The sequence below is a fragment of the Roseburia amylophila genome, from assembly GCF_025567465.1.
In the GTDB taxonomy this organism is placed as follows: domain Bacteria; phylum Bacillota; class Clostridia; order Lachnospirales; family Lachnospiraceae; genus Roseburia_C; species Roseburia_C amylophila.
The window spans coordinates 1-57,671 of the sequence record NZ_JAOQKI010000011.1; the positions used below are offsets into that span (position 1 = coordinate 1).

General features: G+C 40.3%; 49 protein-coding genes (1 of these 49 running past the window's edge). 7 read left to right on the plus strand and 42 right to left on the minus strand.

What is annotated here, in order from left to right; all coding sequences use genetic code 11:
* From carB to OCV43_RS08480, 9 genes are all read right to left on the minus strand, one after another.
* Window positions 1-2,465: carbamoyl-phosphate synthase large subunit (gene carB / locus OCV43_RS08440; protein WP_262623842.1), on the minus strand; the 2,465-nt coding region annotated here is incomplete at its 3' end.
* Window positions 2,465-3,535 (minus strand): carbamoyl phosphate synthase small subunit, encoded by a 1,071-nt coding sequence (locus OCV43_RS08445; RefSeq protein WP_262623843.1) that lies wholly within the window; start codon window positions 3,533-3,535, stop codon window positions 2,465-2,467. The genes OCV43_RS08445 and carB, both read right to left, overlap by 1 nt.
* A 262-nt stretch (window positions 3,536-3,797) precedes the next feature.
* Window positions 3,798-5,174, minus strand: a complete 1,377-nt coding sequence (locus OCV43_RS08450; protein WP_262623844.1) for an aldehyde dehydrogenase — start codon at window positions 5,172-5,174, stop codon at window positions 3,798-3,800.
* A gap of 488 nt (window positions 5,175-5,662) precedes the next feature.
* Window positions 5,663-6,952 (minus strand): ComEC/Rec2 family competence protein, encoded by a 1,290-nt coding sequence (locus OCV43_RS08455; RefSeq protein ID WP_262623845.1) that lies wholly within the window; start codon window positions 6,950-6,952, stop codon window positions 5,663-5,665.
* Between the two features lie 426 nt (window positions 6,953-7,378).
* Complete coding sequence (locus OCV43_RS08460; protein ID WP_262623846.1) at window positions 7,379-7,645, minus strand: hypothetical protein; 267 nt, start codon at window positions 7,643-7,645, stop codon at window positions 7,379-7,381.
* A gap of 405 nt (window positions 7,646-8,050) precedes the next feature.
* Window positions 8,051-8,962: a hypothetical protein gene (locus OCV43_RS08465; RefSeq protein WP_262623847.1), complete on the minus strand. Its 912-nt coding sequence runs from the start codon at window positions 8,960-8,962 to the stop codon at window positions 8,051-8,053.
* A 310-nt stretch (window positions 8,963-9,272) separates the two neighbouring features.
* The gene (locus OCV43_RS08470; RefSeq protein ID WP_262623848.1) at window positions 9,273-11,519 is read right to left on the minus strand and encodes a protein kinase domain-containing protein; all 2,247 of its coding nucleotides are present in this window, start codon (window positions 11,517-11,519) and stop codon (window positions 9,273-9,275) included.
* Window positions 11,520-11,659: 140 nt separating this feature from the next.
* Entirely contained in the window at window positions 11,660-13,705 is a 2,046-nt protein-coding gene (locus OCV43_RS08475; RefSeq protein WP_262623849.1) for a DUF4263 domain-containing protein, read from the minus strand.
* Between the two features lie 125 nt (window positions 13,706-13,830).
* Window positions 13,831-13,956, minus strand: a complete 126-nt coding sequence (locus OCV43_RS08480) for a hypothetical protein (RefSeq protein ID WP_262623850.1) — start codon at window positions 13,954-13,956, stop codon at window positions 13,831-13,833.
* Window positions 13,957-14,482: 526 nt separating this feature from the next.
* Here OCV43_RS08480 and OCV43_RS08485 point away from each other — a divergent pair.
* Window positions 14,483-14,869, plus strand: coding sequence for a BlaI/MecI/CopY family transcriptional regulator (locus OCV43_RS08485; protein ID WP_262623851.1), 387 nt, complete (start codon window positions 14,483-14,485; stop codon window positions 14,867-14,869).
* A 1-nt stretch (window position 14,870) separates the two neighbouring features.
* Entirely contained in the window at window positions 14,871-16,667 is a 1,797-nt protein-coding gene (locus tag OCV43_RS08490; RefSeq protein ID WP_262623852.1) for a BlaR1 family beta-lactam sensor/signal transducer, read from the plus strand.
* Between the two features lie 96 nt (window positions 16,668-16,763).
* Here the strand turns inward: OCV43_RS08490 and OCV43_RS08495 are convergent, their stop codons facing one another.
* The 11 genes from OCV43_RS08495 to pcrA all read right to left on the minus strand — a co-directional run bounded on the left by OCV43_RS08495 (window position 16,764) and on the right by pcrA (window position 29,940).
* Window positions 16,764-17,204, minus strand: a complete 441-nt coding sequence (locus OCV43_RS08495) for a hypothetical protein (protein WP_262623853.1) — start codon at window positions 17,202-17,204, stop codon at window positions 16,764-16,766.
* A 52-nt stretch (window positions 17,205-17,256) separates the two neighbouring features.
* On the minus strand, window positions 17,257-18,483 hold the full coding sequence (locus tag OCV43_RS08500; RefSeq protein ID WP_262623854.1) for a hypothetical protein: 1,227 nt from the start codon (window positions 18,481-18,483) through the stop codon (window positions 17,257-17,259).
* A gap of 16 nt (window positions 18,484-18,499) precedes the next feature.
* A complete protein-coding gene (locus OCV43_RS08505) occupies window positions 18,500-18,940 on the minus strand; it encodes a hypothetical protein (protein ID WP_227700354.1) in 441 nt (146 codons plus the stop codon).
* A gap of 13 nt (window positions 18,941-18,953) precedes the next feature.
* A complete protein-coding gene (locus OCV43_RS08510; protein ID WP_262623855.1) occupies window positions 18,954-19,412 on the minus strand; it encodes a hypothetical protein in 459 nt (152 codons plus the stop codon).
* A 53-nt stretch (window positions 19,413-19,465) separates the two neighbouring features.
* Window positions 19,466-20,731, minus strand: a complete 1,266-nt coding sequence (locus tag OCV43_RS08515) for a DUF6070 family protein (protein WP_227700356.1) — start codon at window positions 20,729-20,731, stop codon at window positions 19,466-19,468.
* A gap of 4 nt (window positions 20,732-20,735) precedes the next feature.
* Window positions 20,736-22,010 carry a DUF6070 family protein gene (locus OCV43_RS08520; protein WP_227700357.1) on the minus strand — a complete coding sequence of 425 codons (1,275 nt, stop codon included), beginning with the start codon at window positions 22,008-22,010 and terminating at the stop codon, window positions 20,736-20,738.
* Window positions 22,010-23,251, minus strand: a complete 1,242-nt coding sequence (locus tag OCV43_RS08525; protein ID WP_118541762.1) for a DUF6070 family protein — start codon at window positions 23,249-23,251, stop codon at window positions 22,010-22,012. The genes OCV43_RS08520 and OCV43_RS08525 overlap by 1 nt, the downstream gene beginning before the upstream one ends.
* Complete coding sequence (locus OCV43_RS08530; protein WP_262623856.1) at window positions 23,199-25,316, minus strand: penicillin-binding transpeptidase domain-containing protein; 2,118 nt, start codon at window positions 25,314-25,316, stop codon at window positions 23,199-23,201. The genes OCV43_RS08525 and OCV43_RS08530 overlap by 53 nt, the downstream gene beginning before the upstream one ends.
* Window positions 25,317-25,751: 435 nt before the next feature.
* Window positions 25,752-27,170 carry a 23S rRNA (uracil(1939)-C(5))-methyltransferase RlmD gene (gene rlmD / locus OCV43_RS08535; protein WP_262623857.1) on the minus strand — a complete coding sequence of 473 codons (1,419 nt, stop codon included), beginning with the start codon at window positions 27,168-27,170 and terminating at the stop codon, window positions 25,752-25,754.
* 135 nt (window positions 27,171-27,305) lie between these two features.
* Entirely contained in the window at window positions 27,306-27,584 is a 279-nt protein-coding gene (locus tag OCV43_RS08540; RefSeq protein WP_022242638.1) for a hypothetical protein, read from the minus strand.
* A 127-nt stretch (window positions 27,585-27,711) separates the two neighbouring features.
* On the minus strand, window positions 27,712-29,940 hold the full coding sequence (gene pcrA, locus OCV43_RS08545) for a DNA helicase PcrA (RefSeq protein WP_022242637.1): 2,229 nt from the start codon (window positions 29,938-29,940) through the stop codon (window positions 27,712-27,714).
* Between the two features lie 269 nt (window positions 29,941-30,209).
* Between pcrA and OCV43_RS08550 the strand changes: the two genes are divergently transcribed.
* Window positions 30,210-30,899, plus strand: coding sequence for a DUF1836 domain-containing protein (locus OCV43_RS08550; protein ID WP_262623858.1), 690 nt, complete (start codon window positions 30,210-30,212; stop codon window positions 30,897-30,899).
* A 186-nt stretch (window positions 30,900-31,085) separates the two neighbouring features.
* Here OCV43_RS08550 and OCV43_RS08555 read toward each other — a convergent pair whose 3' ends face one another.
* The 6 genes from OCV43_RS08555 to OCV43_RS08580 all read right to left on the minus strand — a co-directional run bounded on the left by OCV43_RS08555 (window position 31,086) and on the right by OCV43_RS08580 (window position 34,699).
* A complete protein-coding gene (locus tag OCV43_RS08555) occupies window positions 31,086-31,403 on the minus strand; it encodes a YerC/YecD family TrpR-related protein (RefSeq protein WP_022243413.1) in 318 nt (105 codons plus the stop codon).
* A gap of 154 nt (window positions 31,404-31,557) precedes the next feature.
* On the minus strand, window positions 31,558-33,633 hold the full coding sequence (locus OCV43_RS08560) for a heavy metal translocating P-type ATPase (RefSeq protein ID WP_262623859.1): 2,076 nt from the start codon (window positions 33,631-33,633) through the stop codon (window positions 31,558-31,560).
* A 97-nt stretch (window positions 33,634-33,730) separates the two neighbouring features.
* Complete coding sequence (locus OCV43_RS08565; RefSeq protein ID WP_022243411.1) at window positions 33,731-34,033, minus strand: DUF6110 family protein; 303 nt, start codon at window positions 34,031-34,033, stop codon at window positions 33,731-33,733.
* A 101-nt stretch (window positions 34,034-34,134) separates the two neighbouring features.
* Window positions 34,135-34,344, minus strand: a complete 210-nt coding sequence (locus OCV43_RS08570) for a hypothetical protein (RefSeq protein ID WP_022243410.1) — start codon at window positions 34,342-34,344, stop codon at window positions 34,135-34,137.
* Window positions 34,287-34,433, minus strand: coding sequence for an HD-GYP domain-containing protein (locus OCV43_RS14015; RefSeq protein WP_227709966.1), 147 nt, complete (start codon window positions 34,431-34,433; stop codon window positions 34,287-34,289). Before OCV43_RS14015 ends, OCV43_RS08570 begins: the two co-directional genes overlap by 58 nt.
* A gap of 26 nt (window positions 34,434-34,459) precedes the next feature.
* Entirely contained in the window at window positions 34,460-34,699 is a 240-nt protein-coding gene (locus OCV43_RS08580; protein ID WP_262623860.1) for a hypothetical protein, read from the minus strand.
* Between the two features lie 222 nt (window positions 34,700-34,921).
* Here OCV43_RS08580 and bsh point away from each other — a divergent pair, with 222 nt between their 5' ends.
* Complete coding sequence (gene bsh, locus OCV43_RS08585; protein ID WP_262623861.1) at window positions 34,922-35,908, plus strand: choloylglycine hydrolase; 987 nt, start codon at window positions 34,922-34,924, stop codon at window positions 35,906-35,908.
* A gap of 682 nt (window positions 35,909-36,590) precedes the next feature.
* Here the strand turns inward: bsh and OCV43_RS08590 are convergent.
* The gene (locus OCV43_RS08590) at window positions 36,591-37,322 is read right to left on the minus strand and encodes a phosphatase (protein WP_118639204.1); all 732 of its coding nucleotides are present in this window, start codon (window positions 37,320-37,322) and stop codon (window positions 36,591-36,593) included.
* A gap of 130 nt (window positions 37,323-37,452) precedes the next feature.
* Between OCV43_RS08590 and OCV43_RS08595 the strand changes: the two genes are divergently transcribed.
* Complete coding sequence (locus tag OCV43_RS08595) at window positions 37,453-38,457, plus strand: ABC transporter substrate-binding protein (protein ID WP_331494985.1); 1,005 nt, start codon at window positions 37,453-37,455, stop codon at window positions 38,455-38,457.
* A gap of 243 nt (window positions 38,458-38,700) precedes the next feature.
* On the opposite strand, the gene OCV43_RS08600 is transcribed toward OCV43_RS08595, so the two are convergent.
* The 7 genes from OCV43_RS08600 to OCV43_RS08630 form a co-directional block, all read right to left on the minus strand.
* Window positions 38,701-39,168: a COG2426 family protein gene (locus OCV43_RS08600; RefSeq protein ID WP_262623862.1), complete on the minus strand. Its 468-nt coding sequence runs from the start codon at window positions 39,166-39,168 to the stop codon at window positions 38,701-38,703.
* A gap of 20 nt (window positions 39,169-39,188) precedes the next feature.
* On the minus strand, window positions 39,189-40,250 hold the full coding sequence (hisC, locus tag OCV43_RS08605; protein WP_262623863.1) for a histidinol-phosphate transaminase: 1,062 nt from the start codon (window positions 40,248-40,250) through the stop codon (window positions 39,189-39,191).
* 55 nt (window positions 40,251-40,305) lie between these two features.
* Window positions 40,306-41,505: a pyridoxal phosphate-dependent aminotransferase gene (locus OCV43_RS08610; RefSeq protein WP_262623864.1), complete on the minus strand. Its 1,200-nt coding sequence runs from the start codon at window positions 41,503-41,505 to the stop codon at window positions 40,306-40,308.
* A gap of 59 nt (window positions 41,506-41,564) precedes the next feature.
* Window positions 41,565-42,464 (minus strand): DMT family transporter, encoded by a 900-nt coding sequence (locus OCV43_RS08615; RefSeq protein ID WP_022243402.1) that lies wholly within the window; start codon window positions 42,462-42,464, stop codon window positions 41,565-41,567.
* Between the two features lie 208 nt (window positions 42,465-42,672).
* A complete protein-coding gene (gene galT, locus OCV43_RS08620; protein WP_262623865.1) occupies window positions 42,673-44,205 on the minus strand; it encodes a UDP-glucose--hexose-1-phosphate uridylyltransferase in 1,533 nt (510 codons plus the stop codon).
* 17 nt (window positions 44,206-44,222) lie between these two features.
* On the minus strand, window positions 44,223-45,389 hold the full coding sequence (locus OCV43_RS08625; protein WP_199534364.1) for a galactokinase: 1,167 nt from the start codon (window positions 45,387-45,389) through the stop codon (window positions 44,223-44,225).
* A gap of 584 nt (window positions 45,390-45,973) precedes the next feature.
* Window positions 45,974-47,821: a peptidoglycan binding domain-containing protein gene (locus OCV43_RS08630; protein ID WP_262623866.1), complete on the minus strand. Its 1,848-nt coding sequence runs from the start codon at window positions 47,819-47,821 to the stop codon at window positions 45,974-45,976.
* A gap of 264 nt (window positions 47,822-48,085) precedes the next feature.
* Between OCV43_RS08630 and OCV43_RS08635 the strand changes: the two genes are divergently transcribed.
* Entirely contained in the window at window positions 48,086-48,787 is a 702-nt protein-coding gene (locus OCV43_RS08635) for a phosphatase PAP2 family protein (protein ID WP_227709975.1), read from the plus strand.
* 44 nt (window positions 48,788-48,831) lie between these two features.
* On the opposite strand, the gene OCV43_RS08640 is transcribed toward OCV43_RS08635, so the two are convergent.
* The 3 genes from OCV43_RS08640 to OCV43_RS08650 are packed head-to-tail and all read right to left on the minus strand — an operon-like array spanning window position 48,832 to window position 52,389.
* On the minus strand, window positions 48,832-50,754 hold the full coding sequence (locus tag OCV43_RS08640) for an NAD(+) synthase (protein ID WP_262623867.1): 1,923 nt from the start codon (window positions 50,752-50,754) through the stop codon (window positions 48,832-48,834).
* Window positions 50,751-51,620, minus strand: coding sequence for an Hsp33 family molecular chaperone HslO (gene hslO / locus OCV43_RS08645; RefSeq protein WP_262623868.1), 870 nt, complete (start codon window positions 51,618-51,620; stop codon window positions 50,751-50,753). Before hslO ends, OCV43_RS08640 begins: the two co-directional genes overlap by 4 nt.
* Before the next feature lie 19 nt (window positions 51,621-51,639).
* Entirely contained in the window at window positions 51,640-52,389 is a 750-nt protein-coding gene (locus tag OCV43_RS08650) for a class I SAM-dependent DNA methyltransferase (RefSeq protein WP_117947759.1), read from the minus strand.
* 135 nt (window positions 52,390-52,524) lie between these two features.
* Between OCV43_RS08650 and OCV43_RS08655 the strand changes: the two genes are divergently transcribed.
* The gene (locus OCV43_RS08655; protein WP_022243394.1) at window positions 52,525-53,568 is read left to right on the plus strand and encodes a DUF6709 family protein; all 1,044 of its coding nucleotides are present in this window, start codon (window positions 52,525-52,527) and stop codon (window positions 53,566-53,568) included.
* A gap of 51 nt (window positions 53,569-53,619) precedes the next feature.
* Here the strand turns inward: OCV43_RS08655 and ilvN are convergent, their stop codons facing one another.
* The 5 genes in view from ilvN to thyA are tightly spaced (at most 21 nt apart) and all read right to left on the minus strand, a layout consistent with a single transcriptional unit that may run on beyond the window.
* Window positions 53,620-54,117 (minus strand): acetolactate synthase small subunit, encoded by a 498-nt coding sequence (gene ilvN / locus OCV43_RS08660; protein WP_117698016.1) that lies wholly within the window; start codon window positions 54,115-54,117, stop codon window positions 53,620-53,622.
* A gap of 13 nt (window positions 54,118-54,130) precedes the next feature.
* Entirely contained in the window at window positions 54,131-55,852 is a 1,722-nt protein-coding gene (ilvB, locus tag OCV43_RS08665) for a biosynthetic-type acetolactate synthase large subunit (RefSeq protein ID WP_262623870.1), read from the minus strand.
* A 13-nt stretch (window positions 55,853-55,865) separates the two neighbouring features.
* The gene (locus OCV43_RS08670; protein WP_262623871.1) at window positions 55,866-56,825 is read right to left on the minus strand and encodes an AEC family transporter; all 960 of its coding nucleotides are present in this window, start codon (window positions 56,823-56,825) and stop codon (window positions 55,866-55,868) included.
* A 21-nt stretch (window positions 56,826-56,846) separates the two neighbouring features.
* The gene (locus OCV43_RS08675) at window positions 56,847-57,338 is read right to left on the minus strand and encodes a dihydrofolate reductase (RefSeq protein ID WP_117841761.1); all 492 of its coding nucleotides are present in this window, start codon (window positions 57,336-57,338) and stop codon (window positions 56,847-56,849) included.
* Between the two features lie 19 nt (window positions 57,339-57,357).
* Window positions 57,358-57,671 carry the 3' portion of a thymidylate synthase gene (thyA, locus tag OCV43_RS08680; protein ID WP_117698015.1) on the minus strand. It continues 535 nt past the right edge of the window, so the window shows 314 of its 849 coding nt (coding positions 536-849); its start codon lies off the right edge, out of view; its stop codon occupies window positions 57,358-57,360.

Genomic DNA, 57,671 nt, shown 5'->3' on the forward strand with positions numbered 1-57,671 from the left:
AACTGGATGTTAATCAGTCCTACTACATGTAATGCCTGTGCTAACCGCTTGGTATATTCTACCAGCATTTCTCTTACTTCATCACTGATAGTCGGTGCCGGATATACGGAAATACTGTCTCCGGAATGTACTCCGGTACGCTCGATATGCTCCATGATACCTGGAATTAAAATATCTGTACCATCGCATACGGCATCTACTTCGATTTCCTTACCCATCAGGTATTTATCAACCAGAATCGGGTGATCCTGAGCAATACGGTTGATGATTCCGATAAATTCTTCAATCTCTTCATCATTGTATGCAATCTTCATACCCTGTCCGCCCAATACATAGGAAGGACGAACCAGTACCGGGTAACCCAGACGGTGTGCAACTTCTTTGGCTTCTTCTGCAGTAAATACAGTTCCGCCTGCTGCTCTTGGGATTCCGGTCTTCTCTAAGATTTCATCAAAGAGCTCTCGGTCCTCGGCAGCATCTACATCTTCTGCCTTGGTTCCAAGAATCTTGACACCCATCTTCATTAAGCTTTCGGTCAGCTTGATTGCGGTCTGTCCACCGAACTGAACAACAGCTCCGTCCGGTTTTTCTAATTTTACAATTGCCTCAACATCTTCCGGTGTCAACGGCTCAAAATACAGTTTATCTGCAATATCAAAGTCTGTTGATACAGTCTCCGGGTTGTTATTTACGATAACTGTCTCCCAGCCTTCCTTGGCAAATGCCCAGGTGCTGTGTACGGAACAGTAGTCGAACTCGATACCCTGTCCGATACGGATTGGACCGGAACCTAATACCAGAACTTTCTTCTTCGGTGTTGTCTCTTCTGCTTCGTTTTCACTGCCAAATACAGAATAGTAATATGGAGTGGATGCTTCAAACTCTGCGGCACAGGTATCAACCATCTTAAAGGCTGCTACGATACCATTTTCGTAACGCATGTCATGAATTTCTTTTTCACTCTTTCCAGTAAGATCTGCAATGACTTTATCCGGGAATTCCATACGTTTTGCTTCTTTTAAAAGCTCTACGGTAAGTGGTTTTGTCTTTAAATCCTGCTCCATCTCAACTAAGATAGCCAGTTTGTCAATAAACCATTTATCAATCTTTGTAATCTCATGAATTTTATCATAAGATACGCCACGGCGCAGTGCTTCTGCAATGACCCAGATTCTGCGGTCATCTACTACATGTAACTGCTCCTGTAATTCCTCATCAGAAAGCTTGCTGAAGTCATAGGATAAAAGACTGTCTACATGCTGCTCTAAGGAACGGATTGCTTTCATCAGGGCACCTTCAAAGTTATTGCAGATACTCATAACTTCTCCGGTTGCTTTCATCTGTGTTGTTAACGTACGTTTTGCAGTGATGAATTTATCAAATGGAAGTCTTGGGATTTTTACTACGCAGTAGTCTAACATCGGCTCAAAACTTGCATATGTCTTTCCGGTAATTGCATTCTTGATTTCATCTAAGGTATAGCCCAGTGCAATCTTTGCAGCAACTTTTGCAATCGGATATCCGGTTGCTTTGGATGCTAATGCAGAAGAACGGGATACACGAGGATTAACCTCGATAACACAATATTCGAAGGTTTCCGGATGCAGTGCATACTGTACGTTACATCCACCGGTAATATTTAATTCGGAAATGATATTAAGTGCAGAAGTACGCAGCATCTGGTACTCTTTATCACCTAATGTCTGGGAAGGTGCTACTACGATAGAGTCTCCGGTATGTACACCAACCGGGTCAATGTTTTCCATATTACATACAGTAATACAGTTTCCATTGGCATCACGCATTACTTCGTACTCGATTTCCTTCCAGCCTGCGATACAACGTTCTACCAGTACTTCTCCGACACGGCTCAGACGAAGTCCGTTGGATAAGATGTCGATAAGCTCTGTCTCATTATGTGCGATTCCGCCGCCGCTTCCTCCTAAGGTATAAGCAGGACGAAGTACAACCGGATATCCGATGGTATTGGTAAATTTGATACCATCTTCCACATTGTGTACTACCTGGGATGGTGCACATGGCTCACCGATTTTTTCCATGGTATCTTTAAATGCCTGACGATCCTCAGCCTTAAAAATTGTCTCAGCAGTTGTACCAATCAGTTTGACACCATGTTTCTCTAAGAATCCGGATTCTGCTAACTCCATACCAAGGTTAAGACCTGCCTGTCCACCTAAGGTAGGAAGGACGCTGTCCGGTTTTTCTTTTATGATAATCTGCTCTAATACTTTTGCAGTTAATGGCTCGATATAAACTTCATCTGCAATATCCTTATCTGTCATAATGGTAGCAGGATTGGAATTTACCAGAACAACTTCGATTCCTTCTTCTTTTAAAGAACGACATGCCTGTGTTCCTGCATAGTCAAACTCTGCAGCCTGTCCAATGACAATCGGACCTGAACCAATTACTAATACTTTTTTAATATCTTTATTCTTAGGCATTATTTCGTTCCTCCCATCATCTCAATAAAACGGTCAAAAAGGTAAGCAGAATCCTGTGGTCCCGGACATGCTTCCGGATGGAACTGTACGGTAAAAATGTTCTTTCCGACATACTCTAATCCTTCGTTGGTTCCATCGTTTACATTTACAAATGCCGGTTTTGCAATTTTCTCATCCAGGGTATTGGTATCTACTGCATAACCATGGTTCTGGCTGGAAATGTATACACGGTTGGTCTTTAAATCCTTAACCGGATGATTTCCTCCACGATGACCATATTTCAAATGATATGTGTCTGCACCGGTTGCAAGTGCCATCAGCTGATGTCCCAAGCAGATTGCAAAAATCGGTGTGTCAGATTCATATAATTTACGAATCTCTGCAATAATCTCCTCGCACTCCTTCGGGTCTCCAGGTCCATTACTTAACATGATTCCGTCCGGATTCGTGCCTAAAATTTCTTCTGCTGTGGTATGTGCCGGATAAACGGTAACTTCACAGCCTCTTTTATTTAATGACTGGGCGATGTTTCTCTTAGCACCAAGGTCTAACAGTGCTACTTTTTTGCCCTTTCCAGGCAATACGCTTTTCTCTTCACAGGTTACTTTATCTACCACATTTCCTGTGGTGTAAGCCTTTAATTTTGGAATAATCTCATCCAGATTGTAATTCTCATCTGTTGTAATCATTCCATTCATTGTTCCCTTTTCACGTAAGAGCTTGGTTAATGCTCTGGTATCAATTCCTGCAATTCCAGGTATATCGTATTTTTTCAGGAAATCCTGAATGGTTCCTTCACAACGGAAATTACTTGGCATTCTGGATAATTCTCTTACGATATATCCATCTACCCATGGACGTCCTGACTCCATATCCGGTGTAATTCCATAATTTCCAATCAAAGGATATGTCATTACTACCGCCTGTCCTGCATAAGATGGATCTGTCAGTACCTCTAAATACCCTGTCATCGACGTATTAAATACGATTTCACTGATGACTTCCCGTGTTGAACCGATGCTGGTTCCGGTAAATACATTGCCATCTTCCAATATAAGAAAAGCTTTCATTTGTTCACCCTGTCCTTTCTATTCTTCCGATACCTGCGCAAAAAAAAAGAGTCAGTCATCTCTTTTTCCTTCCTTTTGCATAAAAAATGCACCAAACCTGCACAGTCTACCTAAATTGTAAAAATTCTACCATATCGGGAAGGTTTTTTCAACCTTTTTCGCAAAACAAATAGTCACTAAGTTTGATGCATATTTATCCATTTTTTATGCATTTTTTCTTTTTCTTTTATTTGAGTTTACATAAATATATTTTCTGAGAATACTATTTCAATAACTTTTTCAGGAGTGGCAGACGTTTCCCATAAGGTGGATAGCGGAATGGAATGTCCAGCCAGTTGCCCTTTTCCATGATGCTCTTTTCCCGGCTGAAGGTCTCATAGCTATGCTTTCCGTGGTACGCTCCCATGCCGCTGTTTCCTGCTCCGCCAAAGGGAAGCTTCTCATTGGACAAATGAATAATGGTATCATTGATGCAGCCGCCGCCAAAGTTCACCTTGGAAATCACCGTTTTCTTTACCCTGCTGTTTCTTGTAAAAAGATACAGTGCCAGTGGCTTCTCTTTCTTCTGCAATATCCGGATTACTTCTGCCAAATCTGAATATGCAAATACCGGAAGAACCGGTCCAAAAATTTCTTCCTGCATTACCTTACTTCTTCCTGTAAGTCCGGCAAGAAGCGTCGGCTCTATTTTCAGCGTATCCGCATCCATTCTGCCACCGGTTATGATTTCACCATCCTGCTCTAAAAGCATTTTCTTAAGACGATTGAAATGTTTTTCATTGATAATCTTTGGATATTCCGGATTCAAAAGCGGCTCATCACGATACATTTTCCGGATGTAGTGCTTCATTTTGCGAAGCAATGGTTCTTTTACTTCCTCCTGTACCAGCACATAATCCGGCGCTACGCAGGTCTGTCCGGCATTTAGAAATTTGCCCCAGACAATTCTTCTTGCCGCCCGCTTAATGTCTGCAGTTTTATCCACGATGCAGGGACTCTTGCCGCCCAGTTCCAGTGTAACCGGTGTCAGATGTTTTGCTGCCGCTTCCATCACTACGCTTCCCACCGCAGGACTTCCGGTGAAAAAGATGTAATCAAAACGTTCTTTTAAAACAGCTTCATTTACTGCTCTTCCTCCAAGAAGCACTGCCACATATTTCTCATCAAAGATTTCCCGTAACAGCTTAGCCAGCACTTTCGCCGAATGCACAGCATATTCCGAAGGCTTTACTACAGTACAGTTACCTGCTGCTATAGCACCAATCAATGGAATTAACGTTAGCTGCACCGGATAATTCCACGGTGACATAATAAGTACGCTGCCATAAGGTTCTCTGTAAATTGTGCTGACAGACGGAAAATGCACGATTGGCGTGCCTACCCGCTTCGGTTTGTCCCACTGTTTCAAATGAGCTATCGTATCAGCTAATTCCCTTCGCACAATTCCAACCTCTGTCTCATAGCCTTCAAAGGGTGCTTTCGCCAGATCCTTCTGCAACGCCAGTAACAGTTCCTTTTCATGCCTGATTACTGCTTCTTCCAACCGCTTTAGCATGGCAATGCGAAAGGCGAGCTTCTTTGTCTCTCCTGTATAAAAATATTTATGCTGTGCTTCTAAGATTTCCTCTATTTCTGACATTTGTTTCTCCCTGCCGGTTGATCCTGTTTCTTCTATAAATAATATCTTCTATATTATATAACATTCCGGGGCTGTCGTATACACTTTCTGACAAACTTGAAAGGACTTGAACTTGAAAGGAAGCCGCATCTCTGCAGCTTCCTTTCTGGTTTGTTAATGAATATCTTTTTTCTATAGGAGTACGATTATTTCACATTAAATGCTTTCATTCCAGGATATACCGCGCTGTCACCTAATTCCTCTTCAATGCGGAGTAACTGATTGCGGTATATTCTGTACCAGCCTTTGGAAGCTTATAGTATCCTTTTCCTTTTTCACTCTTCCACCCGGAAGAATATTTCTTCCGGTGAATATGGATATTGCCGTCTCCATATTCCAAAGGAGTCACTATGATTCACGTGGAGTTAGTTGCCACTAACTTCGTTTATTGTATACTAACCAGCCAAAAAGTGCAAGGGGCTTGGCGATTCGTTTTTCTCATTAAATTTTTACTGTGGCGGGTTACATCTTGAGCATGGTGTCAAACCCATGTTCTTCGTCTCTGACAGAGTCACCTCATGGTCACTCTTTTTCAAATACGAGCAGCCTGCCGAATGATATTTTGAACCGGTGTCTGTAATATGTACCATAACGGAATTGCTGTCACTATTTGAACTGCCGGATGCATCTGCAGCTATACCTGCATCACTGCTGCCTGATGATGTAGTGCTGTCTGCTGTGGAATTATTTGCTGTACTATCACTACTTCCGGTCGGTTCTCCTGCTTTCCAGCTTTCTGACGGTGAGCAGTTCCAGGTGATATCATTTCCATCCGATGTTGCTACAATCGTACCCTGCTCATCGGTACGGAACACGGATATGCCGGCTGCCCGCAGACGGTTCAGCACCTCTGCATGAGGATGTCCGTATTTATTGCCTTCACCGGCACTGATTACCACATAAGTCGGTGATACCTTATCCAAAAAAGCCTGACTTGTGGCTGTCTTGCTTCCATGATGCGCCGCCGCATAAACATCTGCGGAAATATCAATTCCATTATTTAAAATGTCCTCTTCCGCTTTTTCTTCTGCATCTCCGGTAAAGAGGAAACGGTTGTTGCCGTTCTGCACCAGCACACCCACCGACCAGTCATTCATGTCATTTCCATAGTCTGCATTTGGCGCCACAATGGTAAAGGTTGCTCCTCCCAAAGTATAAGTCTCTCCAACTACCGGATAAGTAGTCTGATAGCCCTTGGACTTCATTGCCTGCACCACATCATCATAGGTTCTGGTGTCATTTGCCACATCCGGCATGATAATTGTATCGCAGTCAAATTTATAAATTACTACATCCAGTCCTCCAATATGGTCTGCATCCGGGTGCGTTCCTATGACATAATCCAGTTTCTCTACACCCTGGCTCATAAGATAGGACTGTACCATTGTTCCTTTGTCATTATTGCCGGCATCTATCAGCATGTAATGACCATCACAAGCTATCAAGGCAGCATCGCCCTGCCCTACATCTATGAAATGCACCTGCATCTGTCCGGCGGAACTGCTATCTGTCTTATAGGTATTACTGATGACTCCCTCGGTAACAAAATCCTCCGTATCACCACCAGGCTCTGTATTGCTTTCTGTCTCTGTTTCAGTCTGTGCTTCCGCGGCAACGGAACTTTCCCTGTCAGGCTTTTCTTTCTTATTATCCGAATGATTGCCGATTGCTCCGGCTATCATCAATACGAAAATAATAACTGCAATCCATAATTTCTTGTTTCCGGATTTCGATTTCATTTTCCTAACTCCTCCGTTTTTCTTAAAATTTCTTTTCTATTATAATACATTTTGGCAAGAAAAAACAGACGTAAGGGGGACGTCTGTTTGGATCCTAAATTTTTAAATTCTGCGAGTAGTAAACAAGTATACTCGGGCAACTTATACTCCGTAAAGTATATATTTATATGTATTTCCGATTTTTTTAATAATTCCCTTATTGGTAAGTGACTGTAATATAGAACAAATATCATCTTCTTTTATGGTACACATATCACAAGCGTCTCTATATTTGCATGTCTAACATTATTTGTCGGAGAACTTTTGCATTTTCACTTTCTGCCAACAGCATTGCCATATTAAGAAAAGCCTTAAAATCAAATATTGCTATTTGAGGTGTTCTATTGCTAATGTTCCCGACATTTATGTCGGGAACATCCTGAGCTATTACACAATCCATGAATTCTTTAAGTTTTTTCCCTTTAAAATCTCATATCCATTTGCAGTAATTTCATCAGAATTGTCGCTAACATATCTCTCAATTGTTCTCACATCTACGTTAAAATATGTAGCCACCATTGATTTTGTAAATCTTAATCGTCCATCAAATATAATACCCTGAATACCTGTCTGATTTTGAATTTCATTAACTGCTAAGTCATTATTCAAAATATTTTGTCTATCAATTTGAGAAGTTGTTAAATCTTTTGACATTCTCACACTTCCTTTGCTTTATATTTACAAATTACAAGAAAATCTTTTGGGCATTCCGGCTGTCCGCCTTTCTCAGATTTTGGCTTATTATAGTTCTCTCTTTCTATAATGCCATGCTTCTGCTTTATCTGTGCAATATACTTCTTTATCTCCTCATAAGTAGCCTGTCTACGCTCCGCTCCGCTTCGGTCCGTGCTGAGCAAATGTTCCCTGAACCTTTAGTGCCTCTCAGCTGCCGTTAAATCCATCTCGTCCATGTCAAGTCTCACATTCACATGCTACTTCACCTCATGGAGTTTCAACAACATGCACACTGTCTCAATATTCCTCTGAACCTTGATTTTATACTGCATAGCGAAAGTATGCAATAGATTTTCAAGGTGGGGTAATGGTTTTATCCCCATATCACGAAATAAAATTCAAGATAACATACGGATTACTTTCATTTGATATTTCTCTAATTTTTTCTTTTCTTCCCATATACAAAAAATTCATAATATCATTAAATTCCGTTGTTTCCAAATCATCTCCTATTAATATTCTTCTTGATTTATAATGTGGCAATGCACTTTCAAAATCCGAATATAACACACCTCTACTGTTAACCATGTCTCCGACTTCTGAAATCTTCATTTTACATAATATGTACATATTAGCAGGTGAATTATTTCGAATAAGTTCAGCGAACTCTATGCCTTCTTTTTCAGCTATCTCATTAAAGGCTTTTTCCGTCACTGTTCCCATCTTGATTAGTGCGTTCTTCTCTCTTTCAACCCATTCAGTTGCCTCATCAACACTAAAAGCTTTCACAGTTGCCAAAACCAACTTATCTATGACCGAAATATTATCCGGATATTTTTTATATAAAAAACTTAACACCTTATAACGTATTATAGGTGGCAGCATTGAAAAGGAATATAACACGTCATTTCTTGATCCAAATTCGTATTTTTCAAAATAGCTTATCAGCAGATATGATAGCATATCAAATAAACCATCTACCACATTATCAAAATCCTCTGAGTCAAACCCCTCTAAATATTGCGTATGTGTTGACTGATTTCCTTTGCCACGAACAGTTTCTACAGCTGCTTCAATGAATTCATGGTTAGGCAAATTTTTTATTCTATTTTGAATATTCTTTGCTCCTAAAGTTACTGCCTTATTTGGATCAATATCTAATATTTTTCGAATAACAATCTCTGCATATTTTCTAACAAAAGATATTCTTCCGCTAACGGAAGTATCTTTATAAAATGTATCTCCGATTAAATCCGCAACTAAACTTTGATATGCGTTATTATTAAAATTGCTCATTAACTTATCCTCCTTATCACAAATTTACTTTTGCGAAAAAGTATCCTTTCGCCAAAATGTATATTTTCCATTCTCCAAAGCCTATCCCCTGGGGTAAACCTCCGGTTATATCATCACTCTGCGGAAACAGAAACACACATCCATTTTTCTTCCGAAATCGCAGAAACCTTTGATTTATTGGTTTTTTCTCGACAGAAGGCAGACTGTTTCGACATGCGGTGAAAGTTACTTCTTATACTAAATAGCGAAACTATTGCCTTTTGCGAAAAGGTTCATACTCCACCTAGGGGGATAAATTTTACCCCACGCACTATTGATAGTATTGCTTTATTTCTGCTAACATCTTTTCCGCATCTTCACATTGATCATAATAATCAACGTCATACCTTTGCCCTGTACGCAAGTGATGTAACCAACCATCAAGCATAGCCAGATAGATTTCACCTACATCATCCAAATTCGCGTATTGTCCAACATAATTATTTCGAGCATCATAACTCTCTTGAGACACTGGATATCGATAACATTCATAATGTAAATCACTATCTATTAACTGGGCATATCCTTCTTCATCAATAACCAATCGGTTATTCCTAAAGTCATTTCCTGCTCTTAATACTTCTTTAATTTCTTCTTCAGTAAATATATGTGATGGAGGTTTTATCCGAAACAGTTTTATTGTAAAATAAATACCCATTTCCTGCCATACTATCCCTGATTCACTGCATATTTTTTTTATATAATCTTTCATTTCAACAATAGCCTTAACTGCTCCGTTAAAATCTGTAAATAAATATTTCCCATCCTTGCTTACCGGATATGGTATAACATCTTCTTCACAAATATATCCTGTCTCCGCCACATATTTTCTTGCACCAAAAGTTCCACCATTTATATGAAACATAATAGCAAATTCCAACTTACCATCATTTTTATTATTATTTTCATCACAAATATCTTTTAAGCACCATTTATTCCAATTTTCTTCGATAAATTTGTCAAACTTACAACTTTCTTCTATTCTCCTATGGGTTTCTACATCCTCTTTTTCTTCTTTAATACTAAATGGATTCTTCTGGTAAATGCTTGAAAATTTAGTAAAATCTTTCATCATATAATATGATTGTCTCATGGTTCCAATATAATGTCGAAATTCCATACTGCTCATTTTATTATGCCTTGCATCATAAGTTCCAGAGATGTGATTATATACAGATTGTTTTGAAAAGATAACAAACGAGCCATTCAAAAATCTGTCGACTTGTCTGTGTCCTTTAGGAAACTCTGTTCCATCATCATATCTTCCATAACTTGCCAGATTGCTCTCTATATAATGTCCCGGAAAATCTTCTATCAATGACTCACGACAATCCTCATATATCGCATTAGAAATAGGTTCTATTGGTTCTAATTGTAATCTAAAATAACTCCATCTATAATCTCTTTTCCCGTAATTTTCTAATTCCAACCTATACGGTTTAAATATGTAGTTACAACCTCCAGCTACCAAACAGATACATCCTTCTTCGTTTGCGTATTTTGCCGATTCTACATCCTGTCCCCCTCCAGTTGGAAAAAACATATGATTTAGTCCAGGCATACTTCCTATATCATTTAAAATTTTTATAATAGAATCTATATCTCTCCACTCAGCATGTAATGGTACTGTTTTAGGAAACAGCCTATTCTGTAAATATTTCCACTCACTATAATTGCTCTTTTGAAAATTGCTTACTACCTCTAACCATTTTTCAAGTGTTGTCACAAAAGTTTCCATACTAGGTCTCAATGACGGATCGTACTCTGTTGCCTGCTTTAATAGTTCTTCCAATTCCACTAAATGTTCCTTTTTATACCTCTTGTCATTACGCAGTCCAATTATCGCATCATCTTCTTCATATCTACCTTCAAATCCATGATCTACTCCAGTCAATACAATCCATAATGTTTTTGCAAGAGAATACACATCTGCCTTTTTACCATCAGCATTTTTTGCATTATATCTCATTTCAGGAGCCATTGTAGCCTTTGGACCAACTGCTTCTTGAAGCGACGTCAAATCTCTCTTTTCAGGATAGTCAACTAAGCCAAAATCTCCAAGACAATACTTACCATTGTAAAAGTATATATTTTTCGGTTTTATATCTCGATGAACAATATCTTTTTTATGTAACGCTTCCAAAGTTCTTGCCAGTTCCAAAACACAATTCACTTTATCTTCAAGACTTTTCACTTCCTTCAATTTATCTTCAAGGGGTATAGCAATTGGCATTGCGTACCAATATTTTTTTATTTTTTCATCAGGTAATCCGTAAGAAAAAATAGGAATAACCCCTTTAATTTCATCTTGAATCCCAACTACCATCTCCGTCTCAATCTTAAAACGTATTCTCTTTTTTCTATTCCTTTTTACCGCCTTTTTTCCGTTACCACTTTCTTCTCGAAGAATTTTGATCGCGACCTCTTCACCTCTTGCATTCTCCGCAACAAAAACGTTGGCATTTCCACCACCATCCATCCTTCTTATTATTTTATATTCGCCCATATACTCTGCCATATCTAAACCAAGCTCTCCTGTCTGCAACTTTGCTTTGATATTTTCACCTTCAATTCTTCCGCCTTCTAAATGTTCTTTTTCTTTTAAATGGGTAGTGCCAATTAGAAATGTCTAATTGGCACCATGACTATACATTAACCCTATTCGTTTAACAACTTGGAATTTAAAACCTCATTTACTTTCGGATTAAACAATTTGTCAAAAAGAATTTGATTCCTCTGTTTAGCATCTCTTACTAATTTATCATAAGATATTACTTCAATATAAGCACCTCTTGTCTGATTATATCCAAAATAACCATCTCCATCCGGAGTCAATATAAGACCAGCATTTACTGCATCCTCTCTCATGGAATCTGTCAAATCAGCAATCACATAACAATAAAAAGCTGTATTACTTACATTTACAAATGGTCTGCCATTTGGACGTTTTGCTTTTCCCTCTTTTATGTTTTTAACATATCCAAGCACTTGATTAATCGGATTTTTATCATCATCTTTTAAATCATTTCTATTCGGCTTTTTAAATTCAACAATAGATATTGAATTAAAAAAATCCTGATTATCAGAAAATGAAAATGCTTGATCAAAAACAGCAATGTCCATACGCTTTTCGACCGACGTATCTAATACTGGCAATGACTTCATCAACTTATCAGATGCCAAAAAGGTATGATATGCTAACCTATCATCTATAATCCAGAGATTCATCTCCTCAAACTCAATTTCATCAGACGTATACCGCATTGGGCAAATAATAGAATGCAAAGTTTCTTCTGAGCAATACCGGTTATCCTCTTGAATTTCTATTGCCTTTTCTAATAAATCCAATATTGCTTTTCGTCTAATAACATATTCTGACAAACTTGATTTACTAATTTCAGTAATTGAACTGCAATATTCATTGAATATTTTACTAAAGTTTTCTCTGTCAAATTTACTGTCTTTTACCTTCTTTTCTATCTCTCTGCCTTGAGAATGAATTTCAGTCTCCCATTTTTGTGTGGCAGAATGTAATTCTAATTCCAATTTTTCTTTACTTAAATTAGCAGGAATCTGATCATACAATTCTGGTTTTCTATTTAATAAATAACGATATTGAGGCTTTTCTTTCTGAACGTATGAATCAATAAAGTCTCTTTTTGCATCCTTTATCTTTTTTAAATCATCAATTAAATAAGCCAGAATATACTCTTTTGCAATTTCAATGAGTTCTCTTTCTGATACACTCGCAAAAAGTGTATCCTCTTCTTCAAAATCAAAAGCCGTTCTGTTAAGGTTTACGTTTCTATCCAAATATTCTCCAGTCAGATATCCTAAGTAATAAAACGCTTCCCCCTCATCCGTTACAATTCTTTTTTGCAAATCGGTAATATATTGACTTAAGTCATAGGATTTAACTTCTCGTTTACTAGCACAAAAATGTAGTTCGTGCTTCACAGCACCTTCTGCCATTCTGATATGATACAATGAAAATTTGTTCCCATCTTTTTCAAATTCATCCCGGTGTAACGAATCCTTTATTGTATTGTCAAAATATTTGTTCAAATCATAAGTCCCTCCCAAACTATCCCTCAATACGATATGTGGACAATTATCCCCCAAAAAGTATGGTAAACAATGCTCTATAACTTTTTTTGCTAAAGCCTCCAACGACAATGGTGCCTTTTTCCTATATTTCAATATGAAATTAGAAAGCGTAACAACAGTCTTATATTCTGAGATACTACTCCCCTCTACATTTTCTTCCGGCTCAACCCCATTATCTGCTGAAAACTCAAATTTTCTTTTTAGCCATCTATTTTTTTCGCAATATACGCTTTCAATATTAACCTTAGTAAATGCTTTCAGCCATAAAAAGCGACCTATTCCCTTACACCCCTTTGAAACTTTCAAATTGGAATAAGCCTCCAAAAAAGAGTTATAATTAATAGAATTAAAGCCTTCTCCGTTATCAATTACCTGAAATTCATAAAATGGATTTAACTCTTCATTTCCATCCATATTCACTTGCCTATCTTCTAAGCGATTAGCTAAAATTGTTATCTGGCCATTTTGAGAATTTGTTGACTCTTCAATCGATTGAATAGAGTTTACAACGGTTTCAAAAAGAGGCCATAAAGCCTTGTATTCAGGCAACTTCACTTCATTTAATTGACCTTTTAAGTTAAACCTAAAATTATTCAAAATCTGACCTCCTTCATAAAGTGCATTTTTATATAATATTACCACAAACTCCTGCACTTTACTAGACGAAAGAGCAAGAAGAAAAAAGGCCGATCAGGATCTCAACTCCCAATCGGCACCTTTTCTTACTCCTCCTCATTTTTACATTCAATCTCCGTTCCGTCCAGAAATACCACCAGCAGTGTTCCGTCCTCAAATACCTTGATGTGATCCAGTGTTTTCAGCATGAAATCCGTATCCATCTCCGTCAAAGATTCTGCTCCATGAACTCTACTCGATTCTCCACCAGTGCGTTCCAGACCATCAGATAAGCCTTTATCAGCGTTTCTTGTGATGAGCGTACAATACTAAATATTGAAAATGACCGTGGTAATCCCAAATTCGAAGTATTGTGCCAGATCATCGCTTATTTACCCATTCCTGCAGACCGTATTTTCCACCCTGACACTGCTACGGATGGGGTGAAAAAACAAAAACTGTTATTGATGCTACAGGAATGTGATGAACAAGAGGCAGCCGAGATTCTTCCAGCAATTGAATACCTCTTATCACCCATACACATAAAAGAGGCAATTCAAACGAGTAAAGGAACCAGCTAATCCGTTGTGATTCTGGTTCTTTTCTTTTTGTTGCCATCTCTAAATCTTACTTATGCAATATTTCAATTATTACACAAGTAAGATTTCAAGTCAATATCTTTTTTCTGAAATTGACAATTGCATAAATAACGTCTATAATATATTTATTACACTTGTAAGATTTGAGGAGGGATTTAAAATGAGCGATCTGCCACAGATTTCAGAAGCTGAATTTGAAGTTATGAAAATCGTATGGAAACATGCTCCGATCAGCACAAATGAAATAACAGACAAATTATTACAGACTACAAACTGGAGTCCGAAAACGATACAGACTTTAATCAAACGCCTTGTAACCAAAGGGGCTCTGACTTATGAGAAACAGAGCCGAGTATTTGTTTACACCCCAGTTGTAAAAGAAAATGAATATATCGGCCAGGAAAGCAACTCTTTTCTGGAACGCTACTATGATGGAGATATCACTGCCATGCTGTCTGCATACATCGAAAATGACAGACTGTCTGAAACAGAAATAGACACACTCCGCTCCCTTCTTTCCAAGAGGTCAAAAAAAGGAGGCAATTAACGTGGCTAATTTTATGATACGCTTTTTCCTATGCAATGTGTTTATCAGCGGTATCATTGGAATCCTTTTGCTTGTCAAACGGATATTCAAAAACAGCCTGTCCAGCCGGATGCAGTATAATCTGTGGTTTCTGCTGCTCGGACTTTTAGCAGTTCCATTTATACCGTTCCGTTTCATCGGTCTACCACAAATCTTCTCCTGGCTTGGCAGCCTGAGAAGTTCTCCTTCTTCCGGTGCTGGCACCAATATTACAGGCACCGCAGAAGCAGTTACAACCGGAAATACAAATTGGATGAACAACTTTACTCTTTCGGTAAATAGTGAGACTCCATCCATCGCAGGATACATACTATTAGGGATATGGATTGTCGGTATTCTCGCCATGATAATATTGGTAATCAAATCCTCTCTCCGTTTACGCTCGTTGGAGAAATCTGCGCTTCCACTTCAAAATCAGGAAGTCCGCAGACTGTATCATCGATGTCTGGAGGAAATGGGGATTCACAGAGATATTCCTGTTTACAGCACCGCATTTTTGAAATCCCCCATTATTGTCGGACTTTTGAAACCGTGTATTTATCTTCCGATTCATCTGATCTCTGATTATGACGAATCCGATATGCGTTATATGCTGTTGCACGAACTGCAGCATTATAAACACAAAGATGCTGTTGCCAGTTATCTGATGAACCTTGCCGGGGTAATATATTGGTTCAATCCTCTTGTCTGGTATGCACTGAAAGAAATGCGTAATGACAGAGAGGTTGCCTGTGACACTTCCGTTTTGAAAATGCTTGAAGAGGATGCTTACGAAGATTATGGCAATACACTGATTAACTTTGCAGAGAAGGTTTCACTTACTCCTTTTCCATTTGCTGCCGGCCTTGGTGGAAACATGAAACAGATGAAACGAAGAATCATCAACATTGCCTCTTATGAGAAACCGACATTTATGAAAAGAATAAAAGGTATGACTACATTCATGTTGACTGCTGTTCTTCTCCTTGGATTCGCACCTTTTATTTCCACATACGCAGCAGACGGAAGCCACTACCAATGGGATTCCTCTTCTGAGAATGTTTCCTATGTAGACCTCTCCACATACTTCGGAGAATACGAAGGCAGCTTTGTGTTATACGATTTAGAAAATGATGCATGGAGCATACACGACATGGAGCATGCCACCTTACGAGTTGCTCCAAACTCCACCTACAAGATATATGATGCCCTGTTCGGATTGGAAGAAGAGATCATTACACCGGAAAATTCGTTTATTGCATGGAATGGCGAAACCTATCCATTTGAAGCATGGAATGCGGATCAGACTTTACAGTCTGCAATGAATTCCTCCGTGAATTGGTATTTTGAATCTGTGGACGAACAGCTTGGAGCCGCTAACATTTCCAACTATATTGAGGAAATTGGGTATGGAAACGAAAATATAAGTGGTGATTTCTCCACTTATTGGATGGAATCTTCCTTGAAGATTTCCCCAATAGAGCAGGTCGAACTTCTAACCAGGCTGCAGAATAACAGCCTTGGCTTCGCCCCTGAAAATATCAATGCAGTAAAAGATGCCATCTGCCTTTCCTCTTCCGATGCCGGAACATTCTACGGAAAGACCGGAACCGGACGTGTGGATGGCCAGGATGTGAACGGATGGTTTATCGGCTATATCGAAACTGTAGATAATACATACTTTTTCGCTACCAACATTGGTGCAGACAGCGATGCTACCGGAGGCAACGCAACTGAAATAACCATGTCTATCTTGTCCGACATGAATATCTGGAAATAAAGAAATCGGGTAAAGGTCATAGTCGTATAATCCTTTGCCCGATTTTTTTATTTTCACTTTATGCATAAAAGCGTTTCAATTATCCAGTTCTATACGTCAAGAATTAGATTTATCATTGATGTATTCTACAATTTCTCCAATAAAAAAAGATATAAATGTCCCAATTGAAACAAACAAACTATCTCTATCACCTAATGATTCAATGAAGATTGAAAATGTAAACGTAAAGTTACTATACATATAATCATAAAAAACGTATTTCAGAGAACCTATCAAGAGCATCAACCCGAAAGAAATTAATGCATATATTAGGCACAGCAAAAAGCTAATGTCAATGCTGCGTTTGACAATGATTTTTCCCATAAAAAAACCTAAAATAAAAACCCCAATATCAATATATGTATATATAATTAAAAAACCAAAATAGGCTAAGGCCGCATTATATTTGGGAAATAAATAAAAACAAAGAAAATAAGCCAAAGCCACACATACAAAATATACTAAAAATGGAGAATACATTCTAACAAACTTTCTCATAAAAACACCTCACTCCACATGTAGATAATCGAATTAAAATCAAAAGCTTATCTTAATTTATTTCATGCTCTTCACTTCCAGTCGCTGACCATGATGTTTTACCACTACTGACCACATCTTTTGTAGACATACTATATGCAAATATATCAAGGATCTCCGCCTCTAAGATATACCATGAACCATCTGTGTTTTTCTTACTTCTGTATAAAACATATAATTCGCATTTTTCATTCTCCGAAAGTCTGTCATATACAAGATATTCTATTATTTCCTCATTCTCATTTAAGATAACTCTAGAATTTCCATTCGCACCGTATGATATCATAAAATCACATCCTTCGTCTGCGAAGTATTGTTGATATATAGTACGATATCCATCATATATTTCATTTGTTTCCATTAATGTCACATAATCACAGATCGCAGGAATAGAAATATCATCCTCATTCATATTTTCCATTAATTCATCCATTAAATCGTGTTGAATGACAAAACCATTATCCTGTGAACTGAATATTCTAATGGTCTTTCGTGGCATCATTCCCTGCGGTCCTGCTCCTGTAACATAGTTTATGATGACAATCACATCCTTTGCACCATCTCCATCTATATCCTGAAATCCAACCGCTTCAACACTATCAAACATTCCTACACTATCATTCTCTGTACTATTATTTTCATAACACTCCGGAAAATAATATATAATTTGATTGTCTTTTGCCAGCACAAATGAAACATCTTCCCAGAGCGTTTCATAAGTCGGCAGATAAGATACAAACTGTACTTCACCCCAATCATTCAATTCTACATCAAAGGATTGTTCAGTTATAACCCGGCTTTCATCTAATCTCTCTCCTGATGGATATTCTACTTCAATATCTGCTACATCTGTCAATTGCTGTATTTCTTTCGTACCATCGAAATATAAAATGACTTGTTCATCAATTTGTTCTTCACCTGATAGAATTATTTCTACATAATCCTCATGCCAGGTAACCTTCCAACAGCTGCTACTGATGCTTGCACCGTCATTGTGCAATTCAAAATCTGTTTGCGATATCTTATCTTCGCCTTCTTTAAGGACTAACCGTCCACTTGCTGAACCAAAAGCCCATTCCGGTTCTCCAACAGCTTGAAGTACCACTTCATATTTTTTATCTGGTGAAACGGATGTATCGCAAGTTATCTTCTTGTAATTTACCGTATACGAAATGCAACACCAAAATACTACAAACAGTGCAATGAGCGAGCCCATAATACATAGCATAAATTTTTTCATTGATATAGCCCCCTTTTTAATGTCCTCGTATATCCAGTTCTTTCAATAGAGAATTTCCACTTCCCCATGAATATACAATGTAATAACCGCCGTCCTCTATTTCTTCCGAAAATTGTAGTGCCTTATGTTCAATCACCTCAATGGACTGCCCTTCCTGAGTTTCCACCAAACATTCCCATTCATTACTTCTGTAACCTGAATAGTAAGCATCCAATTCTTCCAAAGACAAATCACTTCGAATTAAAATTGCTCCGAAATACTGCATTCCATTTCCGTTACCCGTCAGCTTCCCAGCCTGTGACAACGACTCTATCAATTCTGTTTCCTCTGGCAACGGGATTTCACATAATGCCTTTTCCACCTTATAGGCTGTATGGTTATTTATAAGTGGAATTGAAATCACACTGCCTATCAATACAACCGCTGCCAATATTCCAACTAATTTTAATTTTTTCATGTATCCTCCTTTTTTACATCCCGTTCCTTTCTAACACATCTTCTATTGCGTCAATTGCTTTTTTTGCAAAATTTATCTTTGTATCACAAATCAATTCATCATTATCATATATTTTTATCTCAGCGATAATACGGTCATTATCTTCTGCCTGCTCCGTATTGCCACCTATGGTCATCCAAGTAATTTCTATATCTTCCGGCGTTATTTTCCCATCAGTTTCTACTGTAAATTGTGCCCCATCGAAAAACGCCGTTTCCGATTGTGCATTTATAACTAGCATATTTGTCTGCTTATATACTTTAATAGAATTATATTTCTCCTCCGAACTAACAAATAATTCATCATTGTTTACAGGAATAACAAATATTTCTTCTGATTTATCTGCATTCTTTTCATGCAAATAAGCTGTAACTGCTACAAATATCAGCATAACAACTGCTGCCAATATTCCAACCAATTTTATTTTTTTCATTTATTCTCACTCTCTTACATCTGTAATATTACCATCATCACCAATATTATCAATCATTCTTTAATTCGGTACTGATAGGCTGGTATCTCCTTAATTCCATCATCAAGGATTTTATTCCCCAAATATTGAAAGCTACCATCATCAGCAAACTTTACTGTAAGTTCATGGGTTATGACCGCATCATCACAAATGACCATATCACACACCGCATCCACCGTTAATGTCACTGTTCCATCCTCATTTTCTTTGATATCAATAACCTCCGGCAGCGAAGTTCCAAAAAAAGTTGGTGCATAGTTAAGGCAGCCTAGTCGTACCCATACATAAGTCTGATTTTTTTCATCAAATACCGCATATTCCTGAATTTGCTCTGCTGTTACTGGAAGATATTCCATGATCAAACTCTCAAATTCTTCTTTTGGTATTCCATTTGAATAATCCTCGGCATCAAACGCTTTCTGATGTTTCATGGCATACAGATATTCATACATTCCATTATAGTCCAGTTTTTCCATATGGTCAGTATCCCAATTCGAGCATAAAAGATTATTTCCCTGATACCCAAGACCTCGAACACAACGTTCAGACATTTCACGCTGTTCCTCTGTCATAGGTTTTATTCTAATCAGGCAGCTTCCATCCACAATTTCACTGACTTCCGGTGGCTCCGGCACACACAACTCATAGCAGAACCATCCTTTTTCCGTGTATTTCCATTCCTTGAGTCTCGTATATGAAATGTACGAAATTCCCGGCTCGTTGTCAGCATTCCAGATTCCTCTTGTACTTACAACATACATATCCGTTCCATCAAAAATGAATTTCATTCTGCCCAGTCCACCATCGTTGTGGATTTCATAAATTACTACAGAACCGCTTTGCCCTTCCATACATTCTTTAAGAAAACTATCGACACTTTCATAATTCCCCATGTTAGAATACGTTACCATCGTAGCAATTGGATATCCTGCGTCCTTTACCTTCTTCTGCATTTCAAGAACCGTTTGATCATCCAAAACAACATTGGATGCTATCCCTTTATCTGCAGTTTCATAAATATCAAGATAATGTTCCATCAGCTTTTTACAGTCAGTCTCAGCTTCTTCCCTTTCCTGTTCATCTACTGGAAGGTCGTAGCCCTTTTCCCATTGTTCTGCAGCCTCTTCCTCGGCACTTTTTGTTTCCTCCGTGGAAGATACTTCTTCCGTATCTTCCACAAGAGATTCACCCACAACGCTATCTTCTTTTCCACAGGCACACAGGTCGCATCCAATCAGAAATGCCATAATCAGCAGAATGCTTTTTTTCTTTAATGCCATAATATCATCCTTTCTTTCTTGCTATCGGCGGCAGTTCCAACTCAATTTGTTCTATAGAATTGGAAAGGTATCTGAAAGTTCCGTCTTCAAATGGCAGAACCACAACCGTATTCCGAAAAGCGAGATCAGAATTATAATCCGACCATACTCCATCTACGATAAGTGTAATCGTTCCATCCGCATTTTTTGTATAGTCAACCACCTCTCCAAAAGGTGGGTATGGGCTGGCATAAATCATCTCATATTCATAGCTGTTGCTGCCCTCAGCATACCCGCAATGCTCTCTCAACTGTTCTACCGATACCGGAAAATAAGTAGTCATTATCCTTTCATATTCCTCTGCCGGAATCTTCCAATCTTCAGTTTTCAGATTTTCGCCCGTAGAAATCCGATAAATATCTTCATACATACAAGGCATCAGAATGTCCTCTACATTGTTGCTGTCCCAATTTGTGACAAGCACATTGTAATTCACATAGCTTAGTCCTGATATGTATTTCTCCGTCAATTCCCGCCAGTCTTCCGGAAGCGGTTCTATTCTCCAATACTGTCTTAAACTTGCATGTGCAATCACATATTCATATGCGTAGATAAAATATCCTTTTTCGGTCAGTTTAATCTCAGCCACATTACTTACCGAAGTTCCCTGTATCTCTGGTATACCGCCTTCCTTCCACCGAATTCCTATGTAATAGGTCTGCAGCTCACCTTTCCGATAAATGAAGGTAACTGCTCCAATCAGTCCATCTCTATATACTTCAAATACCGTAACCATCGAGTCCCGTCCATCCAAGTAATCCGCATAAAATGTTTCGATTACTTCATGGTTTTGCATGGCAGTATCTTCTTCAACACTTACCAAACCGCTTCTGCCCAATTGTTCCACCACGGCTTTCCTCTGCTCGTGGGTAAATTCATTAATACCGGAAGAGTAGCTTGGTGCATCTGCAATTACAATATCCTTATAGATTTCTCTGACCGATTCTGCTGCTGACAAAACCGTACTCTGCAGCTGCTCCTTCTCCTTTTCTGAAAGGAGATCATCACTGGCTTGCGGAATAAACCAATATGCTGACTCTGTGGAAATCTCCGCATTCTCGGCTTCTTCTGTTTCTGCTTCGCTATTTTCGATTTCTATAGGTGGCTCCCATACTTCTTCTGCCACCTTTTGCTTTTCTGCATGCAATTTTCCCCAACAGAACACTCCGGCTATCACGAAAATCAACAGCAGCAAAATCGGAAGTCCACATCTTCTAAGCAGCCATTTTACATCTTCCATTATTCGCCTCCGTACAATTCTTCCCATTCTTCCAACGTCAACCGTGGTGTATGCCATGTTTCCTCATAATTATCCTCGGAAGGTATAATTTGATTGGATACATATTGTACCCCTCCGTCCTCTAACGGGCGGACCACAACCTCATGAGCATATACCTTGGAATCACCTGCATAAGGGAATACTACATTAGCTGTAAGTGTAATTGTCCCATCGCTGTTTTCTGTAAAATCGACTACCTCTGAATATGGATATTCCGGGTACTCTACTTCTTCGAAGCCTCTCGGCTTATATTCATAAGTTGAATCCTCCGAATAATAGACGGTTTTGGATTGCAGCGTTTCACTATCAATATTGAAATATTTCATAATAACGCTTTCAAATTCCTCTTTTGGAATCCGATAAACTGCACTTACTGCCAGGTTGTCATCTGCAATATAGGGAACATACTGACCATTTACTTTTGGATAGAGAATGTCATACATATCATAGAAATTCAAAGCCCCGAAATCATCCTCGCTCCAATCCACAATAAACATGTTATTCTGTTCAAAGCCAATCGGGCGGAGATATTTCCGACTCAACTCCCGATATGTTTCATCCAATGGCTGTACCCGCAATGCGGTATGCTCCTCTGCCCCACTCAATGTAAGAACATACAATTCTTCTGAAAACCAGACACCGGAAAACATCAGGTAACCTTCTTCTGTATAATTCCAATACTCCGCCTGATAGCTTCCAGTAACCTCTCTTTGTATATCTCCATTTTCGTACTTGTAATAGCTTCTGACCACATCTACATTTCCGTCTTTTGTGTGTAAATCGTATTTTACAAATCCGCCTAAATAACTGACTTCAAGAATTGTTATTTCTGCTTCTTCCTGTGCATCCACCTTTTCGCAGAATTCCACTACCTTCTCTGGGTCCGTCATGTTAATTTGATTTCTGCTGTCAACAGCCGGATATCCATTTTCTCCAAGGCAATTTACAATACTACGAATCGTTTCCAAATCAGCTATCTTGTTTTCTTCTGCTGCCTTCTTATAAAGATCTATACAGATGTTTATAATTTCTTCTGCGTTCTCCTTAGAATCTTCTGGAATAGCTTGAATATCAATTACTGTTTCCGAAACTGTATCTTCTTCCGGGGGTGCATCGCTACACCCTGAAACACTAAGCATCAGTACAAAACTAATTACTGCTAAACCACTCTTCCAGGACCAGGCCGTCTTTCTTAACAACATATCCACTTCCTCCTCTACCTTTCACATCTTCTACCATGCTGATAATCAATATAGGACGTTCTACCGTATCTTCTGCTGTAAAAATTGCAAACCATCCTAATTCCGTACCCGAAATATCATCCTTCGATGCCTTGATTTCTGCCGTACCTGTTTTTCCTGCTAAAAGAATGTCATCCCGATGGGCTGCATATCCAGTTCCATTAGAATCATTCACAACCTTCTTTGTTCCTTCCAATACACGGCTTGCTGTCTCATTAGAAAAGGCACCCGGAATCCAATACTCAGCTGTTGCTTCATTCTGATATACCAAATAAGGCTTTATGACATTTCCCTCGTTACAGAAAGCAGAATAGATACAAGCCATATGTAACGGATTCACTAAAACCTGCCCTTGACCGTAACCGCTATCAGCTAACTGTATTTCTGTTTCAATTCCCTCTGAATTAGAATACTGCGACTCTGCCATCTTAATCTCAAATGGCAATTCCTCATTAAAACCAAGTCCAGTCAAAGAACTCTCCATCTCTTCTGATCCAATCTTTAATGCTGCCTTTGCGAAATAAATATTGTCGGAATATATCAGGGCATTCTCTAAAATGACTGGTTCATATGCATGGAGTGTTGTTACATAATAGGACCCCCACGATGCATCCTTTTGCCAGCTTAAGCCTACGTTCCCGTAATCTTCCATTGGATCGATTGCTCCTGATTCCAAGCCGACCGCAGCGGTAATTGGCTTAAATGTAGACCCCGGACACCATACTTGCCGGAAGCGATTATACATTGGCTTATTCTCATCCTCGTTAAGTGCAGTCCACTGCTCACTCGATAATCCCATAATAAAATCGTTATTGTCATAGGCTGGTGTGCTGACCAAAGCCAATACCTCTCCAGTATAAGGATTCATGGCTACCGAGCAGCTTTTATCTTCCTTAAACTGCTCATACAAGGAAACCTGTAAATCAGTATCTATCGTAAGCTGGATGTCCTGTCCATGCTGTACCAGGATGCAAGCAAGTTCCTCCTTCTCTTTGCCTTCCGAGTTTACAATATAAATCCTGCAACCGTTCTGGCCTTTGAATTCACTTTCGAACAATCCCTCCATTCCACTTCTGCCGATTACACTATTGGCTGTATAGCCTTCTCCTGCATGTTCCTCTAAATCTTCCGCAGTAACACTTTGAACATATCTGACCAAATGTGCAGCTGCTTCCCCTAATGGGTATTCACGCACTTCAACATCAGATATCATCACTCCGGGAATCTCCAGCAACTTTTCATGCCTTTCATTCTCCTTTAGGACTTCTTCATCTGGACTGATAGACATTAACTCAATTTCTTCCACTCTTGGAATCGTTTTAATAGGAACAAAAGAATCATCCTTTACCCACTTTGCAGACAGTTTCTTTTCTATCGCTTCCGGTGTGATTTCCAATAGTTCTGCAATCTGTGCGATTGCTTCCTCTCTGTTTTCCAACTTTCCCGGAACGATTCCAACCGAAGATGCTGTACCTTTTCCTGCAAGGACACGTCCGTTCCTATCCAGAATTTCTCCTCGTTCTGCCTGTGTAGTGGAAACTCTTACTTTATCTGTAGAAGTTAGATTCCGAAAAATCATGGAATCATCCCAAACCAACTTATATCCTTCTTCGTCTTTTAGGAAAAGTGCTTCATTCTCAAAGCTGATAGTTCCTGCAACTGTATCGAAAGAAGTCTGGTAGGTTACCGTCATTTGCTCCTCGTCATATGCAATAATCCGGACAGCCATATTCTGGACTTCTATGCCTTCATAAATAGCTGAGTTGCGTTTTATGAAATCCTCCTGACTGATACTTCCCGATGCCTCAACGTGCAACATCGCATACATTTCTTCATATTCCTTTTTGGGGATATGATACATGTACTCCACCAGAAGTTCTTCCGGTGTCCTCCAGGCATTTTCTTTTGTTTCCAACATTCCTGCCACACATACCGCAGAAATTACCGCAGCCATTCCTATAACAGCAATCGCAATCCATAGGAGCCTGCTTTTCTTTCTTTTATGTCTGCTTTTTCCTTTCTTCATATTGACCTCCATTCATTTTGCTTTGCTGATATGGTCATATTCTATTTTCAATGTACACTATATCTCCAAAATATTACATTTGTAAGATTTTTGAGTAAAAAAATTTCTCTTTGATGAATATATCATACTATACATTCCTCATCCTTTTTTTATTACATGTGTAAGATTTCACAACAAAAAAATATCGTTCGAACTCCTGCTGCACTCGTGTAAATATTACATCAGTAAGATTTAGAAGTCAAGTTATCTTTATACAAAAAGGCTTCTGCCGGAAGGTATCATACATTTTCGCAAAAGTGATACCTTTTAGCAAAAGCCTATTATTCAGCAGAGTCTCAAAACACCCCACTGTTTCGATATTCAAATGTTTCATTCAAAAGACCTGAAAACACACATTCATTTTTCTCCCCTTAATATCCTACAAACCGCAGAAAATCAAGGTTTCTTTGAAAGCAGACAAACGGTTTCAATATTTCCGGACCAAGGGAACATATCCACGCAGCACATCCGCTCCACCTGATATCCTCTGGCGGTTAAAACCTCTAAGTCTCTTGCAAGACTGGTTGGCTTACAGGAAATATAAATCATACGGTCTACGCCATAGCGAATAATTTTCTCCAATGCCTTTGGATGGATGCCATCGCGTGGAGGATCTAATACGATAAAATCCGGTTTTTCAGTAATATCGTCCAATACTTTTAAGACATCGCCGGCTAAAAATTCGCAGTTTTCAAGACCATTTAATGCCGCATTTTCCTTTGCGGCTTCCACTGCCTCTTCCACTATTTCCACACCCACTACCTTTTTTGCGGCAGGTGCCAACATCTGTGCAATGGTTCCGGTTCCGCTGTATAAATCAAATACCACCTTGTCTGCCTTCTCGGTCAGCGTATCTCCGATATAGTCCCTTGCAGTCTGGTAAAGCACCTCTGCTCCCAGAGAGTTGGTCTGGAAGAAAGAAAATGGTGTAATTCTAAAACGAAGTCCTAAGAGTTCTTCGTAGAAATAATCTTTTCCATATAAAATCTCTGTTCCTTCATCCTTTACTACATCTGCTACACTGTCATTTTTCGTATGAAGAATTCCTGCAATGCTACCGTCTAAATCAAGTTTACATAATGCATCTTTCATTCCAGCCAACAATTCTTTTTCTGAAGATATTGCCTCTGTCAGACCATCCAGTATATGCTCTGCACCTGCCGTTACAAGGTCAATCAGGATCTCTTTGGTCTTTACCGCTTTACGCACCAGTAAATGACGCAGATATCCGGTATGCCGCATTCTGTGATAATAGGAAATCTTTTTTTCTGCAAAATACTGCTGCACACAGCTTAATATCTTCCGATAATCTTCATCTACAATTTTACAGTCCGTTACCGAAACAATATCATAAAAGCTGCCACGCTTATGCATGCCAAGAGCAAGGGGGCCATCCTTATATTCGTCCCCAAAAGTAAATTCCATCTTATTACGGAATCCGAATTCATTCGGACTTGCTTTTACGCCCTCAAAGCTGTAGATTTCCGGGTCTACTACCGCATCCATCAGTTTCTTCACCTGCTGTCCTTTTAATGCAAGCTGATCTTCATAGGATAAATTCTGATAAGTACAGCCTCCACAGATTCCAAAATGCGGGCATGGTGCTTCCGGCAGCTCATTTGGTGCTTTCTTCAAAACTTCCAGTAAGCGGCCTTCGCCTTTTCCCTTTCTTACCTTATTTACAGAAAAGGAAATCTCCTGTCCCGGTAATACGTTTTTTACGATTACCTGCTTTCCTTCTTCTACTTTTACGACTCCCTTATTCGGGAAATCCACATATGCAACAGTTCCCTGTAATACCTGACCTTTTTTCATACTTACCTCACACGAACAATTCTTTTCCAGAAACACATGTCATCCGCAGCGTTTCCGGCACACTCAGTAAAAGGGCTGCATGATATCACACAGCCCTTTACATCTTCACCTGTTAAATTATGCAAATGATAATGATTATTTCTCTTCCTCGTCATCCTCGTCAAAGAAATCATCTTCAAAATCATCATCGAAATCGTCTTCAAAATCCTCCAGATAATCTGGTGCAAAGAAACGATATAATCCATAAGCAGCTGCAGCAACTACTACAACAATACCAATGATTGCAAAAATTAAACCAGCTTTTGATTTTTTCTTCTCTTCCATTATTTCCTCTTTCTCCTTTTTATGCAATAATTCTGTTACTTTGTTCACATTTGCGGTTAATAAATTCTTTAATTCTTCCATTTTTTCCATTTCTGACCACTCCTTTTTATGCCAACAACAGTTTTTCATTTTCCTGCCACCTAGAACTCTTTTTATTAATTCATTATAGCATATGTTTCCCCAATCTACTAGAAAAAATTACAAATTCATAAAATTTTTATAACTTTTTCAATTTGGCAAAGGATGCAAACATCTTCTTCACACCTACACCGGAAAAATCAACGGTAACCTCATAATCCCTGCCGCCATCAATAATCTGCTTTACGACTCCGGTGCCGAATTTCAGATGGGAAACGGTATCACCCACAGCATAATCCAACGGCTTTTTCATTGCGGAATTGCCAAAGTTCCTTGCCTCCGGTACGCCAGTTCTGCGCAGTGCCATCGGCTTTGCCGAAAATGCATTTTTCGCCATCATACTTGGTTTCGGAATATCCGGCATTTTTTCCTTCTGGATGGTTCCCGCTAAAAGTTCCCGCGGAATCTCTTTTACGAAACGGGACACCTTATTATACTGTGTTTCTCCTCGTATCATACGCATTCTTGCGCAGGATATGGACAACCGCTCCTTGGCTCTTGTGATTCCCACATAGGCAAGACGACGTTCTTCTTCGATTTCCGCTGTTGGATTTTCCGCACAGATTGCACCGAATCCCGGAAACAGTCCGTCTTCCATTCCTGCCAGATAAACCTGTGGAAATTCAAGCCCCTTCGCACTGTGCAGCGTCATCAGCACTACATAGTCCTGTGTCTCATCCACACTGTCAATATCTGCAACCAGTGCTACTTCCTCTAAGAATCCGCTTAAGGTCGGCTCTTCTTCGCTTTCCTCATAAGTAACCGCTTTGGAAATCAACTCATCGATATTTTCCATTCGCTGCTGTGCTTCCTCTGTATTTTCTGCTTCCAGCTCACGGACATAACCGGTTTCTTCAATGATTTCCTGCAAAAGCTCTGATACACTGATATACGGCAACTTGCTCCGCATACTCTGAATCAGCATTACAAACGGTCTGATTTTTGCAGATGCCCGTCCGATTGTGCCAATCTCTTCTGCCATTTTTAAGGCATTATAAAAGGTAAGACCGTTTTCATCGGCATAATCCTGCACCCTGCTTAATGTCGTTGCTCCAATTCCACGTTTTGGCACATTGATAATACGGCGTACCGCCAGATCATCCATGGCATTGTCAATGGTCTTAAGATAAGCCAGTAAATCCTTGATTTCTCTTCTGGAATAGAAGTTTACGCCTCCCACAATCTTATATGGTATGCTGGCTGTGATAAAACGTTCCTCGAAAAGCCGGGACTGGGCGTTGGTACGGTATAATACGGCACAGTCTCCGTAATGATACATGCCTTCCCGCACTTTGCTCCGGATATCTTTTGCTACATAGTCTGCTTCATCAAATCCGGTTTCAAACTGATGAAATGCAATTTTTTCGCCTTCCTCATTCTCTGTCCAGAGGCGTTTTGCCTTTCGTCCCACATTATTTGCAATGACCCCATTGGCTGCATTTAAAATATTCTGGGTGGAACGGTAATTCTGCTCCAGCTTGATGGTGACTGCATTTGGAAATTCTTTTTCAAAATTCAATATATTATAAATGTTTGCTCCACGGAATTTGTAAATGGACTGGTCATCATCACCTACCACGCAGAGATTCTTATATTTGCCTGCCAGCAGTTTAATCAGCTGGAACTGTGCCGTATTGGTATCCTGATACTCGTCCACCATAATATAACGGAACCTCTCCTGATAATAATCCAGCACTTCCATATCCGACTGGAAAAGCTCTACGGTCTTTACAATCAAATCATCAAAATCCAGTGCATTATTTTTCCGTAACACCTGCTGATATTCCCGGTAAACGGCTGCTTCCTTCATTTTCCGGAAATCTCCCTGCGCCCGAAGGGCATATGCTTCCGGACTGATCAGCTCGTCCTTTGCAGAAGAAATGGCCGCAAGCAAACTTTTTTCCTTATACATCTTCGTATCAATTTCCAGACGCTTGCAGATATCCTTCATAATGGTCTTCTGGTCTTCTGTATCATATATGGTAAAGTTGGTTCCAAATCCGATATGGTCAATAAAACGGCGCAGAATTCTCACACAGGTAGAATGAAAGGTAGATACCCAGATATTTTCCGAGCCATAGCCCACCATGTCATCAATACGCTCCCGCATTTCGCCTGCAGCCTTATTGGTAAATGTAATTGCAAGGATATGATAGGGATTGACTCCCAGTTCCTCTATCAGATATACCGCCCGGTGGGTCAGCACACGGGTCTTTCCGCTACCTGCGCCCGCCAGCAGCAGCACAGGTCCTTCTGTTGTAAATACACCTTTTTTCTGTTCTTCATTTAATGAATCGTATATACTCATAATGCTCCTTTACTCTCCTCAATACCACTCCGCTCAGTATACCATACTTCCTTAAGGGATGGGAACATATTTTCTGTATTTCTTTTCAGATTTCTTTTTGTACTGTCCGTCGAACGCATTCATGAGTTCTTTTCCCTTATGTTTATTCTATTGTAGTTGCATCACGCAATGTCATTTACACATCACAGCGTCATTGTATATGCTTTCTGTCATTTTTCTTCTTGTTATCTAGTTTTCAATACTATATAATAGGTATGAGGTGAATTCAAATGACAATTGATGCAAAAGATTTATTAAACAGTATTTTATCCAGTCTGTCACGGATTGACTATATCCGTCCGGAAAGTATTCCAAATATTGACCTTTACATGGATCAGATTACAACCTTCATGGATACCCAGCTTGCAGCTTCCAAGCGTCATCCCGATGACAAGATTCTGACCAAAACCATGATTAACAACTATGCAAAAAACAATCTGCTTCCACCGCCGGTCAAGAAGAAATACAGCAAAGAACATATTCTGATGCTGATTTTCATTTATTATTTCAAAAGCATATTAAGTATCAATGATATCGAAAGTATCTTAAATCCTCTGGCAAAACGTTTCTTCAATGCAGAAGGAGATTTCAATCTGACAACTGTCTATGAAGAGGTGTTCAGTCTGGAACGGGATGAGGTAAAAAATCTGATGAAGGATATTACCAAGAAATTCAATACCAGTTCTACCACCTTTGCAGATGCACCGGAAGAAGACCAGGATTTTCTTCATACCTTTTCCTTTATCTGTATGTTAAGTTTTGATGTATTTGTAAAGTGTATGTTGATTGAAAAGCTGATTGACGAGACGAAAGAAATGGAAAAAGAAGCCGAAGATGAGCAGCGTGCTGCAGAAAAGAAAGCTTCCGAAGGGAAAAAAGCTTCCGAGAAAAAGACTTCCGAAAAAAAGTCGAACGAATAAAAAGCCATATGCCTGGAAAAAAGAATGTGCCTTGGCACATCCTCGCGGAGCGTTTTTTACTTTATAGGAAAGTAATTTCCTGTAAATCGAAAAAGCACCAGTTTTTGAACCGGTGCTTTTCTTTATCATTTACATGATTTTGTGTAAAAATTAAATATCGTTTTAATTTTATCTCTACTCTTCGTTTTAATTTTCCTCTTTTTTTTCTTCTACCGGCTTCACATTCGTTCTGGCAAATACCATATCATATCCATCGCATCCATAATTCAAGGAACGGTTCACACGACTGATGGTTGCCGTTGATGCACCAGTCTTCTCTGCAATATCAAGATAAGTTCTCTGCTCACGCAACATCTTTGCCACTTCATATCTCTGTGAGAATGCCAGTAATTCATTTACCGTACAGACATCTTCAAAGAATTTATAACATTCCTCTTTATTTTCAAGGCTTAAGATTGCATCAAACAAATGATCCACTGCTTCCGTTCTTACATTCTTACTCATTCTGCCTCTCCTTTTCATATTATACTTATTTCAATACAAAAATGTTAGCATATTAAAGTGTGAAAGTAAACCGTTTTTCGAAAAATTTTCTTTTCAATTTTCTATTCAAAATTTTTCTTCTCCTGAACCGCAAAATTTCTGTTTCAGGAAATTTTTAATCCAAAAGATTCTGCATACTCTTTAAGGTAATTACCAAGGTAGATGTATTATGAAGTAATGCAGATACAGTTGGCTGCAGGACTCCTGCCACGCCAAGCACAATCAGTCCTGTATTGAACCCAACAATTGTCCGGTAATTCTTATGAATCCGTTTCATCAATGCATTACTCAGCACCTTTAAGGTTACTATCTCATAAAGATTATCTGCACCGATAGTTACATCTGCAATTTCTCTTGCAATCTCTGCTCCATCACTGATGGCTATTCCAATATCTGCCGCAGATAATGCCGGTGAATCGTTGATACCATCTCCAATCATAATGACCTTGTGTCCTTCTGCTTTGGCTTTCTCTACAAAACTTGCCTTATCTTCCGGAAGTACCTCGGAGTAATACTCGTCTACGCCCACTCTTGCTGCAATGGCGGATGCTGTACGTTCACTATCCCCTGTCATCATAACAACTTTCTTAATTCCGGCTGTCTTTAAGGAATTTACAACGGCTGCTGCTTCATCACGAAGCGGATCTTCAATACAGATAACGGCTGCAAGGCGGTTCTCAATTGCCATATAAAGGTGTGAATATTCTGATGGAAGGCTGTTAAACTGTTCTTCATAGCCTTCCGGAACCACACATTTTTCATCTTCAAATACAAAGTGATAGCTTCCGATTACCACACTCTTTCCTTCTATGGTGGAAGAAATTCCGTGTGCTACAATATATTCCACCTTAGAATGTAGTTCTTCATGCACAAGATTCTTTTCCTGGGCTGCATCTACAACTGCTTTTGCCATAGAATGAGGGAAATGTTCCTCTAAGCAGGCAGCAATACGTAAAAGTTCTTCCGTGGGCTTATCCATAAAAGAAACCACATCCACTACGGTAGGCTGTGCTTTGGTCAGAGTACCTGTTTTGTCAAAGACGATGGTATCTGCTTCTGCCATTGCCTCTAAGAATTTGCCACCTTTTACAGTAATATTGTGCACACTTGCTTCACGGATTGCAGACAATACAGATACCGGCATTGCAAGTTTTAATGCACAGGAAAAGTCCACCATAAGAACTGCTAATGCTTTTGTGGTATTTCTGGTAAAGAGCCAGGTAATGCCTGTTCCTAATAATGTATACGGAACCAGGCGGTCTGCCAGATGCTCGGCTTTACTTTCCAGGGAAGATTTTAACTTCTCTGACTCTTCAATCATCGTGACAATTTTTTCAAATTTGCTGGAGCCATTTACTTCTTTGACACGAATGGTCAGTTCTCCTTCTTCCAATACAGTTCCGGCATAGACATAACCTTCTACACTCTTATGCACCGGAAGGGATTCGCCGGTTAAGGATGCCTGATTTACCATCGCATCCCCCTCCGTTACCACGCCATCAAACGGAATGACATTTCCCATATGAATACAGACTTCATCGCCTTCTTTAATCTCAGATGCCGGTACCAGTATTTCCTGTCCATCCTGACACAGCCATACTTTACTGACATTTAAGGACATACTTCTTGCCAGATCATCAACGGATTTCTTGTGTGTCCACTCCTCTAAGATTTCTCCAATGCCCAGTAAGAACATAATGGAACCTGCTGTATTGATGTCATTGCGAAGCAGAGAGACTCCAATAGCTGTTCCATCCAGCACCGGAACCTCTATCCTGCCCTTCGCCAATGCAGACACTCCAGCCCACAAATATTTCACGGAACGGACCATGGTAATTCCTGCGCGGATTGGATATGGCAGGAACATCTTACTGCCCATACGGAGTACCACTTTATTTACCAGCTTGTCCCAGTAAGTCCGGTTCAGCTCCCTGCCGGAATTCTGTAAAAAAGTCTCTGGCACATCCACTTTCTGATAAGAGAAATGACGCAGTGTCTCTATCATCTCCTCACGATTTCCCACATAACAGACTACTGCATCCTGTAAACGTTCATTTACTTTCACTGAAGTGACACATTTGCAGTTACTCAGGTAATATTCCATCATATCTGCCTGGCGAAAACTCATCCCGCCCTGAATGATATGAATACGAAGTCTTCCTTTTATCTCATGTTTTATAACAAATCTCATATTACATACTTCCTCAGATAAAGAATCACCTACAGCATATTCTGCAGGTGATTCTCATAGTTTACATGAACAACGAGCAAAATCGCATGTCCAATGTTCATTCTGCTACAGTTTCTTCTGTTGCATCTTCTACAGATTCATCTGTATATTCTGCTGCTTTAGCAGCTCTGTCTTCATTAATCTGCTGTGCCTCTGCATAAATATCCTCTGCATTCTCCTGGATATTAGAAGCAGTCTTCATGACACATTCCTTTGCACGTAATGCTGCTGCTGTACAGTTTGTGTAGACTTTCTTTGCATCCTTACTACCTAATATTTTAATTCCGGCTGTTCCAAACAATACACCGGCAGCAAAGATTCCGGTCTTCTTCCAGTTAAATTTTTTCACAAAATCAAACATATGTATTCCTCCTATTTCTGTTTGTTTTTTAGCTTACCGCCATTAAAACCCATTGTCCATACTCTTTTTCATTATTGAGAATTCTTATCAACAACAGAATCTTATCTTGAAATTTTGATTACGGAAATAATTTCTTCCCAGTGGTCTAAGACATACTGTCCGATAATCGGGTCATACATCTTGCCAAGATTATTTTTGATTTCCTGATAACAGTAATCAAAATCATGTGCTTTGCGATAACTCCGGTTTGAAGTCATGGCATCAATGGAATCGCAGCTCCAATAGAGGGATGTTTCTTCATTGCCTCCCATTCCTCATCATCAAGCTTTCCTTCTTTATTTAAAACAGCATCCGGAACACCGATTTTTCCAATATCATGGAGATGTGCCGCAATATTCACAAGCTTTCAAATAATCCCTTCACTTTCTATCCTTCAATGAAAAATTTTGCAAATGATAATTCTGCTCCTTTGCCGATTCTGCTGCAGATATTTACCACTTTGGTCATAACACCTGCAAACTGGTTATCTTTGGTTACAATTTTAAGAAGCTGTGTCTCTGCCTCATATTCTGCTTCCTCTACATCTTCTAATTCTAATGTTTCACGAAGAATTTCTTTCACCTGATCCTCTGTTACTTTTTTAGACATCCGATAATATCTTCCCATAATGTGCTTCCTTTCTTAGTTGTTACTACTTTATGTTAGTTCTTTCTAATCCAGTTGTATTATAACACCTGTTATTGAAAATAGTACCTTTCTTATCGATATTTTTTCTCATTATTTCTCAATTTGATTTACCCCTGTATCCACGTTATAATAGTCCTATTACATAAATCTGATTTTTCAGCAGAATACTAATACAAAAGAAAGATAAAAGGAGGCTATTTTATGTGCACCGCAGCTACTTATCAAACAAAAAACTTCTACATGGGCAGAACCCTTGATTATGAATTTTCCTATGGCAATGAAGTCACCATTACCCCCCGCAACTATCCGTTTCATTTCCGTCATGCCGGGACTTTAAGCTCCCACTATGCCATGATTGGCATGGCTCATGTAGCACCGGACAATGGTGTTGACTATCCTCTTTATTATGATGCCTGCAATGAAAAAGGTGTCTGCATGGCAGGGCTTAACTTTGTGGGAAATGCCGCTTATGCTGATATTATTGATACAAAGGAAAATGTTGCACAGTTTGAATTTATTCCATGGATTCTAAGCCAGTGTGCTTCTGTTTCAGAAGCCAAAGAAAAATTAGTGCAGATGAATCTCGTTGGAACTGTTTTTGCCAGCCATTTTCCGGCAGCACAGCTTCACTGGATGATTGCCGACAAAAGTGAAAACATCGTTGTGGAATCCATGGCAGACGGGCTTCATATCTATGACAATCCTGCCGGTGTGCTGACCAACAATCCACCTTTTCCAATGCAGATGTTTGCTTTAAATAATTATGCGGCTCTCTCATCCAGGCAGCCGGAAAATCATTTTTCCGACAAACTCAACTTACAGGCTTACAGCCGCGGTATGGGGGCTTTGGGTCTGCCGGGCGATTTATCTTCCCAATCCCGTTTTATCCGGGTTGCTTTCACCAGACTACATTCCATTTCCGGCAGTTCAGAAATCGATAGTGTCAGCCAGTTCTTTCATATCTTAGGTTCCGTCGACCAGCAGCGGGGCTGCTGTGAAGTTGCTGATGGGAAATATGAAATTACAATCTACACTTCCTGCTGCAATACGGATAAGGGGATTTATTACTATACGACCTATGATAATCATTCAATTAACGGAATCGATATGCATCATGAGAACCTGGACAGTGCAGAGTTAATCCGGTTTGCGGTTCTTGATGCAGGTGAGATTCACTGGCAGAATTAGGGGATTGCGATGTGGAGATAACATTTAGAATCAAAGAATTTTGCAGCAGTCAAAGCACATCTGATTTTCTTTTATGTGAAATGTCAACCGTTCTTAGGGGTCTGTTTTTCTTGATGATAAACTGTCTTTTCTGTTGCTTTGACAGAATATTGGTACTGTCCGTCGAGGACAGATGCCACCTAATGTCTGCAAGGGGCACTGGGAATTTCGATATACTTTTCATTTCATCTGGCAACCGGCACAAATTCACATCCATGTTCAATTGTGCCTCGCTGGTACATCCCTGTACCAGCGTTGCCTGTTGCCAGACGAAATTCCAAGTGCCCCTAACAGCCCTTATCAGGCATCTGCACTTCGACGATCAGTACCAATATTTTGTCAAACATAGAAAAGACGGTTTTTATCGTAAAAAGAAAAACAGACCTCTTAGAACGGTGACGTTTCATCATATGAAAATCAATGTGCTTCGACTGCTGCAAAATTTTTTAATAAATTTTCTCCCACATCGCAATCCCCTAATGGATGACATATAAAAGGAGCAGACCCGCATCAAAAGTCTGCTCCCTTTACGTCCAAAGTATTTTGTGTGTATTGTAATGTTCCTTACAAGAGTTAGTTTATGCTAACTCTTGTTTTCTGTCAATACCGCTGTTGATATTCTTTTCTCACCTGTGATAACTCCTTATAGATGTTCCGGTGATTTAAAATAATTCAAAAAACTCTTCGCCAGTTCCACATTGGTATTGACCACCAGTTCTTCCGGGAAATCTACCATCTGAATAACTTCCAATGGATATTGATGATTCCCAACTGCAGTATCCACATGCGCATCGGAATCCATGATAACCGGAACTTTATATTCCTTGCAAAGTTCTAACATTTTGCAGCTGTTTTCCTTCGTATTCTGCCGGAAGCCACCCGGTGTCAGGGAGCCATTGTTGACCTCTAACAATACATGATGTTCCTTTGCACCTTCCACCAATGCACGATAATCCACCGGATAATAAGAATCATCCGGATGTCCGATAATATTTACATAGGGATTTTTCATCACATTCAGATAAGTTTTCGTATTTTCTTCTATGGTTCCCGGATGAAAACACGGACCATGCATACTTGCAACGCACAAATCCATCTGCTTCAAGGTACGCTCCGGCAGATCCACATGCCCTTCCATATCCATGATATTAAGTTCTGCGCCAAACAGCGTATACATTTCTCCATGCTTTCTTTCCAGCACGCGAAGATTATTAAAATATAACTCGCTGCAGGTTCCCGGCATTTTCGGAGCATGCTCTGTAATACCAAAGAGCCGGATTCCTTTCTGCTCTGCCGCCTTTATCATTGCTTCAATAGTACTGTAAGCATGTCCGCTTGCAATTGTATGAGTATGAAGGTCTACGTAGTCGTTCATGTTCTGTTCTCCTTTTATATCTCTTGTCTTAATACTGTTTTCTAAATTTCAGACAATCCTATCCTATTCATCATAGCACATTTTCATCTGTCTTTCATACTATAATACAAATGTCTTTTAAGGATGCTCTATGAAACGATTTTATAAAAAAGGTATTTCTCTTTTCTTAATTCTTCTTATGTCCTTCCCGCTTTGTGCCTGCAAATCAGATGATTCTAAAGCATTAACAACCGTAAAATTAAATGAAGTGGCACATTCCATCTTTTACGCACCGATGTATGTGGCCATCGAAAAAGGCTACTTTGAAGATGAGGGAATCGAGCTCTCATTGACCACCGGCTTTGGAGCGGATAAAACTATGGCTGCCGTTGTTTCCGGGGATGCAGATGTAGGGTTCATGGGAACAGAGGCAAGCATTTATGCCTACACGGAAGGTGCAAAAGACCATGTCATCAATTTTGCACAGCTTACCCAGCGTGCCGGTAACTTTGTGGTTGCAAGGGAAAACACCGATTCCTTTTCCTATGAAGATATGATTGGAAAAGATGTGCTGGGCGGAAGAGCCGGTGGCACACCGGAAATGGTATATGAATATGTACTCCGGGAAAATGGTGTTTCTCCTTCCGAAGTCAAAATCGACCAGAGTATTGACTTTGGTTCTACCGCAGCGGCTTTTTCCGGCGGGCAGGGAGATTATACCATTGAATTTGAACCATCCGCTACTGCTTTGGAGCAGTCCGGTGACGGCTATGTGGTAGCCTCCATTGGCGTGGATTCCGGCTACCTTCCATATACTGCTTTTTGTGCCAAAGAAAGCTATCTTAAGGAAAATGCCGACCTTATCCAGCATTTCACCAATGCTTTACAGAAAGGCATGGATTATGTAGCAGGTCACAGTCCGGAAGAAATTGCCTCTGTCATTGTACCGCAGTTTAGCGAAACAGATCTTAAAACCCTTACACTTATTGTAAGCCGCTACTATGACCAGGAAACCTGGAACACAGATTTAATACTCCGGGAAGAAGGCTATGACTTAATGCTTACTATTTTAGAAGAGTCTGGTGTTCTCTCCGGTGCCGCTCCTTATGAAGATCTTGTAAATACAGATTTTGCCGAAAAAGCATCGACACTGTAGTTTAAAGTATTAGAAATTAAATCATTATTAAACAAAGAATGTTCCTTAGCACATTTTCGCACCTGCGGCGGTCGCTTGCGACATCTACCTTATACGCCGCAGTGCGCATCCTCGCGGAGCGTTTTTAACTTTACAGGAAAGCAATTTCCTGTAAAGTTAAAAAGCACAGAATATATAGTAAATAACATTACTATACACGCTGTGCTTTTTATCACTTAGATATCCTTTTTACATTCCACCCTGTTAGCGAATCATAGAAAATGCACCAACACTGATTAACATCATAATTACACCAGCCAGCAATACGCCAAGCATCACTGCGATAACAGATGATTTAAAATCCATATCTAAGATGCTGGCTGCCAGAGTTCCTGTCCAGGCTCCGGTTCCCGGCACCGGGATTCCAACAAAGAGCAGTAATGCCAGGAACAATCCTCTTCCTGCCTTTGCCTGCAGCTTCTTGCCGCCCTTTTCACCTTTTTCTAAGCACCAAGTGAAAAATTTTCCGATAACCGGCTTATCTGCACCCCAAATCAGTACTTTTCTTGCAAAGAAATAAATAAATGGTACCGGCAGCATATTTCCAATGATGGAAATAATATAAGATGGTATCAATGGAAGTCCAAAGCCCTGTGAAAATGGAATCGCTCCCCTCAGTTCAATCAGTGGTACCATGGAAACAAAAAATACAATCAGATAATGTAATAACATAATACTCCTTTCCTAATGAATTATGACTGTTTATAGTTTTTCAAAAACGTAATCAGCGTATTCATTTCTTCATCTGTACCAATGGTAATACGCAGGTAATTTGCAATCCGCTCCGGTTTGGAGAAATGACGGACATAAATGTCCTTCTTCTTCAAATCTTCAAACAGCTTCTCCATGGAAATCGTATCGTGGGTTACAAAGAGGAAGTTGCTCTTTGAATCATCCATCCGGTATCCCAGTGCCCGAAGTTCTTCCTTGGTACGCTCTCTCGTTGCAATAATCTTCTGTGTTGTCTTTTTAAAATAAGCTTCATCCAAAATAGCAGCCGTTCCCATTTCAATCGTAAGGGAATTTAAGGTGTAAGAATTAAATGAATATTTAACATCGTTCAAATATTTGATTAATTCAGGCTGTGCCATCGCATATCCAATCCGCATGCCTGCCATGGAACGGGATTTGCTAAAGGTCTGGACTACCAATACATTGTCATATTTATCAATAAGCGGCAATGCAGATGTTCCACCAAAATCAATATATGCTTCATCCACAATAACAATGACATCCGGATTCTGTGCAATGATGCGTTCCACATCTTCTAACGGAAGCAGCTTTCCTGTCGGTGCGTTTGGATTTGGAAATACAATTCCTCCGTTTTCCCCAGCATAATCCTCCGGGCAAATTGTAAAATTCCTATCCAGCGGAATCTGCTTATATGGAATACGGAATTCCTCTGCCCAGACATCATAGAAAGAATAAGTAATATCTGGAAACAGAATCGGACGATTAGAATTAAAAAATGTCATAAAGCACATGGCAAGTACATCATCTGAGCCAACGCCCACAAATACCTGATTGGAATTTAAACCATATCGTTCTGCAATTGCGTCCGTCAGTTTCTCAATCTTTGGATCCGGATAAAGACGCAGCCGGTCGGTATCAAAAGAGGTTAAAACATCCTTTACTCCCGGTGCCGGTGGATACGGATTCTCATTGGTATTCAGTTTTATCATTTTCTCTTTCTTCGGCTGTTCTCCCGGAATATACGGGATAACTTTGCGTATGTTATTTTCCCATGCTTTCATGTCTTACTCCTTCTATCTGCTGCTTGATTTTATCATTCTTTCGTTTTCCGATTTTTTATTCTGCTGCCTTCAGTCCATACTCTGCTGCCAGCTTTGCAAATGCCTGCATGGAATTTACTACTGTCTCATAAGAAGTGCAGTATGCAAGGCGTACATAACCGCCATAGCCGAAGGCACTTCCTTTTACCAGAATCAAATGGTATTTCTTCGCAGCTTCTACAAATTCTTCTTCCTTTGCAACCGGAGATTTCAGCCACAGATAAAATGCTCCCTGTGGTTTAATGCAGGTGAATCCAAGCTTCGTCAGTCCTTCATATAAAGCAATACGGTTGCGGTCATAAAATTCAAGATTGGTCTTTTCCTTTAAGCACTCTGCCACTGCTTTCTGAATGAGGGATGGTGCATTTACAAAGCCAAGAGTACGGTTTGATACGGTAATTCCCTCGATTAATTCTGCGGAATCTGCCGCTTCATCCGGCACTACCACATAACCGATCCGCTCGCCCGGAAGTGATAAAGATTTACTGAAGGAATATCCTACCAGCGTATCTTTATAATATTTCGTCAGGAAATTCTCCTGTACGCCGTCGTAAACCAGTTCACGGTATGGTTCATCGGAAATAAGATAAATATCGGTTCCAAATTCCTCTTCCTTCGCAGTTAAAATTCTGGCAATCTCTTTTAAGGTTGCATCTGAATATACCACTCCGGTCGGGTTGTTCGGATTGTTGATGATAACCGCTCTTGTATCTTTTGTAATTTTTCGTTCAAAGTCTGCTAAATCCGGCATAAAATCTGCTTCATTTGGCATGACTTCCACAATCTTTGCATCGAAGTTTGCGGCATAGCTTTTATATTCACCAAAATACGGAGCAAATACCATAACTTCATTGCCCGGATCTAAAATCGTCTTAAAAATAATATTCAGACCGCCTGCTGCACCAACTGTCATAATCAGGTTCTTCCCATGGAAATTGGTTCCGAAGCGTTCATTTAAGTTCTCTGCAATTGCCTCCCTTACTTCCTCATAGCCTGCATTTGCCATATATCCATGCACCACAAGCGGGTCTTCTTTATCCAAAATATCATAAATTGCTGTCTTAATTTTTTCCGGTGCTGGTGTAGCCGGATTGCCAAGGCTGAAATCATACACATTTTCTGCCCCATATCTGGCAGCCATTTCTTTTCCTTCCATAAACATGGCACGAATTGCAGAGCTTCCTGCCATTGCCTGTTTTATCTTTTTTGACAACATATCTTATGCCTTCTTTCTCTTTCTATTCTGTTACAGTATAGCTGAGACTATCCGTAAAATCAATCTGTTTTCTTGTTTCCGATGGGAATCTGCGTGATAATAATTGCCACAAACATCAATACGCAGCCTAAAATTTCTTTTGGTGATAATACCTGTCCCAAGATCACCCAGCCAGCCAGTGCGGAAATCACGGATTCCAGGCTCATAATAAGGGATGCGATAACCGGGTTGATGCCTTTCTGTCCTACAATCTGCAAGGTGTAGCCAACGCCGCAGGAAAGAAGTCCCGCATACAACAAAGGCAGCCATGCCGCCTGAATATTGGAAATGTCCGGTGTCTCTGTAAACAGCATTCCTACTGCTGAAAGTACTCCGCATACAAAAAACTGTATACAGGACATTTTTACGCCGTCTACCTTCGGCGAAAAATAATCAACCACCAGTATATGAAAGGAAAATGCCAGTGCACATAAAAGAAGCATGATGTCTGCCCGCTCAATGGTAAAACTGCCGTCCTTCATACAAAGCAGATACATTCCCACAACTGCCAGTGCTACACAAAACCACAGCTTGATTCCCGGACGCTTTCCAATAAAGATGCCGATAACCGGAATCATCACAATATACAACGCCGTAAAAAAGCCAGATTTACCAACGCTTGCTTCCATAATGCCAAACTGCTGCAGATTGGATGCAATGCAAAGAATTACACCACAGGCAATTCCGCCTGCCCACAAAGTCTTTTTATCCTCTTTTTCCTGATTTTCTGCTCCTGTCTCTTTCTTTTTCTTTAAAACCAGAATAACCGGGATTAGCACCAGTCCCCCCAGAACGCACCGGATTGCGTTAAAGGTAAATGGACCAATATATTCCATGCCCACGCTCTGGGCTACAAAAGCAACGCCCCAGATGGTTGCGGTCAATAATAATATCAAAGAACTCTTTATCTGCTGTTTCATAAAATCTCCATTCTGCCCTTATTCTTTTGCATAATTTATCATATTGCTCTTATATTAATGCATTTCTTTCCTTCTTGCAAGAGTCATAACATACAACAAAGAGCATCAAAGGCGGTGTTTTTCATCCTTCCCATTGGATGACACCTTATGCCAATGATGCTCTTTTCTTATGTTAACCAGAATCCCTCTCCCGGATAAACGCCTTTTTCTATTTATTTACCGTGTCAATAAAGCGTAAGAATGCTTCTCTTCCTTCTTCGGTGCATTTGTATACACCGGCATCCAGAAGAACTTCACGGAATACCAGTCCGATTTCCTTTCGGATAATCCCGTCGATATTTTCTTCCGTAATGCTCTCATATTTCGGCAAAAATTCCTCTACCCAGTCTGCATGCTTACTTAAAACTTCATTGCTCCGTAAATCAGCCCTGGAAAGAATTGCCGTCTTAAGCTGTGCCATCTCGTCCTTCAGACGTGCCGGCAGCACTGCCAGACCCATTACCTCGATTAAGCCGATATTTTCCTTCTTAATATGATGAAGCTTTGCATGCGGATGATATACGCCCAGCGGATGCTCCTTTGTTGTAATATTATTACGAAGCACTAAATCCAGTTCGTAATTATTGCCTCGTTTTCTTGCAATTGGCGTAATGGTATTATGTGGCTCCCCGTCTGTTTCTGCAAAAATAAATGCTGCCTCATCCGTATAGCCACGCCAGGTCAGAAGTATTTTATCTGCCAGCTCAATCAGCCGTTCTGTATCCGGTGCGGACAGGCGGATAACTGACATCGGCCATTTTACAATTCCGGCTTTCACATCTTCAAAGCCCGCAAAGGTAATCTCTTTTTCCAGCGGTGCCTTTGCCATGGCAAATTCATAATGTCCACCCTGGAAATGGTCATGACTTAAAATCGAACCTCCTACAATCGGCAGGTCTGCATTGGAGCCAACGAAATAATGCGGAAACTGTTTTACAAAATCCAGCAGTTTTCCAAAGGTTGCCTTCTCGATTTTCATCGGTGTATGCTTTCCATTAAACACGATGCAGTGCTCATTATAGTACACATAAGGAGAATACTGTAAGAACCAGTCACTATGATTGATGGTTACCGGAATAATACGGTGATTCTGTCTTGCCGGATGGTTGACTCTTCCTGCATAACCTTCATTTTCCTTACATAAAAGGCATTTCGGATAGCCGCTCTGTTTTGCCAGCTTTGCAGCTGCAATGGCTTTCGGGTCCTTTTCCGGCTTGGATAAGTTAATTGTAATATCCAGTTCACCAAACTCCGTCTCTGCGGTCCATTTCATATCACGTCTGATACGGTATCTGCGGATATAATTACTGTCCTGGCTAAGAGTATAATAATAATCTGTTGCCGCCTTTGCATCCTTCTCATAAAGGCTCTGAAATTTATGAATTACTTCACCTGGTCTCGGCATCAGCATTCCCATGATTTTCGTATCAAACAAATCACGGTATACTACACTGTTTTCCTTTAAAATGCCATTTTCATAAGCATAATCCAGCAGACGGTTTAATAATTCTTCCAGACTCTCTTCTGCTTCTTCTCTGCTCATCGGAGTCCGTGACTGATAAGCTGCCACAGCGTCCTCATCTAATTCTTCTAATTCAAACAATTCCAGCAGGCGGTTGATGGTAAATCTTTCATCTTCCTTCGGAACCAGTCCGGTTACCATGCCATATTCTGTTAATTTTAAGATATCTTCACAAATCATGACTTACCTCCTGTTTCTTATGCCAGTCTGGATGGACCGTCTCCAATTTCTACCACATAGAAATCTGCGCTGTATCCAATTTTCTTTTCATAGGCACTGCCTACTGCTTCAATAAAATGCTCTACTGCTTCATCCTTTACAATACTGACGGTGCATCCGCCAAAGCCTGCACCTGTCATACGGGATCCAATGACTCCATCCACCTTCCAGGCTTCTTCCACTAAGGTATCCAGTTCAATTCCGGTTACTTCATAATCATCCCTTAAGGATACATGGGATGCATTCATCAGCTTTCCAAAGGTTTCCACATCATTTTCTTTCAAAGCTTCCACTGCTTTTAGGGTTCTCTGGTTCTCATATACCGCATGTTTTGCCCGACGCATGCGGACCTCACTTCCGATGGCTCCCTTATACTCTTCAAACTGTTCCTCGGACAATTCACCAAGACTTTTGATGTCCACCACCTTCTGTAATTCTGCCAGTGCTTCCTCACACTCTGCACGACGTTCATTATATTTCGAATCACCCAGACCACGCTTCTTATTGCTGCAGGAAATTACAATTTTAGCATCTTTTAAACGAACCGGCGCATATTCATATTTTAAAGTAGCCGTGTCTAAGAAAATCGCATGCTCTGCTTTTCCCATGGCAATGGCAAACTGATCCATGATGCCACAGTTCACTCCATTGAATTTATTCTCTGAAAACTGTCCGATTAAAGCCAGATCCTGATTCGTTACACCAAATCCGAATAAGTCCTTTAAGATATATCCGGTCAGTACCTCAACAGATGCAGAAGAAGAAAGTCCGGAACCATTCGGGATATTTCCAAATAATAACAAATCCAGTCCGGTATCTACCTGCATGCCCTTTTCTCCAAACGCCCAGATAACACCCTTCGGATAATTCGTCCAGTCTGCTTCTTTCTCCGGTTTCAAGCCTTCAATGGAAGATTCCAGCACACCAAGCTGTTCAAAATTCATGGAATAAAATCTCAGTTTCTTATCGGCACGTTTTCTTGCCACGCCATAAGTTCCAATGGTCAGTGCACAGGGAAATACATGACCGCCGTTGTAATCCGTATGCTCTCCAATCAGATTCACACGTCCCGGTGCAAAATACACACGGATGTCTCCTTCATCCCCAAATAATTCCTTAAACCTTGTCAAAACCTGCTCTTTCATCAATACATTCTCCTTTCGATTTATTTTCATCCGTTCCTGTTATCCGGCACATTTTCACAGGATATTATTCATCTGTCTTTGTGCTCGTCAGCAACATAATTTATATTTTTTACTTCTTGATAAGATTATACTATATGCCCTGTTTCTTTGCAATATTGCCGTTCTAGTCTGCAACATCTCAATTGCTATTTGGCAACATTTTTCCATATGCATTATGATAATTACAAATAAACATGAAAATATAAATATATATATAACACCAGCCTCTGTTCGGATGATTTTGATACGAGAGAGAGCTGTAAGGGACATTGGAAATTCGATAAAAACATATATGATTCTGACAACCGGCGCAAATTCACATCCATGTTCATCTGCGCCTCGCCGGTACATCCCTGTACCGGCGTTGCCTGTTTCCGAACGAATTTCATAAGTCCCTAACAACCCTCCCTCATGTATCTGCAATCATCCAGACAGAGGCTGGTGTTATTTCTATTTTCAATTTATTTTCAGTGGTTCCTACAGACATTCATCATACTAAAATTGTCTGAACAGAAGCTGGCGTTCTTATTCTTTATTCCAATTCCCTACAATGCTGCTTCAGCGGCTGCCAGCTTGTCCAGTGCACTCTGTGGTACCTTCGCTTTTGCGCCCTCGCTTAAGGCATTATAGGCATTTCTTGCATTGGCTACTGCTGCTGCATCTGTGGCAGTTATCGTATCTGGCAATGCCATGATTGTATTCGTTACATTCTGTGCATCTATACTTTCCTGATTCTGCAATTCCTGCAGGGCCTGTTCATACTGCAACTGTGACAGAGCTGACTCGGCTGCTGTCAGCACATTCAGATTCTTTACATATGCTTTGGCGCTGTCAGATAAAGCATCATACTGGGAACGGACAGACGCAATGGTTCCTGCGGAGTCCAGGGTTACTGCTCCAATGGAGGTGATTGCCTCATCTACTGCAGATGCTGCATCCATATCCTTGCCCTTCTGGCTCTCGGTTCCCGGCAGTTCATAAACAAGCACCGGATAACCAGCTTCTATATTTTCATAAATTGTTTTTGCTGCACTGTATGGAAGATTGATACATCCATGTGAACCGCTTCTTTTATAAATTGTTCCACCAAAAGTACTTCTCCAGCTGGCATCATGCATTCCAACACCACCGTTAAAAGGCATCCAGAAAGATACCGGAGACTCATAATCTTCGCCGCGAAGCACCGCATCCTTTGCCTTATAAGTAACACCAAAAGAGCCGGACGGCGTTCCATGATTCTTTGCAAGGTTACCGGAGACAAAATCAGATTCTACCACCAGTGATCCGTTCTTATAGAAAAACAAATGCTGTGCGGTCAGATTGATTTCCACATATGTATTACCATAGTCATTCTCACCATGGCTGTTGGCCGTCTGGGAATAAACCGGCTCTCTTGTTACATCCTTACCGGCTTTCAAATCCTCCAGTATCATTTCCTTTTCAGCTGCATTATCTACCCACCATCCGTAATTTCCACCATAAATTGTCACTGTCTGTCCATAAGAGGTATCCAGTGTCCGGTTTCCATAGGCGGTATTATAATTTTTTGCCATAGCTTTTACATAAGCGCTCAATGCCTCATCATCTACAGACACATTGAAATCATCATCCACAGAAAGCCAGGTACTGATGGTTTCTCCATCCAAAACCACATCATCCTTGCCTTCTGCCTGATAGGTAATCTTCATCTGGGTATATTTATTCAAAGTATCCAATGCATCCTGAAATACATCATCCTCTTCTTTTACCTTAGGGTCTTCATAACAGCCTTCCCCGGAAAGGTCAAACTCCGGCTGCATTTTATCCAAGGCTTCTTTGATTTTCTCCGTAAATGCATCCTTATCGATTTTTGTTCCATATACCTCCGGCTGCACTTCATAACCATCCTTTGTATAATCCTTAATCTGTGCATTTTCGGAATCCGTCCATTTGCTTTCATCCATACAGGACAAATGATCCAGAACATCCTTCAATTTTTCTTCATCAAAAGATATCATGGTCTCCGCTTCGTATTTCTGTGGAGAAATAAGATAGTACGGCCATGCAAATCCATTCTGTTTCTTTAAAAGCTCTTTTACCTGCTTATCAAATACCGGCTCCATGTCAATGTCTGTTCCACTGATGCTCTCTGTCTTATCCTCACGCTCCACCAGTTTCATCTCATACCTGGATGCCTGCTTCGTGATCTTCTTTTCCACACCACTGGTTGAGGAAGCGGATACCCCCACATTATTTATCGTGGTACGAAATGCAAAATGGCTCTGAAAAAACAGTGCCAGTACCAGATAAATCACAACTAATATTCCTACAGGAATTCCGATTACACAAAGGAGTTTTTTTCTGCTCATTTTTTCCTTTGCAGTTTCCTGCTGTTTCTCTTCATTCTTCTTCATATCCCTTAACCTTTCTATTTTGCTAGTTTCCATTATAGTTGACCGTTTTTCTTTGTCAATGAAATCCCGCATTTGTAATATTTATTTAAAAAATGAAATACATTTTCTTGTATTCTTGCACAATGAAAATGTTCCTTTTCCATTAAAATCTTAAGAATTCCATAAAAATTATTAAATTCGATTTTATAGCATTGTTTTTTAAAAAATGCTGTGCTAGAATTCCACCATAGAAGTAGTATTCTTACATTAAAAAAGGGGAATCCGATGTTGAAAAAAGATAACTTTAAGCAAAATCTCAAAGCATTTTTTCAAAAATATAAGCACGCATGGGTTCTGCTGTATGTATTCATATATTTTCCATGGTTTACCTATCTGGAAAAACATGTGACTTCAAATTTCAACGTAATACATACTGCACTGGATGATAAAATCCCATTTATAGAATTTTTCATCGTACCATATATGTTATGGTTTGGATATGTCGCATATGCGGTTCTTTACTTTTTCTTCAAAAATAAAGAAGATTATTACCGGCTCTGTACATTCCTGTTTGTGGGAATGACTGTATTTCTGGTAGTATCCAGCCTCTATCCAAACGGACATTATCTCCGCCCGCATTCCTTTGAGCATGACAATGTCTTCACCCATATGGTAGCCTGGCTTTATGCAACCGATACACCGACAAACCTGTTTCCAAGTATTCATGTTTATAATTCGCTCGGTGTTCACATTGCAATCTGTAACAGTAAAGAATTTAAGGATCGTCCGAAGTTAAAGCTGGCTTCTTTCATTCTTATGGTCAGCATTATTCTTGCAACCATGTTCTTAAAACAGCATTCTGTATTTGATGTGGTTACTGCATTTGTAATGGCTGCTGTCATGTACTCTTTCGTCTACGGCAGGAACTTTGCTTTCGGCCGCAGCAAGGCAAAAGAATCTTTTGAAAAACAGCTTAAGCACATATAGGTTTTTATAAAAGAACTGCCGCTCCATTTTGAGCAGCAGTTTTTTTATTTCAAATGTTCGATTTCATCCATCCAGATACGCACTGATGCATCACTTGGCATTCTTAAATCACCTCTTGGTGATACTGCTACCGTACCGACCTTTGGTCCATCCGGCAAACAGGAACGTTTAAACTGCTGTGAGAAGAAACGGCGGTAGAAGGTCTTTAACCATTTCAAAATCACTGCATTGTCATACTGCCCCGCAAATGCCACCTGTGCCAGGCGATATATTTTTGCCGGAGCAAAACCAAATCGCATCACATAATATAAATAGAAATCATGCAGTTCATATGGTCCTACAATATCCTCTGTCTTCTGGGCGATTTTTCCATTTTCCGGTGGAAGCAGTTCCGGGCTGACCGGTGTATCTAAGACATCATAAAGTACAATTGAAAGTTCCTTGTTTCCACAGGTGTCTGCATAATAGTGTACCAGATGGCGCACCAGCGTCTTCGGTACGGATGCATTCACTCCATACATGGACATATGGTCACCGTTATAGGTAGCCCAGCCCAATGCCAGCTCTGACATATCTCCAGTTCCGATTACCATACCATTATTCTTATTGGCAATGTCCATCAGAATCTGGGTACGTTCCCTTGCCTGTCCATTTTCATAAGTGACATCATGTACACTCTCATCCTGACCAATATCCCGGAAATGAATGCGTACTGCCTCTTTGATATCCACTTCTATCAGCTTTGCGCCAAGACAGCGAATGAGACTTAATGCATTCTCATAGGTACGGTCAGTGGTTCCAAAGCCCGGCATGGTAACTGCATATATCTGCTCTCTCGGAAGCTTCAGCCGGTCAAACGCCTGTACCGTAACCAGAAGTGCCAGTGTGGAATCCAGTCCACCGGAAATGCCTACCACTGCGCATTTACATCTGGTATGCTCTAACCGTTTCTTAAGTCCCATGGACTGAATAGCTAAAATCTCTTCACAACGTTTATCACGCTTGCCCTTATTGCCCGGAACGAATGGCGCCGGATCCACAAAACGGCTCAGTGTGGTATCTGATTTATCAATAAAGAAAGAAAATCTAAGATAATCCTCGCTTCTGCTGCCTGCTGCAAAAGTGCTCATTCTCCGTCTTTCGGATACCAGACGTTCCATATCAATTTCAGAATATACCGTCTCATTGGTAAAACGTTCGGATTCTGCTAAAACCACTCCGTTTTCTGCAATGATATTATGACCGGAATATACTACATCCTGTGTGGATTCTCCATCTCCGGCACTGGCATAGATATAACCGCAGAGCAGGCGGGCAGACTGTCCTGCAACAAGCTCTCTCCGGTAAATATCCTTTCCGGTTGTCTCATCACTGGCAGAAAGATTTACGATTAAAGTTGCTCCTGCCAGAGCATGGGAAATACTCGGCGGGTTTGGTGTCCATACATCCTCGCAGATTTCCACACCGATTACCAGCTCCGGCAATACATCATCACACTGGAACAAAATGTGGCTTCCCATCGGTACATGATAAGCCGGTGCAATATCTACACCCTCTGCTTCTTCTTTTCCCGGAGAAAAATATCTTGCTTCATAGAATTCATTGTAATTTGGAATATGGGTCTTTGGCACGATGCCGATAATCTCGCCTTTGTTTAAAGCTGCTGCCACATTATAAAGCTTGCCTTCATGCATCAGGGGCAGACCAACAAATACAACGGCATCCAAAGCACCGAGTTCCTTTGCCAGCCATACCAGCCGCTCCCTTGCGCTTCTTAACAAAGTCTCCTGTAAGAATAAATCTCCACAGGTATATCCGGTAATGCAAAGTTCCGGGCACACAATGACTTTGGCTCCGTTTGCTGCTGCTTCCATTACTGCCGCTTTTATTCGAATGGTATTTTCTACCGGATCTGCGACTACTACTTTTGGTGTTACTGCTGCTACTTTGATAAATCCATCTCTCATTTTCTTATCTCCCTTAAATCATCCGGACTGAATACATAATTATCATTACAGAAATGACATTTTACTTCAATCGGTTCTTCATCCTTGATTAAATCATCCAAATCTTTCTTGCTTAAGCTTGCCAGTGCTTTTGCCACACGTTCTTTGGAACAGTCACAGCGGAAGGCAACCGGCATCGTATCATTGATTTCAAGCTTCATCTCTCCTAAGATTTCCTCTAAAATCATTTCCGGTGTCATACCCTTTTCCAACATTTCTGTTACAGATGCTATCTGTGCGATTTTCTGCTCCAGGGCATCAATGACTGCGTCCTCTGTAAACGGCATCAGCTGAATGATAAACCCGCCTGCCTGACGCACTGTATTGTCCTTATTCATGAGAACTCCTAAACCCACGGAAGATGGTACCTGCTCGGATACTGCAAAATAATAGGTTAAATCCTCTGCGATTTCTCCGGTCTGAAGCTCTGTCTGTCCCACATACGGATCTTTTAATCCCATGTCTTTTATGACACTTAAAACACCATTTCCAATGGCTCCGCCTACATTTAATTTACCGGCTGCATTAGGTGGCAATATCACGTCTGCCACGCCCGGATAGCCTTTTACACCCCCGTTAGCATTGGCAGTTACCGTAAGGCCATGCATCGGACCATCGCCCTGAATCTGCAGGGTCAGAAGGTCTTTTTCTCCCTTCATCATGCTGCCCATCATTGCTGCTGCGCTCATGGCACGTCCTAATGCTGCTGTTACAATCGGGCTGCTGTTATGACGGACTCTTGCTTCCTCCGTCATCTCTTTTGATGTAATCGCAAATGCACGAATCTGTCCATCTGCAGCTGTTGCTCTCACCATATAATCTGACATTTTTTCTTCCTCTTTCTTCTTATTTCCCCTGTTCTCTTGCGATGATATAAATCCGTTCACTGCAGGCTGTCGGTTCTTTTCCCGTCTCTACGTCAAAGACACCTTCCCATTTCATACCGGCTTCTTCGATTAATTTTCGTACGGTTTCTATCTCATACGCCCGCTGAAAATGTGTTTCTTCATATCTCCGGAACAAATCATCCTCTTCTTTGATAAAAAGTGTTAAATCATACTGATTGACCTGTTCCTCCGGGTCATAATAATTTTCCCAGATAAAGCTGCTGTCCTCTCTGGTCTCGCAGAAGCTGTTGTCTCCTAAGAGTTCCTCATATTTATATCTGGTATTCATATCGAAAATAAAGATTCCGCCCGGGTCAAGATAATTATTGACCAGGGAAAATACCTGTCTCAAATCCTCTTCTGACATGATATAATTCATGGAATCGCAGACACTTACTACTGCCCGGATGGTTCCATACAATTCAAACTCCCGCATATCCTGAAGAAGATACAGTATCTCTGTATTTTCCATGGTATATTCTCTGGCTACCGAAAGCATTTCCTCGGAATTGTCCACCCCAATCATATCATAACCTTCTGCTGCTAAAAGTCTCGTCATCCTTCCGGTTCCACAGCCAAGTTCCAAAAGCAGGCCATCTTTTATCCCCTCTGCTTTTAATATGTCCACCAGATATTTTTTCCATGCTTCGTAAGGGACATTGTCCATAAATGTATCATAAACTGTTGCAAATTCTGTATATGCTTCCACACAACCACTCTTTCTGTCCTATTCTTCTGTAATACTAACAATTTTCCCTGATAAAAGCAAGTAGTCGCTTCCTAAGGCTTGATTATTTTTCCCTAAAACTTTATACTTAAAATCATAACACTACTGGGAGGAATTATGACAAACCAATTAGACCACTATATATCCAACCACATCAAAAGTCTTTACCGGCATAAGCTTTTTTCGCCGATTCTATATATGATACTGTTGATTGTTCTTTGGATTATCTTTCCCATCGGCACCATCTTAAGTCCGAAGGTTATCAACGAAAAAACTTCTCTTGATAAATTATATAAAGAGAATGACCGGTATGTCAGTATTACGCTGACGGATTTAAAATTTACCGGATACACACAGGAAGTCTTAGGGCAGACCCATGGATATTACTACTATACAATTCAGGATGGGTGCTGTAATATCGTACTGCTCTCTCCGAAGACCAGCGAAGAGGGACTTCCGAATATTAACAAAGTAACCGTTCATGCCAAAATCCAGACCGCAACCAAATCCTACCATACCCTGCTTTCTAAAATTGCAGCAGATTTGAACTGGACAGACAGCGGTATTTACGGAGAAAGCTCCTCCTATTATATCAGTGAGCCCGGTTTCCGTTACGGCTTCAGTATCTTTCTGATTCTGCTTTTTGCATGCAGTGGACTTTATGCCATTTTCAGTATCATATGTTATTTTGTATACATTCATTTTCCATGGCTGTCACCGCCCTGCCAGCAGCTTGCCCGGTTCGGTTCTCCGAAGACTCTTCTTATGCAGGCAGAAGAAGAACTGGCGACACTGCCACAGCTGGCTACGGAAGATATGTTTATTACCGAGCATTTCTTTATTGAAATCTCTACGGATGGAATTGCCTTTGTTCCGATTCAGGAAATCATCTGGCTTTATAAACATTCCACCCTGCACAAGTTCTTCTGGTACCATTTCAGTATCTCCTATACGCTGTGTATCTCTGCGAAAAAGCACTTATACATCCAGTGTCCGAAGAACTTAAAATCCGATATCGACGGTATCATCGACTACTTAGCAGAAGCAAATCATGATATTCTTGTAGGCTTCAACGAAAAGAACCGCCTGAAGGTACAGGAAATTCAGGGAACACCATTGCAGTTTGAGAAGTTTATTGCACTGTTGAAAAAAAGATTATAAAAAATATGGGAATTCCGCATTACGGACTTCCCATATTCCCGGTATTTAATATTACCGGCAGGATGTGCTGATTGATTCAATGGCTACTGCCCCGCCACGCACTACTTCGATGGTCCTGAAGCGGCGTTTTAAAAGAGCTATCAGTTCATTGTTGCGACGTTCTGTCAGCTTACACTCTAACAATACGCTGTCTTCCCCAATATCTGCCACATCTACTTTAAAGGTTGTTGCAATCTGAAATACCTCCGCTTTATCTTCCACGCTGCAATGCAGCACTTTTGCAAAAAGAATCTCTTTCATATGGATTGGTACATTGGTTAAATCAATTACCTTAATGACCTCTACCATACTGTTTAACTGCTTCTTAATCTGTTCAAATGTAATATCATCACTGGTTACACAGATTGTCATACGGGACACACTCTCATCTTCCGTGGTTCCTACGGTAAGACTCTGGAGGTTATAGGATTTGCCGGAAAAAAGTCCGGAAACCTTCGCCAGTACACCAACCTGGTTTTCTACATATAATGCAATCCATCTGTTTTTCATACCAACGTTCCTCCTATTTCAAAATCATCTGGCTCATTGCAGTTCCACTCTTAACCATCGGAAGTACAATGTCCTCTGTTGCAATCATAAATTCTATTACGGTAGAAGTCTTTTTATTCTTCTTTGCCTCTTCGAAGGCTGCATTCATTTCTTCGGTGTTCGTTACACGAATACCCTTTGCGCCATAGCTTTCTGCCCATTTCACAAAATCCGGTTCATATACCGGGCAGTCTTTTCCCGGTCCCTTACAGTTGTTCGGACATTCCTTATGCTGACGCAGGCAGGTTGCAGAATAACGTTTTCCGTAGAAAAGCTGCTGCTGCTGGCGAACCATGCCAAGATAAAAATTATTTAAAATGCAGACAATTACCGGTGCATCCTGGCATACTGCAGTTGCCATTTCCTGCATATTCATCTGGAATCCACCATCTCCGGTGATACAAATAACCTCTTGTTCCGGACAGCCGATTTTTGCTCCGACTGCTGCCGGGAATCCAAAGCCCATTGTTCCAAGGCCTCCTGATGTAATAAAGGTTCCGCCACGTTCCATCTCAAGATACTGGGTTGCCCACATCTGATGCTGCCCAACATCTGTTGCAATAATGGCCCCTTTGAAATGCTCATTGATTCCTTCCATAATCATCTGCGGGGAAAGTCCCTTATCTCTTCGCATTTCCAGAGGATTTTCTTTGTTCCATTCCTCAATGCGGGCTATCCAGGCTGTTGTTTTCTTCGGTTCTGCCCACTCTGATAATTTTTCCAGTGCGGTTCTTGCATCTGCTACTACCGGTACATCCACCACAACGTTTCTGGAAATGGATGCTGTATCCACATCTACATGAACAATTTTTGCCTTTGGTGCAAACTCATTCAAATCGCCGGTAATGCGGTCATTGAATCTTGTTCCGATGGAGAATAATACATCACACTCAGAAACTGCCATATTGGCTGCATATCTTCCATGCATACCGCAGTTTCCCATATAATAAGGATTGGATGTGCCAATGGCTCCTTTTCCCATAATGGTGGTAACAACCGGCACCTGCATTTTAGTAACAAATTCATCGAAAATATCATTGGCACGGGCAATGTTGATTCCGCCTCCGGCAAGAATCAATGGTTTCTTGGCACTCTTTAAAAGCTTATATGCCTTTTTCAACTGTCCGATATGTACGCCTTCATTTGGCTTGTAACCACGAATCTGCACACTCTTTGGATAATCGGATGGTCCACTCTCTAACTGGATATCCTTTGGGATATCCACAAGAACCGGTCCCGGTTTTCCGGTGGTTGCAATGTGAAATGCCATGCGGATTATTTTTCCCAAATCTTTTCTGTCCCGAACGGTTACGCCGTATTTTGTTATGGAACGGGTCATTCCTACAATATCAACCTCCTGAAAGGCATCATTTCCAATCAACGGAAGTGGCACCTGACCGGTAATGCAAACAAGCGGAATGCTGTCAAAATGCGCATCTGCGAGTCCTGTAATAATATTGGTGGCACCCGGTCCGCTGGTTACCAGGCATACGCCCGGCTTTCCGGTAGCTCTCGCATATCCTTCTGCCTCATGAATCAGTCCCTGCTCATGTCTGGGAAGCACCAGGTGAATATCATCCTGTTTATATAATTCATCAAAAAGGTCGGTGACCATTCCGCCCGGATAACCAAATATGGTATCCACGCCTTCTTCCATCATCGCCTTTACAAATAATTTTCTTCCTGTAATATCCATCTAACATCCTCCTCTATATCAATCCCATGGTCTTAAGGATAAAAATCCAGCCAGTTAAGGTAAATGCTCCCAAAAGCGTTGTTGTCACAATAATACTTGCTGTCAGCACACCATCATTTTTCATGTTCTTTGCCATAATATAGCAGCTTGGTGTAGTCGGTGATGCAAGCATAATCAGAATTGCAATCATTTTTTCTCCGGTAAATCCCAAGGCTGCTGCCACCGGAAGTAATAAAAGCGGCTGTATCACAAGTTTGATTGCAGATGCTGCAAGGGTCGGTCTGATTTTTGCCAGGGCTTTTCTTCCCTCAAAGCCTGCACCCAGTGCAATCAACGCCAGTGGTGTTGCCATCTTTGCCACATTCTCAATGGTCTTATCTACCATGGCAGGAAAATCAAGGGACAATAATGCTGCCACCATACCAAAGGCAATTCCAAGGATAATCGGATTCTTTAATATGTTAAGAAATGCTTTCTTGATTCTGCCACCATGTGCTGCCTCTTCTCCCGCTCCATCTTCATTGGCTTCAAAGGTCAGTACAATAACAGAAAAGATATTATAAAGCGGCACTGCCCCGATAATCATCAATGGTCCCATGGCAGAACTGCCATAAATATTTTCAATAAAGGCAAGTCCCATGACTGCGGCACTGCTCCGGAAGGAGCTTTGCACAAATGCACCACGGATGGATTTATCCTTTACAAAGAGCTTTGTGGCTCCCCAGATTACCCAGAAACAGACGGTACTTGCCAGTGCACAGAAAAGCACATATTTCAAATCAAAGATTTCCCGGATATTTACCGTAGCAATATCCCGAAATAACATAAATGGCAAGGTCACCTTAAAATTAAACTTATTCGCCACCGTCACAAAATTATCATTGAGCATACCAATCTGCTTTAAGATATAACCGATTACCATCACAAGAAAGATTGGCATGGTGGTATTTAAACTGAAAATAAGATTATTCATTTCTTACACGTTTCTTTCTGCTTATCTTATTCTTTCATATTTTAAGAAGTAATACTCCAGATCAAAATAGGTCTGTTCATCACTGTCTTCTGTAATCTGCCATTCTTCCTTTTCATCCAGATTCGGGAAATAGGCATCTGCATCATATGCATAGTCAATCTTCGTAATATGCGCTACATCGCACTCATCCAAAAGCTGACGATAAATGCTTTCACCGCCAATAACATAGACATCCTCACTGTTATACTGCTCTAACTCTTTATGCAGTTCGTCTAAATCATGCACCACAATGGCATCCTTCACTTTATAATTCTTATCACTGGTCAGTACAATATTGACACGGTTCTTAAGAGGCTGTCCATTTGGAAAGCTTTCCAAGGTCTTACGTCCCATGACTACCACTTTCCCGGTTGTGGTCTGACGGAAAAATTTCATATCATCCGGAATGCTTACCAGTAATTTATTCTTATAGCCAATTGCCCAATTAGCATCTACTGCTGCGATTAAATTCATCTCTTTCACCTGCTCCTTTTTATATTGCGATTGGAATATCCTGAATCTGCGGTCCTGTCACATAATTATCAAGACGTACATCATTTCTGGTAAATTCATAGAAATCCTTTACATCCGGATTCAGCCAGAATGTCGGTGCGTCATACGTCGGTCTTTGAATCAGTTCCTTTATAATAGGAATATGCCGGTCATAAATATGTGCATCTGCAATCACATGCACTAACTCTCCCACACGCATATCGCACACCTGTGCCAGCATATGCATCAATACTGCATACTGGCAGACATTCCAGTTATTGGCAGCTAAGATATCCTGGGAACGCTGATTTAAAA

What these genes read in the sequence shown, in the direction of transcription:
- OCV43_RS08445 (WP_262623843.1), bottom strand. Translation starts at nt 3,535, where the DNA reads ATGAAAGCTTTTCTTATATTGGAAGATGGCAATGTATTTACCGGAACC.
- OCV43_RS08450 (WP_262623844.1), bottom strand. Translation starts at nt 5,174, where the DNA reads ATGTCAGAAATAGAGGAAATCTTAGAAGCACAGCATAAATATTTTTAT.
- OCV43_RS08455 (WP_262623845.1), bottom strand. Translation starts at nt 6,952, where the DNA reads ATGAAATCGAAATCCGGAAACAAGAAATTATGGATTGCAGTTATTATT.
- OCV43_RS08460 (WP_262623846.1), bottom strand. Translation starts at nt 7,645, where the DNA reads ATGTCAAAAGATTTAACAACTTCTCAAATTGATAGACAAAATATTTTG.
- OCV43_RS08465 (WP_262623847.1), bottom strand. Translation starts at nt 8,962, where the DNA reads ATGAGCAATTTTAATAATAACGCATATCAAAGTTTAGTTGCGGATTTA.
- OCV43_RS08470 (WP_262623848.1), bottom strand. Translation starts at nt 11,519, where the DNA reads ATGGCAGAGTATATGGGCGAATATAAAATAATAAGAAGGATGGATGGT.
- OCV43_RS08485 (WP_262623851.1), top strand. Translation starts at nt 14,483, where the DNA reads ATGAGCGATCTGCCACAGATTTCAGAAGCTGAATTTGAAGTTATGAAA.
- OCV43_RS08495 (WP_262623853.1), bottom strand. Translation starts at nt 17,204, where the DNA reads ATGAGAAAGTTTGTTAGAATGTATTCTCCATTTTTAGTATATTTTGTA.
- OCV43_RS08500 (WP_262623854.1), bottom strand. Translation starts at nt 18,483, where the DNA reads ATGAAAAAATTTATGCTATGTATTATGGGCTCGCTCATTGCACTGTTT.
- OCV43_RS08505 (WP_227700354.1), bottom strand. Translation starts at nt 18,940, where the DNA reads ATGAAAAAATTAAAATTAGTTGGAATATTGGCAGCGGTTGTATTGATA.
- OCV43_RS08510 (WP_262623855.1), bottom strand. Translation starts at nt 19,412, where the DNA reads ATGAAAAAAATAAAATTGGTTGGAATATTGGCAGCAGTTGTTATGCTG.
- OCV43_RS08515 (WP_227700356.1), bottom strand. Translation starts at nt 20,731, where the DNA reads ATGGCATTAAAGAAAAAAAGCATTCTGCTGATTATGGCATTTCTGATT.
- OCV43_RS08520 (WP_227700357.1), bottom strand. Translation starts at nt 22,010, where the DNA reads ATGGAAGATGTAAAATGGCTGCTTAGAAGATGTGGACTTCCGATTTTG.
- OCV43_RS08525 (WP_118541762.1), bottom strand. Translation starts at nt 23,251, where the DNA reads ATGTTGTTAAGAAAGACGGCCTGGTCCTGGAAGAGTGGTTTAGCAGTA.
- OCV43_RS08530 (WP_262623856.1), bottom strand. Translation starts at nt 25,316, where the DNA reads ATGAAGAAAGGAAAAAGCAGACATAAAAGAAAGAAAAGCAGGCTCCTA.
- rlmD (WP_262623857.1), bottom strand. Translation starts at nt 27,170, where the DNA reads ATGAAAAAAGGTCAGGTATTACAGGGAACTGTTGCATATGTGGATTTC.
- OCV43_RS08540 (WP_022242638.1), bottom strand. Translation starts at nt 27,584, where the DNA reads ATGGAAAAAATGGAAGAATTAAAGAATTTATTAACCGCAAATGTGAAC.
- pcrA (WP_022242637.1), bottom strand. Translation starts at nt 29,940, where the DNA reads ATGAGTATATACGATTCATTAAATGAAGAACAGAAAAAAGGTGTATTT.
- OCV43_RS08550 (WP_262623858.1), top strand. Translation starts at nt 30,210, where the DNA reads ATGACAATTGATGCAAAAGATTTATTAAACAGTATTTTATCCAGTCTG.
- OCV43_RS08555 (WP_022243413.1), bottom strand. Translation starts at nt 31,403, where the DNA reads ATGAGTAAGAATGTAAGAACGGAAGCAGTGGATCATTTGTTTGATGCA.
- OCV43_RS08560 (WP_262623859.1), bottom strand. Translation starts at nt 33,633, where the DNA reads ATGAGATTTGTTATAAAACATGAGATAAAAGGAAGACTTCGTATTCAT.
- OCV43_RS08565 (WP_022243411.1), bottom strand. Translation starts at nt 34,033, where the DNA reads ATGTTTGATTTTGTGAAAAAATTTAACTGGAAGAAGACCGGAATCTTT.
- OCV43_RS08570 (WP_022243410.1), bottom strand. Translation starts at nt 34,344, where the DNA reads ATGGGAGGCAATGAAGAAACATCCCTCTATTGGAGCTGCGATTCCATT.
- OCV43_RS08580 (WP_262623860.1), bottom strand. Translation starts at nt 34,699, where the DNA reads ATGGGAAGATATTATCGGATGTCTAAAAAAGTAACAGAGGATCAGGTG.
- bsh (WP_262623861.1), top strand. Translation starts at nt 34,922, where the DNA reads ATGTGCACCGCAGCTACTTATCAAACAAAAAACTTCTACATGGGCAGA.
- OCV43_RS08590 (WP_118639204.1), bottom strand. Translation starts at nt 37,322, where the DNA reads ATGAACGACTACGTAGACCTTCATACTCATACAATTGCAAGCGGACAT.
- OCV43_RS08595 (WP_331494985.1), top strand. Translation starts at nt 37,453, where the DNA reads ATGAAACGATTTTATAAAAAAGGTATTTCTCTTTTCTTAATTCTTCTT.
- OCV43_RS08600 (WP_262623862.1), bottom strand. Translation starts at nt 39,168, where the DNA reads ATGTTATTACATTATCTGATTGTATTTTTTGTTTCCATGGTACCACTG.
- hisC (WP_262623863.1), bottom strand. Translation starts at nt 40,250, where the DNA reads ATGAAAGCATGGGAAAATAACATACGCAAAGTTATCCCGTATATTCCG.
- OCV43_RS08610 (WP_262623864.1), bottom strand. Translation starts at nt 41,505, where the DNA reads ATGTTGTCAAAAAAGATAAAACAGGCAATGGCAGGAAGCTCTGCAATT.
- OCV43_RS08615 (WP_022243402.1), bottom strand. Translation starts at nt 42,464, where the DNA reads ATGAAACAGCAGATAAAGAGTTCTTTGATATTATTATTGACCGCAACC.
- galT (WP_262623865.1), bottom strand. Translation starts at nt 44,205, where the DNA reads ATGATTTGTGAAGATATCTTAAAATTAACAGAATATGGCATGGTAACC.
- OCV43_RS08625 (WP_199534364.1), bottom strand. Translation starts at nt 45,389, where the DNA reads ATGAAAGAGCAGGTTTTGACAAGGTTTAAGGAATTATTTGGGGATGAA.
- OCV43_RS08630 (WP_262623866.1), bottom strand. Translation starts at nt 47,821, where the DNA reads ATGAAGAAGAATGAAGAGAAACAGCAGGAAACTGCAAAGGAAAAAATG.
- OCV43_RS08635 (WP_227709975.1), top strand. Translation starts at nt 48,086, where the DNA reads ATGTTGAAAAAAGATAACTTTAAGCAAAATCTCAAAGCATTTTTTCAA.
- OCV43_RS08640 (WP_262623867.1), bottom strand. Translation starts at nt 50,754, where the DNA reads ATGAGAGATGGATTTATCAAAGTAGCAGCAGTAACACCAAAAGTAGTA.
- hslO (WP_262623868.1), bottom strand. Translation starts at nt 51,620, where the DNA reads ATGTCAGATTATATGGTGAGAGCAACAGCTGCAGATGGACAGATTCGT.
- OCV43_RS08655 (WP_022243394.1), top strand. Translation starts at nt 52,525, where the DNA reads ATGACAAACCAATTAGACCACTATATATCCAACCACATCAAAAGTCTT.
- ilvN (WP_117698016.1), bottom strand. Translation starts at nt 54,117, where the DNA reads ATGAAAAACAGATGGATTGCATTATATGTAGAAAACCAGGTTGGTGTA.
- ilvB (WP_262623870.1), bottom strand. Translation starts at nt 55,852, where the DNA reads ATGGATATTACAGGAAGAAAATTATTTGTAAAGGCGATGATGGAAGAA.
- OCV43_RS08670 (WP_262623871.1), bottom strand. Translation starts at nt 56,825, where the DNA reads ATGAATAATCTTATTTTCAGTTTAAATACCACCATGCCAATCTTTCTT.
- OCV43_RS08675 (WP_117841761.1), bottom strand. Translation starts at nt 57,338, where the DNA reads ATGAATTTAATCGCAGCAGTAGATGCTAATTGGGCAATTGGCTATAAG.